Origin of the sequence: Bradyrhizobium sp. AUGA SZCCT0169 (assembly GCF_018130085.1) — a bacterium.
Classification (GTDB): Bacteria; Pseudomonadota; Alphaproteobacteria; order Rhizobiales; family Xanthobacteraceae; genus Bradyrhizobium.
Window position 1 is genome coordinate 1 of sequence record NZ_JAFCMC010000032.1, and the last position, 55437, is coordinate 55437.

Sequence of the window (55437 nt, forward strand, 5' to 3'; positions counted from 1 at the left end):
CCTTGTCTGAGATCTCAACAACCTCATTCTGGCACAACTGATGCCGTAGGGGGCCGTCCACACCATCACTCCGCGGCAGTTATTGTTGGAGAAGGTATCTGACGCCAGCGTTCTCACGGATGGGCCGCGGCGTATGGGTCCCAAGGCCGGGACGACGTCCGTAGTTGTTGTTGCACAGTGCACTGAACACACCCTCGCGATCTCGCGACGCATCGCGCCCGAGGTTTGCTCTTGAACTTCCACCCTCTCAAACAGAGGGCGCAGGGAATGCCGGATGCGCGCTGCACCCGCGGTCTCATGTGCGGTTAGCACAAAACAAAGTGCACATGAGCATACAGGGCAGCGGAGAACATCCGACATTCCCTGCGCAATGGCTTTACGGCTTATGCCGTGATCTCCCCGGAGACGAGTTCTTGGTTGACTCCGTCACCACCGGTTCAGCTTGCGCTTAGCCGACGGCTTGACACCTGCAACGGGTGCCAGGACCACACAGTTTTGCCGTACGCTTTTCCACGCCGTCGTCGAGGCGTAAACCGGCGTCCACCGCAACCCGCCCAACGTCCGTGACGACGGCCGACGCCCTCTGAGTGGGACGGGATGGGCAAACATATGCACCTGATTTTGCTTCTGGTAAACAGAAATATTTTTTATTTCGGGGCTTGACACGTTTTCCGTAAATCAGAACTGATTTGCCCGTCGGGTTGATTTGTCGCAGTCCAAGCGGGAAATTTTACTTGCCAGCGGGACGACGCACTTGGCTCAAGGGTGATGATACGCTCTTTCACAGCACGCGGATCGCAAGATTGCTCTTGCGCGCGAGGCGACGCACTCGGTAGGCCGGATTGGAGCCGAAGGCGTAAATCCGCCGCCTTGGTTGACTCCGAAGGCGGCGGATTACGCTTCGCTCCAATCCGCCCTACACTTTCCGTCTACTCCGGCCCGGGAACGTCAAGCCCGTCGGTGGTGTACTGGCGGATCTTGTTGCGCAGCGTGCGCACGGAAAGGCCGAGCACGCGCGCGGCGCGGGTGCGATTGCCGTCGCACCGAACCAGCGTCTGCACCACCAGCTCGCGCTCGACCGCTTCGACGGTGGAGCCGATCAGCATCGGAACAATTTCATGGGGCGCAAGGTCGTGGGGCGGAATTTCTTGGGGCACAAGGCTTTGCGAATTCGGCGACGAAAACTCCGGCGCGCCGGCAAAAGAATCCTGGGTCATCAACACCTCCCGATCAACGCTAGCCCCCAAACACGGAGCAGAAGCATCAGGAATCAACGGCCCCCAAGCCGCTGAGGGGAAGGTGGGCGGAAATGGTTAACGAAATACTAACGGGGAAGGTCCGCGTGCGGTCGTGCGAAATCAGGTCCGTGCCTCGCGGCCGTGCCATATCCGGGTGATGAGGATGTCCTTGGTCTCGGGGAGAGCGGCATAGCGCACGATGTAGCCGGACGCACCAAACCGGACCACGATCTGCCGGATGTCGGCGTCCCCGGTCGCCATGCCGAGGTCTGGAAATTCCTGCAGTCGGTTGATCGCGGTCCAGATCGATGCCAGCGCGCGTTGCGCGGCGCCGGGATTATTCTGGTCGAGAAAGCTTCGCAATCGCTCGACGTCTTCAACGGCGTCGGGCGCAAGCAGGATCATCCGATCTTGCGCGGCGCGGGGCGAGGCAGCTCGTCCGCCGAACCCCAGCTTGCCACCCAATCCTTCACGTCGTCGAGCGGCACGGCAGCGCGGGTCCGGTTGAACGCATCGAGCCGCCGGCGGTCCTCCGCGATGTCGGGACCTGCGATATCGACCACGGAATCGAGCAGCGCCACCGCTTCCGCGAGCACGGCCGCGACTTCCTGCCCGCGCTCGCTCGCCATCTCGCGCAAGCGAGCGTCAGTGTCAGCGTCGATATCCAGGGTGCGGCGGATGATGTTCATGCAGGAAGGATAATAGCGGAGGGGCGGATTGTCGAGATGTCGGCTCGTAGGATGGGTAGCGCGACCGCGTCCGCTGAAGGTCAACCCGGCAAAGGTGGAAGCGAAACCCATCGAGGCAATCGCGACATCGGATGGGTTTCGCAAGGGCTCAACCCATCCTACGAGCGACCAGTCTGGTTGCAGGTTGCGCGCGGCGCGATCCCGAATACGATAGCCGCAACCGGCCAGCAGCAGGGAGGTTCGCGATGGCCCTCGACACCGACAAACTCGACGACACAGCGCTGGCGCTGCTCTATCTGACGCTCCACGACGACAACAGGGCCTGGAAGGGGATGGATTGGGGCGTGCTTGGCCGTCTGCACGACAAGGGCATGATCCACGATCCCGTGGGGAAGGTGAAGTCGGTGGTCTTCACGCAGGAAGGATTGGAGCGGGCCAAGGCGCTGTTTGAGGAGATGTTCAAGAGGTAGGGGCGGTGATTGCAGCTCGTAGGATGGGTCGAGCGACCGCGTCCGCCGAAGCTCAACCCGGCAAAGGTGGAAGCGAAACCCATCGAAGCGATCGCGACATCCGATGGGTTTCGCAAGGGCTCAACCCATCCTACAAGCCGCGTCCGCTAGCGCACCGGCTCCTTGGTCCGTTCTTCGGTTGCAACCGTTTCCGCCGTCCTGGTCGAGCGGACCATCAAAAATGTCCCCGAGAGCGTGGCGCCCGGCAATCGCCAGCGGCCGCTGATCTCCGTGGCGTCGGCATTGACCGCGCCTTCATAGAAGACCTTGTCATAGCCGTAGCCCGGCGGTTCGTACGTCTTGACGAACGACACCATGGTGCCGGAGCGTTGACCAGCGATCGAGGCGTTGTGAGTGCTCACCGGGCAGCCTGATGTCATGCAAGGTTCGGTCACGCTTCCTCCGAGCGCGCCACCGGAATCGATGAGCGTCGTCAGAAACGTGACCATTCCAACGGACGGCTGAATATAAGTGCCGTCCCAGACGCCGGTCAGATCGTTCGTCATTGCGGTCCAGGTGAGTGCGCGTACCTCACAACACCCGATTGCTCTCCTTCACCTTCTCCGCGTCCAGATAAACCTGTCCGCCCATATCCTTGAACTTCTGGCTCATCGTCGCCATCCCGTCTTCGATCACGCCTGACATCGACATGCCAACGCTGCCGGCGACCGCGCGCTTGTCGGGGTCGTTCAGCGTGGCGGCGTAGTCGCGGACGTCCTGCGTAATTTTCATCGAGCAGAACTTTGGGCCGCACATCGAGCAGAAATGGGCGACCTTGTGGGCTTCCTTGGGCAGCGTTTCGTCGTGATAGGCGCGGGCGGTTTCGGGGTCGAGGCCGAGGTTGAACTGGTCCTCCCAGCGGAAGTCGAAGCGGGCGCGGGAGAGCGCGTCGTCGCGCAGCTGGGCTGCCGGGTGGCCCTTGCCGAGATCGCTGGCGTGCGCGGCGATCTTGTAGGTGATGACGCCGACCTTGACGTCGTCGCGGTTGGGCAGGCCGAGATGCTCCTTCGGCGTCACGTAGCAGAGCATCGCGCAGCCGAACCAGCCGATCATGGCGGCGCCGATGCCTGAGGTGATGTGGTCATAACCCGGCGCGATGTCGGTCGTCAGCGGCCCAAGCGTGTAGAACGGCGCCTCGCCGCATTCCTTGAGCTGCTTGTCCATGTTGATCTTGATCTTGTGCAGCGGCACGTGGCCGGGGCCTTCGATCATGACCTGGCAGCCCTTCTTCCAGGCGATCTGCGTCAGCTCGCCGAGCGTCTCCAGTTCGGCAAACTGCGCGCGGTCGTTGGCGTCGGCGATCGAGCCGGGACGCAGGCCATCGCCGAGCGAGAACGAGACGTCATACTTGCGCATGAGATCGCAGATCTCTTCGAAATGGGTGTAGAGGAAACTTTCCTTGTGATGCGCGAGACACCACTTCGCCATGATCGAACCGCCTCTGCTGACGATGCCGGTGACGCGGTTGGCGGTGAGATGGATGTAGGGCAGGCGCACGCCGGCGTGGATCGTGAAATAGTCGACGCCCTGTTCGCACTGCTCGATCAGCGTGTCCTTGTAGAGCTCCCAGGTCAGCTTGACGGGATCGCCGTCGCACTTCTCCAGCGCCTGATAAATGGGAACGGTGCCGATCGGGATCGGCGCATTGCGCAGAATCCATTCCCGCGTGGTGTGGATGTTGCGGCCCGTCGAGAGGTCCATCACGGTGTCGGCGCCCCAGCGGATCGCCCACACCATCTTGTCGACTTCCTCCTCGACCGACGAGGTCACCGCGGAGTTGCCGATATTGGCGTTGATCTTGGTCAGAAAGTTGCGGCCGATGATCATCGGCTCGAGTTCGGCATGGTTGATGTTGCAGGGGATGATGGCGCGGCCGCGCGCGATCTCGCTGCGGACGAATTCCGGCGTCACGAACGCCGGCACCGCGGCGCCAAAGCTTTCGCCGTCGGCGATGGCGGCTTCCGCGCGCTCGAGCTGCACCTTGCGGCCGAGGTTTTCGCGGGTCGCGACGTAGATCATCTCCTTGGTGATGATGCCGGCGCGGGCGAATTCGAGCTGCGTGATCATGTGGCCGTCAAGCCCGCGCAGCGGCTTGTGGTGCGCGGTGAAGGCCTTTGCGGCATGCGAGGCGCCGACATTGCCATTGTCTTCCGGCTTGATGTCGCGGCCTTCATACTCCTCAACGCCGCCGCGCTCCTTCACCCACTCGATGCGCGCGCGCTTGAGGCCGGCATTGACGTCGATGGTGACATCGGGATCGGTGTAGGGACCGGAGGTGTCGTAGACCGGCAGGTTCGGCTCGCCTGCGCCTTCGCTCAAAATGATCTCGCGCAGGGGAACGCGGACATCGGCGGCTTCATCGGGGGTGACCCAGATTTTTCGCGAGGCGGGAAGGGGACCGGTGGTGACGGCGGGCAGGGTGGTGTCGGGGTTGGAGCGGATGTTCATGTTATCCTCCGTTGAATTTCTGATTGGTGTTTTTCGTCATTGCGAGCGCAGCGAAGCAATCCATGGTGCGGCAAGCGGAGAGATGGATTGCTTCGTCGCTGCGCTCCTCGCAATGACGTCGATGGTTTAGTGAATTCATCACGCGGCCTTCGCATCCTGGCCGAGCCATTGCCGCACCCGCGCGTCGGGGTCGGTGTTCTGGGTGACGTCTGAGACCACCGCGATCGAGTCGGCGCCGGCCGCAAAGATCTCGGCTGATTGCTCGAACTTGATGCCGCCGATTGCGACCAGCGGGATGTCGCCGATGCGCTTTTTCCATTCGGTGATTTTCGGAATGCCCTGCGGCGCGAAGCGCATCGATTTCAGCGTGGTCGGGAAGATCGGCCCGAGCGCGATGTAATCCGGCGCTGCGCGGAGCGCGGTCGCCAGTTCTTCGTCGTCGTGGGTGGAGATGCCGAGCGTCAGCTTTGCCTTGCGGATTTCGTCGAGATCGGCGTCGGCAAGATCTTCCTGGCCGAGATGCAGATGCTCTGCGCCCGCGACGATCGCCGCGCGCCAGTAATCATTGACCACGAGTTTTGTGGACGTGCCCTTGGTCACCGCGAGCGCGTCGCTGACGATCTGCAGCGCCTCGGAGTCGTTCAGGTCCTTGGCGCGCAGCTGGATGGTGCCGACGCCAAGCGCGGTCAGCCGGGCCACCCATTTGACGCTGTCGACGACAGGATAGAATTTATCAGGATACGGCATGCCAGAACGGTGTCCCGATGACAGGGGTTGAAGGGGAGGCGAAATCGCGGGCTTCCATCAGCCCGGCCTCGTAAGCGGTACGTCCAGCCTCGACGCCGAGGCGAAACGCATTCGCCATCGCGACGGGATCGGCGGCTTTTGCGATTGCGGTGTTGAGCAGCACCGCGTCGTAGCCGAGCTCGAGGGCGTGGGCGGCGTGCGACGGCGCGCCGAGGCCGGCATCCACCACCAGCGTGATGTCAGGCAGCCGGTCGCGCAGCAGTTTTAGGGCGTCGCGGTTGGTGATGCCTTTTGCACTTCCAATCGGCGCGGCCCATGGCATCACGACCTTGCAGCCGGCGTCGACCAATCGCATCGCAACCCCGAGGTCTTCGGTGCAGTAGGGAAATACTTCAAAGCCGTCCTTGATCAGGATGCCGGCGGCCTCGACGAGGCCAACCACGTCGGGCTGCAGCGTGTCGTTGTCGGCGATCACTTCCAGCTTGATCCAGGGCGTGCCGAACAATTCGCGCGCCAGCTTGGCCGTGGTCACCGCTTCCTTGACGCTGCGGCAGCCGGCGGTGTTCGGCAGCACCGACACGTCGAGCTCGCGGATCAGCGACCAGAACGCATCCCCGGTCTTGCCGCCGGCGGATTCGCGCCGCAGCGACACGGTGACGATACTGGCGCCGGAGGCGCGGATCGCGCCTTGCATGATCGCCGGCGAGGGATACAGCGCGCTGCCGATCAGCAGGCGTGAGGTGAAGGTTTTGCCGTAGAAGTTCAGCATGGTCGGTATCCCAGCATACAGGCTGTCATCCCCGCGAAGGCGGGGATCCAGTATTCCAGAGGCCGTGGTGTTGAATCGAGAAGCCGCGGCGTACTGGGTCGCCCGGTCAAGCCGGGCGATGACAGCGGAGTTTGACGAACCACCATCCTCACCCTCCCTGCCGTGGCGTGATGATCTCGATGTCGTCGCCGGCTTTCAGCATCGTCTCGGCCCAGCGGCTTTTCGGCAGCACGTCGTAATTCAGCGCGATCGCGAAATGCGTGCCTTCGTATTCGAGCTCGCTGAGCAGCGCGTCGATGCGCGAGGCGGTGATCTCGCGCGCCTCGCCGTTGATGGTCACACGCATTGCATCACCTCATTGTCGATCACGCCGCGCTGCAGATAAGCGAGCGTCAGCTCGGCCAGCGCGGGGGCCAGCAGAAAGCCGTGGCGATAGAGCCCGTTGACGGCGATCTTGTCGTTGTTGATTGCGATCCGCGGCAGATTGTCGGGATAGGCCGGGCGCAGCCCTGAGCCGAATTCGACGATGCGGGCTTCGGCGAAAGCCGGATGCACCGCATAGGCAGCGCCGAGCAATTCCAGTGCCGAGCGCACGCTGACGCCGGTGTCCTCGGCCTCGATCGAGGTCGCGCCCAGCATGAACCTGCCGTCGCCGCGCGGGATCACATAGAGCGGCCAGCGCGGATGGATCAGCCGGACCGGGCGCGCCAGTTCCACTTCCGACGTCTCGACGATGATCATCTCGCCCTTGACGCCGCGCAGCTCCGGCTGCGTGTCGCGCGCGGCCAGGCCACGGCAATCGATCACGATGCCGTCGAGATCGTCCGCGCTGGCGTCATGGTCAAACTTGATCTGGCCGCCGGCCGCGGCGATGCGCGCGTGCAGTTCCGGCAGCACGCGCCGCGGCTCGACATGACCCTCATCGGCGTAAAACAGCCCGTCGCGAAAACGGCCCTCCAGCGACGGTTCGAGTTCGCGCAAGGCTAGCGCGTCCAGCCTGACATGGCCTGACGTGAGCTTGGCAAAACGTTCGAAATCGGCACGGTCGCGCGGATGCGCCACGACCAGCGATCCGTTGAACGGAGTTTTGGGAAAATGCTTGCGCCAGAGGTCGAGCGAGCGGATGCCGAGCCGGCCGATCACCGGTTCCGACGCCTCGGCTTCGCACCAGGGCGCGAGCATGCCGCCGGCCCAATGGCTGGTGGACAGCGTCATCGCGGCGTCACTGCGCTCGTACAGAGTGACGGCGTGGCCGGCCTCTGCGAACAGCAACGCCTGCCATGCGCCGGCAATGCCGGCGCCGATAATAGATACAGGGGAATCCCCCCGCGGCTTGAAACCCTGAAACATCCCTGTCCCTTCGCCGGCATGACCCGGATCAGGTTCAAAGGGTCACCGCGGTCCCAAACCGTGCCATTTGGCAGGTCCAAGCTTGCGGTATCTCAGCTCCTCGTCGGAGCCCCCCTCGGAACAGGTCTAATGTAAGCCGATGTGGGGGCGTGTCAACGCGGCTTGGCGGCGTTTGCACCTGATAAGGCGTCTGGCGGTTGCGGAACCTGCGGCTTCGCCTCGGCGAGTTTCTTCGGACGCTTCTTCGGGATCGGGACGAGCGTCGCTGCTGCTTTCGGCTTTTCGACCACCTCGGCCGGTTTCAAAGCTTCTTTCGGCTCAATAGCTGCTTCCTTCGCCTCCACCGGGGCGTCCCTGGCCGGCGTGATGTCCCTTGGCGGGGCGCTCGCCAGCACCGGTCCCGGCTGGTTCAGCCGTTCCAGCCGCTGGCGCTTTGCAACGTAATAATAGCCGCTGGCGTATAAACGCATGGCGCGGGCATGATCGCTGTTGGCGGCGCGCCAGGCGCCGGCGAGATATTTCACGCCATAGGTGAGATTGGTGTCGGGATCGCGCAGGCCCGCCGCGTCGCCGGCGTAGCCAAGGCCGCGCGCGGTCGGAAGCTTGATCTGCATCAGCCCGATCGTGCCGCCGCGTCCGACCAGATCCGGATGATATCTGCTTTCGCGAACGATCACGCGGTGCACCAGCGCTTCCGGCACATTGTTGGCGCGGGCATGGGCGGCGACCAGGCTTTCATATTGCGCGCGCTGTTGCGCTGCAGCTGGTGGCGCAACCAAAAAAGTTGCCACGACGGAGAACGCGGCCAAGTTCAGCAAAGCTTTCATAAAAAAATCTCGGGAGCGCAACTTGCGCGTTAACGATTTGCGTAACACGATTATTGTGGTGGATCGACGGGCAATAGAGGAAAAATTCGACGCCATTGCGGCGATTGGTTCGAACAGGATTGCGGCGATTCGTCCGAGCATGAATGTCGTGCAAATGATTCGAGGAAGGTTTAAAACCTCGCGACAGCTTGTTCAGTTTCGACAGCAGACCTGTCTATTTCAAATACAAAACAAAAATATCAGCGAGGGGAGATGCGCCATGGCTCGACTGGATTCCAGCTATTTGCCCCGTGAGAATCCCTGTGCCCAATGCGGAACGCCGATCTCGAGACCCGACTGGATCGAAAGCAACGCGGGCCGTACGTCCTTCCTGTGGTATTGCCGCGTCTGCGACTATCAGTTCGAGGCGGTCGCGATCTACGAGGAATCGCATCCGGATTCACTGGCGGCCTGAGTAACAACAAAACCCGATCTACGCAGCAACGCTCTGCTGGTGAACCGGCAATTGTATCCGCACCACCAGCCCACGTGGTTGCCGGTCGTGCAGTGAGAGCGTGCCGCCATGGGCGAGCACGATGGCGTTGGCGATGGAAAGGCCGAGGCCGAAGCCCGCGGCTTCATCCATGTTGCGGGCGTCGTCGCCGCGCACGAACGGCTCCAGCACGTTCTGCTTGTGCGCGTCCGAAATGCCGGGGCCGTCGTCTTCGACGTCGATGGTGATCCGGTCATCAGACACGCGAAGACGGATGACGGCCTCGGCGCCGAACCGCACGGCATTTTCCACGAGGTTGGTGACGCTGCGGTGCAGATCGTCCGGCCGCACCGTCGCCATCGCATGCGCGGGGCCGTCGTAAGCGACCTTGCGACCCATGTCGCCGAATTGATCGGTGATCAGCTGCAGCGTGCTGGCGACGTCGGCCAGCGTCATCGATTCAAGCCTGCGGTCGTTGCGCAGGAACGACAGCACCGATTCCAGCATCACGCGCATCTGGTCGAGATCGTCGAGCATGCGGCTGCGATGGGTTTCGTCCTCGATGAATTCGGAGCGCAGCCGCATTCGTGTGATCGGCGTACGCAGATCGTGGCTGATGGCGGCGAGCATTTTGGTGCGGTCGTCGATCAGGCCGGTGATGCGCGCGCATCCGGTTCAGCGCCCGTGCGACCGAGCGGATTTCCTCCGGCCCACGCTCGGGCAGCGGCGCCGCCGCGCCGTTGAGGCTGAAGCTTTCGGCGGCCTTTGCGGGTCCTGGCGTACCGGGTGGCCCCGGCGGCGCCGGTGGTCCGCCCCCGGCGGTCCGCCGCCCGCGGACGGTGCGTCATCGAGTGACGACACTTCTTCGAGCACCACTTCGCTCGACGAAATCCTCAAGCAGTTTTTGCAGACACTGCAGGAATCACTGTCGGCGTCGTCATCCACGAGCTACAGCGCGACCGGCAGTTCGGGCACATCGAGCACCGGTGCGTCGTTCTCGGCGTTGCTGATCGACTACCGGAGCTGACGTCTTTTCTGCGCAGCGAGCGATGTAGCCATCTTTTTCCGAAAGGGAAGGGAGGCTGTCTCATTTTGCGGTGCGGGAACTGGCCACCGGCTGGAGCGTTAGACTCTTGATTCATGTGTGGAGGGTCCGATGGCAATCGACGTCATGACCAAGCCGCATCAGTTGATCGCGAGCGATCGTGTCGAAGGCACCGCGGTGCGACGACCGAACGGCGACATGATCGGCCATATCGAACGGCTGATGATCGACAAGATCTCCGGCAAAGTATCTTACGCCGTGTTGAGCTTCGGCGGGTTCCTCGGCATGGGCACCAACCTGCTTCCGTTGCCCTGGGGCCGGCTGAGCTACAATACCAAATTCGAAGCCTACGAACTCGACATCGACGATGAAGAGTTGAAGCGTGCGCCGTCGTTCCGCGCCGACAAGGATTTCGATTGGGGCGATCGCGCACAGGAAGCGGAACTGCATCGCTACTACGGCATGCCGCCTTACTGGGGCGGATTCTAGAGCGTTTTCAAGCGAAGCGGGGAGCGGTTCGCGTTAAGGAAACGGGCAAAATATCAAGTCGCGCCTGTGTTCCATTCTCGAAACATTGGAACACTTGCTCAGGTGGCGGGTTTTCTCGGCATCGATTTCGAAACTGAGGAGAACCGATATGTTAGCTAAATATACCATCGCCGGCCTGGCCGGTTCTGCGTTGCTTGCATCGGTCGCGTTCGCACAGGCACCGACGACTCCCGCTGAACCGAGCAAGGCCCCAGCGCCTGCCGCTGAAACAAGCAAGGCGCCAGCGCCTGCGACGGCGTCTGACATGTCTTCGTCGTTCCAGGGCACCTGGCGCGCCTCGAAGATGGTCGGCTTGAACGTGTACAACGACAAGAATGAAAGCCTCGGCTCGATCAACGACCTGCTCACCGACAAGAGCGGTGACATCAAGGCCGTGGTGATCGGCGTTGGCGGCTTCCTCGGCGTCGGCGAGCATCTGGTTGCGGTGCCGCTCGACAAGGTCAAGTTCGTCATGGAGCCCGTCGCCTATACCGGCGCCGCAAACGCGCCCGCCAGCGGCGGCGCACGGCCGGGATCGACCACGACCACGGGTGCGGCCACGGCGCCTGCGGCTAAGTCGAATCCCTGGTATCCGGATCACGCCGTGCTCAGCGCGACCAAGGATGAGCTGAAGGCGATGAGCGAGTTCAAGTACTCGACCAACTAAGCTCGCGACTTTAAGTCTCGACTAAACTAACGGAAACGCGCCCGGTCAGCGGGCGCGTTTTTGTTTTTCGTCATTGCGCGCTCCACGAAGCAATCCATTCCTTCTTTGCGCCGCGGCATGGATTGCTTCGCGGAGCCTGTCATCGGGCGCGCATTCGCGCGACCCGTTGGCTCGCAATGACGACAGAATGCTGCACCGCATCCTATCAGGCCTCAAATCCCGATGTTAGGCTGAGGCGCGGCAGGAGCACCTTTAAGTCCTGCCTGTAACATCAACGGGAGGACGACATGGCTGAGAGCGTCTACAAGGTGATTGAGCTGATCGGTACCAGCAAGGACTCCTGGGAAAAGGCCGCGTCCGCGGCTGTGGCGAGGGCCGGAAAATCCTTGCGCGATCTTCGCGTCGCCGAAATCGTGCAGCTCGATCTGCAACTGGACGCCAAAGGCAAGGTCGAAGCCTACCGCGCCAAGGTGAAAGTCTCGTTCAAATTTGAAGGGTGATATACGCGTACCCACCACCGTCATGGCCGGGCATAGCCGTCCGAAGGACGGCGTCGCTTCCGCTAGCCTATGCCCGGCCATCCACGTCTTTCTTGCTTGACGGAAGTCTAGACGTGGATGCCCGGGACAAGCCCGGGCATGACGACTTCTAATATCGACGGCGCTCACAATCCCGGCAGCGCGGTCACAAACACATTGATGGCGCCTTCGGCTTCCGCGATCACGCGCAGCGTTTTCGAATCGAAGGCGATGTCGGCCAGCCGCAGCTTGGTGATCTCGGCAGAGACGCGAATGCCGTCCTCGTTCTTCTGGAAGTCCGCGATCACGGCGGCGATCTTTTTCTGCGCATTGCTGGCGAAGGGCTTGAGGTCGACGGTGGCCTTGTCCGCCAGCGCCTTCTGCAGATGTGGCATCGCCGCGCGCGCGGCGGCACCGAGCAGGCCGAACGCCGCTTCCGACTCGACCGCGAGCTCGACATCGGTCAGCCGCAGGGTCTGCTGTGCCTGATCGAGCACCGGCTTGCCCCAGATATGCACATTGGCCTCGCCGCCGAAGCCGAAGAAGCTCTTCTTCTCCTTGGCGTTCACCAACAGCGAAATCAGCAGGCGATTGCCGGATGCCGCCACCGTGGCGCGCTTCACGGTGACGTCGACTGAACCCGAGCCGTCCTCGGGAAAGGTCTTTCCGGCGAACTGCGCCTCGATGATCTTGTTGATGTCGGTGAAGGGCATGTCGACGGGGACGCCGATTGCGACCCGGCCCGGCGTCGGCGGCACGATCGAGATGGTGGCAGGAAACGGGCAACTGGGCTTGGTCTCGACCGGGGTGATGCGGGTCTCCGCCTCGATGCCGAGCGTCAGTATCAGCGCCTGTGCGTCGACGCGCGGTTGGGCTGCGATGGCCCGTGTCGGCCGCAGCTCAAGCCACAGCGCCGGCAGCGATGAGCTGGCGCCGGTGCCCTGCAGCGGGATCGAGCGGCAGGCCTTGGCCCATTGCACCTTCGCGTTGTTTTCAAACGCGGGATCGTTACGCATCCGCGCCTGCACCAGATTGATCTGATCGGCGACCGTCTTGTCGATCAGCGGCTTGACCTGGGCCGGCACGTTGATGCGGGCACCGGCCATCGTCACGCTGGTGTCGCCCAGATTCACCTGGGCGGCGAGATTGGGCTCGATGCGCCAGGCGGCGGCGATCTTCGGCCGCGCGGTGATGACGACATTGCCCTTGATCTCGGCTGACGCGTTGAGGTTCTTGATGTTCACGCTGCCGATCTGTTTGGCGACGTTGCCGCCGAGCAGGCCGCCGAGCGCGTCGCCGACCGCCCCCGTTGCCTTTGCCGACAGCGAACCGGTGACGTTGAGCATCCCGGTCAGCGGCGTCGTCAGCGTCAGCGCGTCCTGCGCGCCGGTCGCGGCGATCGGTCCGCGCGAGGCGGTCCAGCCGATATCGGCGTTCTGCAGGATCTGCGAGATGGGATTTTCGGCCTTGCCGTTGAAGGCGCGCGGCGAAGCCCGATCGGCGGCGTCGCGGATCGCCGTCAACGCGACTGCGATCGGCGCCATCACGGTGGAGCTGCGCGGGGCGGGAGCGAGTGGCGGCAATTCGACAAGCGCCGGCGGCTTGACCGTGCCGCGCGGCGCCAGCCAATCCATAGCTTTCAGGCTGATCAGAAACGAAACCGCGATCACCGCGGCCCCGATCAGGATCGTTTTGGAATGCATCGGCAGACGCATCGTCCCCCCGGACCGATTGAGCCCTGGCATTTTCGGACCGCTTCGCGCGAAGAAAACGCGTCAAAAACAAGGCTGGAGCCCGACCGGCTCCGGCGGGAATTTTACAGGGACGGGGCGGGCGGCGCCAGAGCGGGATCAGGCCGGTCGTCGGATGCGTTAACGCCGGCGCCTGGCGAGCCCGTTGCTGTTCGGCCAGCCCGCGGCACCGTCGGTTCTCAAGGGCAGGTTCCAGCTGGCGGCGTGTGCTTGAGCGCGCGGCCGGCAGCTACGGCGGTCAGTTTGCCGTCCAGAACGGAGGCCGCCCCATTGACCAATAGTGTCTGCACGCCGACGCTCAGTTCGCGAGGGCGCACATAGTCCGCCCTGGGGGCGTAGCGAGCAGGGTCGAACACCACGACGTCGGCAAAATAGCCGGGCCTCAAATAACCGCGCCGGTCGAGCTTGAAAATGTCGGCCGACAGGCCGGTGGACTGGCGGATAAACGTCTTCAGGTCGATGACGTGCCTCTCCTGGACATAAACCGCATATTTTTGTGGAAAGGTCGCATATTGGCGGGGATGGCCATCGGTGCCGTCAGAACCGGTGACCACCCACGGCTGCTTCATGACGAGGTCGACGTCGCTGTCGATCATGTTGAACGAGGCGATCGAGTCCTTGACATTGGCGCGGAGAATCCGCACCGCGGCGTCGACCGGTTCGACCTTCCATGTTTCCGCCATCTCCGAAAGCCGCTTGCCAGTCCATGGCCGCTCAACGCTGGTCAGCAGGATAGATTCGGCGCCGCCGCGGCGTCGCAGGTTCTCGATCATCTCAACGCGTATCCTGACCATCGCCGCCGGATCATCGAAGCGCTGGATCATGGCCGGATAGCCACCGTCGACCGCCCAGCGCGGCACGAGCGCAGCGTCGAGGCTGGTGCTCGACGCCAGCCATGGATACTGGTCGGCCGTCACCCGCTGGCCGGTCGCTCTCGCCGCCTCGATCAACCGGATCACATCCGGCACCTGTCCCTGCAGATCGACGCCGAGCGCTTTCAGATGCGCGAAGTGGACTGGGATCTCGGCTTCGCGGCCGATCTGCAGAACCTCCCTGGCCGAGTTCATCAGGCCGATGGAGTAGGAGCTCTCGTCGCGCTGATGGGTGTCATAGATGCCGCCGCGCCGGGCGGCCTCCCTGGCCAGGGCCACCACCTCGTCAGTCTTGGCGAAACTCTGCGGGGCGTAGAACAGCCCGGCGGAAAGCCCGATCGCCCCCTCGCACATGCCCTTGGCGACGAGTTCCTTCATGCGCTCCAGTTCCGGTGGGGTGGGCGCGCGGGCATTATGGCCGAGCACCGCCTCGCGCACCGCGCCGAATCCGACATAGCTGGCGATGTTGGTGCCGATCTTCTCCGCTTCCAGCCGGGCGTGATCGGCGGCCACCGCCGGATCGCCCCTGCCGTCGACGCCGATGAAGATGGTCGAGACACCCTGCATCTGCCACGGCGCGTTCAGGCGCTTGGCCGCATCGGGCGAGCGGATGAAGCTCTCCGGGTGGGTATGAACGTCAATGAATCCGGGCGCCACGATCATGCCCTGCCCGGCGATGTTCGCTGTTGCGGCAGGTGCGCCGGCGGAAGGGCCGACATAGACGATCTTGTCCGCGGTGACCGCGATGTCGCCGACAAGCGGGGCTTCGTCGCCACCGGTGTAGATGGTGCCACCCCGGATGGCGAGATCGGCAGTCTGTGCGACGGCTGCGCCGGCGTTCGCGATGAATCCGGCGCACACGGCGGCAAGCAGGGCAGGCGTGCATTTCATTGGCAATCTCCGCAGGCGGACGGCGTCCTGGAACAGCGCGGCGAGGAGCGTCATCGTCGTTGCCGCCAAGTCTTGGGAATTGTTCGTGATGTCCGGCGGGATACTAGTTGGCGCGATCTGACCGATCCAATGCAAAATTCACATTGGACAGGCCGGACCTAGCACGAGGATTTGCGCTGGTGGCGACGGGTGTGTAGATTCACTCGAAGTCAGCGAGCCGTCGTTGACGAAGGCCTCAGCAATGCTGAGGTTGATCCTGTCCGTGAGGCTGGATTGGGTGGCGGCTCGCTGGCGTCCGGCTTTCGCCAAGGGTCAGCCAAGGCTCCGCGAAGACTCCGCGCGATCATCTGCACCAAAATCCCCGCACATCGATCGCGGACGACGATAGTTCGTCGGGCGCAGGATAGAGTTACGAGCGGCGCCCAACGGGCCGCGCTTTGCGCACGCCCGTTGGGCTCACTCCACCTTTCGGACTAGCCGCCGGGCGGTGTGTATGAGCCACGAAGCTGGACCGCCTTCTGGCGAACCAGCATGATTTCATCCTGCGTCCACAACCGAGTCAGGGTTACATTGTGGATGGCTCCGGATGCCACCACCGTGCCCGAAATGGCCGGTGCTGCATTGGGGTCAGGTACATCGAAGATTACCAGAACGCCGGGTCCATCGGCCGCGGTGCTGTATATCGAAAGCAATTTGCCACCAGCTGCTTCGATCAGCTTTTTCGCCGCTTCCTGGCGATTGGTCTTGGGATTTTCCAAGATCTTGTTGAGAGCTTGAGGCGTATATTGTGCCGTCATACAAAAATGCATGATGTCCTCCTGTTGGGTGTGTTTGATCAACGAGGCGCACGCCTCCCTGCCGGCTCCATTGAAAACGGATCGGCCCCCCAAAACGTGAGATGAACATTGCAAGCCCGCCGTGGGCAAAAATACCGCTAGCACTCCAACGGGCCTTCGGCACTGCCCGCTTGCGGCTGCCGGTTAACCTACATCAATCGCGCGTCATGCGGAAGAGCGCTTGGGCCGAGACCGTTCGGCTTAATCCTAAAGCGAAGCCGACGATCCCTCTAGCGTCAAAGGATCGGTCCGGCGCAGGAAGAAGCACGCGGTGAAAATCGCCAACGCGCTGAAGCCATATGGGGCTTATGGAATCGCCGGCGAAGTGCCGACTGAGTCATTCCGCCTTGATGTTTGCCGTGCGGATCACCTTGCCCCACTTCTCGGTTTCATCGGCGATGAACGTGCCGAAGTCGGCAGACGAGCCTGAAAGCATCGTGCCGCCGAGATCGGTAAGCCGCGCCCTTGCCACAGGGCTTGCGAGGATCGCGTTGATTTCCTTGTTGAGCAGGCCAACAATTTCGGCTGGCGTGTCCTTCGGGGCGCCAACGCCGAAAAACGCACTCGCCTCGAAGCCCAGCACGCTGTCGCCTACCGTCGGGATGTCAGGCAAGCCATGTCAGCGTGTTGCGGTTGTGACCGCCAATGCCCGCAGTCGGCCAGCCCTGATGTGTTCGATCGAATTGGAGACGTTATCGAAGGCGACCTGTATTCGGCCACTCAGCAGGTCGGTCAGCACGCCCGGCATGCCGCGATACGGCACATGCACCATGTCGACGCCGGTCATTTGCTTGAACAACTCGGCGCAGACATGGACGGAGGTTCCGATGCCGGCCGAGCCGTAGCTGATGCTGCCGGGATTGGCCTTGGCATAGGCAATAAGCTCAGGAACGGTCTCGACCGGGAGTGATGGAGTTACCTCCATGACATTCGGAACACGCATGATGGCCGCGACCGGCGAGATGTCGCGGATGAAATTGAAACTGAGATTGCCGTAAAGCGCCGGGCTGATTGCATTCCCGACGCTGATCAGGAGCAGCGTGTGGCCATCGGGTGACGCGCGAACCACCGCTTCGGTGGCGATGTTGCTGCCGGCGCCCAGACGGTTCTCAACGATGAATTGTTGCCCGAGGCGCTCCGACAAGGCCTGGCCAATGATGCGCGCCAGGATGTCAACGATGCCGCCGGCAGCGAACCCGGCGATGATCCGAACCGGCCGCGACGGCTAGGTCTGCGCCCGCGCTATCCGCGAAGCGGCCGGGAACGCGGCAGCACCCGCTGCCAGATTCAAAAATCGACGGCGCTGAAGCTTCATGAATCCTCCCTGCAATCGACGGCGGCGTTGTTCCGCCTTTTTGACCGCCGAGCACATTGTGCCGGCCGACGGCGTCGTTGCTCTTGATTGCCGAGTTCTAAGCAACATAACGCACTTCGGCCGTGCGCGAAGATGTTTTGGGGAATGGTGCCGGCAGCAGCGAACTGCGCAACGCAAAAACGGCCCCGGCGAATGCCGGAGCCGTTTTGGATTTCGAAGTTTGAGTTTTAGCGGATGGCGCGACCGAGGTCGGCGCGGCGATCCGTCATCGGCAGCACGATCACCTTGGTGCCGACGCTGACGCGCGAATAGAGGTCGCTGACGTCTTCATTGGTGAGGCGCAGGCAACCTGAGGAAACGCGGGTGCCGATCGTCTCGGGAGCATTGGTGCCGTGGATGCGATAGATGGTGCCGCCGAGATACATCGCGCGGGCGCCGAGCGGGTTACCCGGGCCACCGGTCATGTGGCGCGGCAGGTAGGGCTGGCGGGCGATCATTTCCGGGGGCGGGGTCCAGGCCGGCCATTCCGCCTTCTTGGTGATCGTCTGCGTGCCGGACCAGGTGAAGCCGTCGCGGCCGATGCCGATGCCGTAGCGCATCGCCTGGCCGTTGCCCATCACCAGATAGAGATAGGTGTTGGGGGTGTCGATGATGATGGTGCCCGGAGCTTCGCGGGTGTTGTAGTTCACGACCTGGCGGCGCAGGCGGGCGGGCAGCTCGAAGCGCTCTTCGTCCTGCGAGGGAGCAACCGCGACCGGCGGCGGAGCGGCTTCGACCGGGGGCGCCATGAAGAAGGGAAACAGCGGCAGCGGGGCTGCGGCGGCGGGTGCGGAAAATGCGGTCGCGCCGATCGCGATGGCGCCGAAAGTGGCGGCGGCGAGGCGGGTATTCAGTTTGAATGAATTGAACATCGGTCGTCCCCTTCAGTTTGCGCCCTGTCGCGCCAGTTCCAGCGCGTCGTTGAGGCAAACCAGTACAGGCCAACCGTTTCAGGACATTTGCACAATGCCGCCAAAATGGTTTCGTCGCGTTAGGGAATTGTTTCAGGACGGCTTCGTCGCAGGGCTTGGGGACGGCAGCGGGGGCGCGGTTCGTGCGCAAAGCATTAAAAAAATAGAGAAAAGGCTGCCGTTCTTGCTTAGCTCTGCAGCGCCCGCAGCCGCTGCATGTCGGGCTCGGCCGTGCCGATCGTGGCGCGGCGGTCGGTCACCGCATGGTGGAATTGTTCGAGCGCCAGCCCGATGGCGGCTAATTCCCCGTCCTCGATCGCACCGTCCTCATGACAGTCGAGCGCCTCGCGCAACAGCGCATCCGCCGTGCCCTGCATCTCGAACAATTCTTCCGGCGTTTCGGCGGTGCGCGCCTTCGAAATCAGGTCGAGCAGATTGTCGCGATGCTCGGAATATTGCTCGCGTTCGTCCCGCTTCCAGTAGTGCTGCAGCCAGGCCCATGCCGAGCCGATGCCTGAGAGCACCATGACCGCGAACCAGAGGTAGTCGCTGTTTCGTTCGAGGAACGTCCGCTCGTTGCCGTCGATATAGGCGGCGGCGCCGGTGTGCGCGGGCAAGGCGGCGTCCTTGTCGGTGTCCGGCTTCTCGATCTGGCTTGCGATCGGCAATTCGCGCGCGAGCTGCTGGCGGTGGGTGAAGATCTGGCGGGCGAGCGCGCCGACCGCGGTGTCGGACAGCAACTTCGGCGCGATGATCAAATGGTTGACGCTGACGGTATCGATCTTGTCTTCGGGGCGCGCCGGCGATGAAGCGAAGATGCTGCCGGGAATTTCTTCGGCTTCATAGACCGGGTGCTTCTTCGAAATCGCTTCCGACACCTCGATCGGGAGAAATTTCGGTTCGCCGCGGACCGCTACGGTGGCGTTGATCGCGTCGACGGTGATCTTGCTGTTGAGCGGGCCGACCGTCATGTACGCGTCGACGCTCTGGTCGCGTGCCATCTCCGCGAGCTGATTGACGCCGAACTGGGTGATCGTCACCTTGTCGGCCTTGATGCCGGCCTCGGTCAGGATCGTGCGCAGCAGCTTGACGTTGGCCTCGGTTCGTCCGACCACGCCGACGCGATGTCCGGCGAGCTCCTCGAGGCTCTTGATCTTGGCCACCGGCGTTTTCTTCGAGCCCTTCGGCGCGATGCCTGACGGCGCCCACAGCACGACGACGTTCTTGCGCAGGATGGCAACCGACTCGGCGTTGGCCGGCAGGTTCAGATCGCCGCGCGCTACCGCAAGGTCGGCCTTGCCGGTGTTGAACAGCGCGATGCTCTCGACCGCGCCCGGGGTCGAAACGAGCGACAACCGAACGGCGCCGTGGTCGCGCGCGAAGGTCTGCGCCATCAGCTGGATCAGTTTCTGATCGTCGCTGCCGGGAGGGCCAACCGCGATCCGCAAGGTGACCGGCTGCAACAGATAATAAAGCGTGGCGGCGGCGGCGCCGAAAATGAAAATTCCGGCGGCGAGCACCAGCAGCGAGTTGTTCTTTCGCTTCCGGCGCGGGCGGGAGGGAGCGGAATTTGCATTCGGGTTTGACATCGTACTGTCACGTTACACGAAAAAGCGCCGGGACGACGGGAAAAACATCCTTACAGATCGATGACGTCATACGCTTGAAATATCCATGAACCAACGTCGGGAAGTGAGAATCATGGATAACCCCGGGGTCCCGACATGCGGGTATTGATAGCAACCGACGCCTGGCATCCGCAGGTGAATGGTGTGGTCCGGACGTTAACCTCGCTGGCGCGCAGTGCGTCCAAGCTTGACGCCGAGATCAGCTTCCTGACCCCGGACGGATTTCCGTCCGTCGGCGTCCCCACCTATCCCGGCTTGCGCATCGCGCTGCCGAACCGCCGCGAGATCGCGCGCCGGATCGAGGCGGCGGCGCCGGAGGCTATACATATCGCGACCGAAGGCCCGATCGGTTGGGCGGTGCGCGGCTATTGCCGCCGTCACAAGCTCGCGTTCACCACGTCCTACACCACGCGCTTCCCGGAATATGTCGCGGTCCGCACCATGATCCCGGCCAGCGTCGGCTACGCCTTGTTGCGGCATTTTCATGCGGCGGCGTCGACCACGATGGTCGCGACCGCCTCATTGCGGCAGGAGCTGAGCGAGCGCGGTTTTCGCAAGCTTGGTTTCTGGACCCGCGGCGTCGACACCGATCTGTTCTCGCCTGAAAGCCCGGCCACGATCGACCTGCCGCGGCCGATCTTCATGACGATGGGCCGCGTTGCGGTCGAAAAGAATCTCGAGGCGTTTCTCTCGCTCGACCTGCCGGGAACGAAAGTCGTGGTCGGCGACGGGCCGCAGCGGGCGCAGCTCGCGCAGAAATATCCGCACGTCGTCTTCCTCGGCGAGAAGAAGGGCGAGGATCTCAGGTCGCATCTCGCCGCCGCCGATGTCTTTGTGTTTCCGAGCCTCACCGACACGTTCGGCGTGGTGCAGCTGGAAGCGCTGGCCTGTGGCACGCCGGTTGCGGCGTTTCCGGTCACCGGGCCTTTGGACGTCATCGCCGATCATCCGATCGGAGCGCTGGACTGGAATCTGCGCAGCGCCTGTCTGCGCGCGCTGACGATGTCGCGCGAGGCGTGCCGGAACTTTGCGCTCGGGCGCTCCTGGGAAAACAGCGCCCGGCAATTCATCGGCAATCTGGCCGCGCTGCAGCCCAGCCGCGCCACGCTGCCGGCGCGCCGCATCCCCGGCACCAGCGCCGTACAGGGTTAGTTCAATCTACTTCTGAAGAGAGACGAGAAGGCAGACCATGGCAGACATCATCAAGCTTGACGGCACCAGGGCGTTGGACTTCGACCGCGAGACGGTCGAGCAGGCCTACGACCGCTGGGCGCCGGTATACGACCTCGTGTTCGGCGGCGTGTTCAGCAAGGGCCGCAAGGCGGCCATTCAGGCCACCAACAAGATCGGCGGCCGCGTGCTCGAGGTTGGTGTCGGCACCGGCATCTCGCTGCCGCAATACGCAGCCCACATACGCATCTTCGGCACCGACATTTCGGAAGCGATGCTGCAGAAGGCCAAGAAGCGCGTCGACGAGCTCAAGCTGAAGAACGTCGAGGGTCTGGCTGTCATGGACGCCGAGAAACTCGAATTCCCCGACAACTCCTTTGACGTCGTGATGGCGCAGTATGTCGTCACGGCGGTTCCGAACCCTGAAGCGGCGCTCGACGAATTCGCCCGCGTGCTGCGCCCGGGCGGTGAACTGATCATCCTGACCCGCGTCAGCGCCGATGCCGGCATGCGCCGCTTCATCGAGCAGCGCCTGCAGCCGGTGGTTCGCCCGCTCGGTTTCCGCACCGCCGAGTTCGCTTGGTCGCGCTACGCGCAGTGGCTGGCCAGCGCGCGCGGCATGGAGCTGGCGGAGCGCCGCCTGGTGCCGCCGCTCGGTCACTTCTCGCTCGTGCGTTTCCGGAAAGTCGACGTCGCGAAAGCTGCGTAGCGCCCGTAGCGGCGCTGCGTGAACGCATCGCCGCGAAACTTCATATGACATTTAGATGATGTCATACGCCGGACATCGAATCCCGTTAATCCTTAACCCGAAAGAATTTTGGGGGAGATCATCATGATCAAGAACTTCATGCAGGAACTGCGAACCCAGCGCTGGGACGACCATCGCTACTATCACCACAGCCGCATCAACCAGTCGCTGCACTTCGTCAGCGCGGCGAGCTTCCTGTTCGCCTATGTCATGCTCTTCATCGATCCCGTGGTGTCGGCGCTGGTCGGCTGGCTGGTGTCGATGACGTCACGCCAGGCCGGGCATTTCTTCTTCGAGCCCAAAGGCTATGACCACGTCAACCACGCCACCCATGAGCACAAGGAAGAGATCAAGGTCGGCTACAACCTGCAGCGCAAGGTCGTGCTGATGGTGATCTGGGCGCTGTCGCCGGCGGTGCTGTATCTCGATCCGACCCTGCTCGGCATGTTCGCGCCGTGGGAGACGTCGGCGGACTTCATGCGCCAGGTCGCCAAGATCTGGCTGGCGATCGGTATCGGCGGGCTCTTGTTCCGCACCATCCATCTGTTCTTCATCCGCGACGTCGAGACCGGCCTCGTCTGGATGACCAAGATCGTGACCGACCCGTTCAGCGACCTCAAGCTCTACTACAAGGCGCCGATCGCCCTGATGAAGGGCGAGCTGATCGACCCGGGCCTCGAGAAGCACGTCAAGCACGCCTGATCGATTTGACCTGTCACGAAATGCGTCATGCCCGGGCTTGTCCCGGGCATCCACGTCTTAAGCACCAATTATGAGATCGTCATTGCGAGCGAAGCGAAGCAATCCATCTCTCCGCGCGGGGATAGATGGATTGCTTCGTCGCTTCGCTCCTCGCAATGACGAAAGAGCTGGCCAGGTTATGAAGATTGTAGAAGAGGCGCGCTCAGCGACCGAACCTCTTGGCAAACATCTCTTTGAGGATCTGCCGCTTGATGTTCTTGTTGGTGATCGCGGCATCATGCCACCACCAGCCGTCACGCTTCATCTTCTCGGTGGCAGCGACGAAGCGGTCGGCGACGGCGGTAAAGTCGTCATCGGTATAGTTCAGGCTGAAGATCAGCCGGCCGGTTCCGACCCAGCTCAGCGCCAGCCCCTCGGCGCGCAGATAATACTGCAGCATCCAGTTGTAACGGGACGGCTCGGTATATTGCACGGTCCAGATCGACGACAGGTTGCTGACGCGCACCGGAAGGTCTTGCGCGGCGAGCCGGTCATTCAGCGTTTTGGCGCGCGCGTTCCAGGTCTCGTCAAGCCCGTGATAGACCGAGTTGAAGTTCGGGCTGGCGAGCCGGCCGAGGAATTCGTCCATCGCCGTCATGACGTAGGGATGCGAGTTGAAGGTGCCGCGGGCAAAGCAGATGTCGGCCGGGCGATCGTCGCGAAACCGCCGCATCAGGTCCTTGCGGCCGCAGACCACGCCGACGGGCAATCCGCCGGCAAGGCTTTTGCCATACGTCACCATGTCGGCGCGGACGCCGAAATATTCCTGCGCGCCGCCGGCGGCGAGGCGGAAGCCGACAAAGACCTCGTCGAAGATCAGCACGATGCCGCGTTCGGTGCAGACCTCGCGCAGCTTCTTCAGCCATTCGGTGTAGGCGGCGCGATCGAAATTGCCGGAGCGGGAGCTGTCGACCAGCGCGGAATCGCCGGGCGCGTTGGCGTTAGGATGCAGCGCCTGCAGCGGGTTGACCAGCACGCAGGCGATGTCGCGGCGCGTCTTCAAAACGTGCAGCGTGCGCTCGGACATGTCGGCGAGCGTATAGGTCTCGTGCGGGGACACCGGGTTTCCGACGCCGGGCTGCACGTCGCCCCACCAGCCGTGATAGGCGCCGGCAAAGCGAACCAGATGCGTGCGCCTGGTGTGGTAGCGCGCCAGCCGCACCGCCTGCATGACGGCTTCGGTGCCGGACATGTGGAACGAGACTTCGTCGAGGCCGGAAATCTCGCACAGACGCTTGACGTTGTCGGTGATGACGGGGTGATAGGGTCCGAGCACCGGTCCGAGCGCATGCGCGCGCTTTTCCGACTCGGTGATGCAGTCCTTGTAGAAGTCGTTGCCGAAGATGTTGACGCCGTACGAGCCGGTCAGGTCGTAGGAGACATTGCCGTCGACATCGGTGACGGTGACGCCGGACGAGGATGCCACGAAAGCGCTGGTGGAAAGGTGCTCGCGCACCAGCCGGCTGTACTGGAACGGCACCCGGTAGGCTTCGGTGAACTGCAGGTCGGAGATGTGCTCGGCCGCCTCGGCGGTCATCTGCCGGCCCTTGGGGTAGCGGTGCTGATAGGCGCCGGCGAGCCGGAAGAAACCGTCCTGGCGCTGCGTCGCGACATCGGCCGGCGCGCCGTCGGAGCGGAAGAAGTCGCCGATATCGAATTCGTAGTGCGGCATCAGCCGCGCGACCATCTTGGACATCTTGGAATGTCCGGTCAGCGAGCGGTGCTTTGCGCGCGACAGCGCCAGCCGCGCCTGCAATTTGGGAAAAGTCACCGCGGCGCCGGCAATCGCAACGGCGGACAGCGACAGAATCGAAAGGGGCGAATCCATGCCACCAGCGCTAGCCAATCCTGCTAACAGATTCATGACAGTCAAAGGCCTGATTTCGGCCTTTACCCAGCAGGAAGACCTCAATTTCCTGCTCACCAACCGGATTCCCCGGGCGGCCATCACCCGTTTCATGGGGTGGTTCAGCAAGATCGAGAACCCGCTGGTGCGGGACGCCTCGATCGCCTGCTGGCGGTTGTTCTCCGATCTCGATCTGTCGGAGGCGAAGAAGACCGAGTTCAAGAGCCTGCATGATTGCTTTACCCGCGAGTTGCGCCCGGGCCTGCGGCCCGCCGATCCGGATCCGAGCGTTGTCGCCAGCCCCTCCGACGGCATCATCGGCGCGTTCGGCCGGATCGAGGACACAAAACTGTTCCAGATCAAGGGCGCACCGTATTCGCTGCTGGATCTGCTCGGCGATCCCGCGCTGGTGGAGCGTCACCGCAACGGCCGCTACCTTACGCTGCGCCTGACCTCGAGCATGTATCATCGTTTTCACGCGCCCTATGACGCCACGATCGAGCGGGTGAGGTTCATCCACGGCGACGTCTGGAACGTCAATCCGATTGCGTTGAAAAGGGTGGAGCGGCTGTTCTGCAAGAACGAGCGCGCGGTGCTGGAGACGCGGCTTGCCTCCGGCGAGGCGCTGACCTTGGTGCCGGTCGCCGCGATTCTTGTCGCCAGCATCCGCCTGCACTTTCTGGATGTGACGCTGAACGCGCAGAGCCGGGGGCCGGTGGATTTCCCCTGCACCGCCAGCATGCGCAAGGGCGATGAACTCGGCTGGTTCGAGCACGGCTCGACCATCATCGTGCTGGCGCCGGAAAATTTTGAGTTTGCCGAAAGTTTCACCGAGGGAGCGCGCGTTCGTGCCGGCGGAGCGCTGCTGAGGAAACCTCTCGTCTAGTCTCGATTCCGCACGCGAGCTTTCCTATATAGTTGCGATCGAATCACGATTTTTTCGCAAACCAGGGAAGCAAGATGGCGCGAGCGCCTGTGCTGGCGGCGGGAGGCATTGTATTGCGGCAGGCGGCAACGCCGCTGGTCGCGATCGTGCGCCTGCGCAAGCGCAATGAATGGGTTCTGCCCAAGGGCAAGCTGGATCGCGGTGAGACGCCGCGCGAGGCGGCCCAGCGCGAAGTCAATGAAGAGACCGGGCACGATGTCGCCGTACACGAATTCCTCGGCACGCTGGTTTACGAATCCCGCGGCGGCTCCAAGGTCGTGCACTTCTGGCGGATGGAGGCGGGCGCCGAGCCGGTCCGTGAACTGATGCGCGACGTGAAGGCGGTCGAGTGGCTGCCGCTGGCGGACGCGATCGAGCGGCTGTCGCGCGGCTATGAGCGCGCGTTTCTGGAAAACGTCGGGCCGATAGCGCTGTCTGCGGGGGGCATTTCGCAGAGCGGCACGTCGGTTGCTCGTACGCCGGAGCGAATGCGAGTTGAAGCGATCGGCGAAGTTCGCGATCGACGCAGTCTTGTGCAGAAGATACGAGACTGGTTTTGGCGCGCGGCGTGATCCCCGCTCCTCGTCATGCCCCTTGTGCCAACAGAACGATCAAGCGCCACGTCCGGCATCGCCGGCCATGGCGCTTTCTCATGTCAGACGGAGTGCTGATCAGCCGCGTTTGTGCGGGGCCAGGTTCATCGGCTTCGACGGCTTGGCCGACGGCGCGTAGCTGACGGGCGTCGCAGCCGGGGGCTCGTAACGGAACACGGCCTTGCAGCCGTCGCTGAGTGACGCGCGCTGCCGGATCATGCAGGCGGTGACGCGATCGACATCCGGAATTTCCGCTCCGCACAGCCGCATCGCGTCGCCGGCACACATCTGCTCCTGCTCTGGCGTATGGGCCTGGGAAACGGTGGTCAGCATCCCGAACGCAAGCGTGGCCGCGATCAGCAATTGGCAGTTACGGATGGTGGAGCGTGCGAAAGCCATGGTGTGTCCCTCTTGCAGGTTTGGTGAGTAGTGCGCCCGAGTTGCGCGCCGGGTGGCGCCTCGTTGGGCAAGAGAACTACGCGAGCCTGGTTTCGGGATTTCTTCGTCGCGGGACCAAAACGGTTTCGTCGCGCGGAGAATTGTTTCGTCGCAGGTCGCGAGTAAGGAGTCGTTAACGGATGGAAAACGCGAAAAGGGCTCCGTGACGTGTCACGAGGCCCTTTCACGTCCAGCTCGAAGAAATATCAGCTCACGCGCTTCCAGGTCTGGCCGCCGCAGAACATGCCGCCGAAGGCGCAGCCCTGCACGCGGAGCGAGCCGTTGCTCTTCATCGACATCGTCGAGTCGTACTTGCGGCCGCTGTCGGGATCGTTGATCCGGCCGGCCCACTTCGAGCCCTGCGGTCTCATGTTGATCAGGATCTTTTCGCCGGTCTTGACGGCGTAGCCGCAGAGATTGTCGCCGCACTGCTCGATGCGGACATTGCCCTTGTTCTCTTCGGTGGCCCAGACGCCGATCGGCGAGTTCGGATCGAATGCGGGGCCAGCGTCAACCGGAGCCGGAGCAGGCGCAGCGTACCTGGGAGCGGCCGGCTCGGCAGCCGGAAGGGGGGCTGGCGGCGCGACGTCGGCTTGCGGAGGCGCGGCGGCGTAGGTCGTCGGGGCCGGAGCCGGGGCGGGGGCAGGTGCCTGATCAGGAGCCGGGGCCGGAGCGCGTTCCTGCCTTGGAGGCGCTGCCGCGTAGTCATCGTCGTTGTAACGCTTGGCCTGGTCGGCCTTGTAACGGGGCTTGCCGGCCGCCGGTGCGTAATCATCGCCATTATAGCGCCTGTCGTCATTATAGCGCTTGGAGTCGCTGTATTCAGGCCGTGCGGGCGGCGGCGCGACATCGTCATCATCGTCGTGGCGGTTGGACTTGAGGCCCTTGAAACCGGGCGCCGTGATGTTGATGCAGGACAGCGAGGCACAACCGCGCGGCGCTTCGATATAGACGCGCTGGCCTTCGATCTGGAACGAGATGCCACCGGCATGGGCCGAGGTGGTGGCCAACAGCAGGGCTGCGAGGATGTAGAGCTTCTTCATGAGAGCCTCCTGGGCGGCTTGAATTGGTTGGCGATGAACTTGCGCGGACCCTATGCCCCGCCGCGCGCGCCTTCTGTGACGTAGGTCACTGGGGGACCCAGGTGACTCAAGTCACATCCAGGGAACCGGCCGCGGCCTAGCTTTTGGGCTCAACCCGGGGAGGGTCCGATGGAGCGTTTCTGTTTTCTCGCCGCGCTGATGCTGCTCAGTCCGTCCGCGGATGCGGCCGACTCGATTTCATTCGTGGTCGGCGGCCATCGCATCCAGATCGACGCGTCCAGATATTGCCGTTCGACCTCCTGCGCCTCGGTTTCGATTTCGGGCACCTCGCGCAACCGCATTCGTTATAACGACCGGGATCGCTATGACGACCGAGGTCGTTATGATGACCGTGATCGTTACAACGATGATGATCGCCATCGCGATGATCGCAGGATCAGCGAGTCAACGAGGACATTACCAACCGCACCGGCGGCAGCTCCGCCGTCGGTTCAATCCGTTGCCGCTCCGCCGCCGGCCGTCTACAGGCCGGCCGCCGCCGCGACGCAAAACGTGCCCGCGCCGCAGCCGCCCGCTCCGCCGGCAACACTCGCTGTTCCGCCTGCACCACCACCGCCACCGCCGCCTGCGCCACCGGTTGCGAAGCCGGCCGAGCCGGCGCCGGTGGCCGTGCCACAGATTTCGCGTGTCTCGCATGATCTCGCCGACGATGCCGACACGCCTGTTGGAGATTGGCAGACCGAAGGCAAGGGATCGGTACGTATCGCCAAATGCGGCAACGCGCTGTGCGGCTACGTGCTCAATTCGTCCTCCAACGACAAGGGTGAGGCCGTCCTGATCAACATGAAGCCGAAGACCGGGAAGCAGTGGACCGGCAGCGTCTACAGCCGGGCCAGCGGCGACACCTATTACGGCACCATGGATCTGAAAGGCCAGAACACGCTGCGCGTCGAAGCCTGCGCGCTCGGCCGCTTCTACTGCTCCGGCAACAACTGGCGCCGGATTACGACAGGGAACGAAAGCCTGATGTCGTCGCGGCACACTCTTGCGGAGCCTCGGTCGTAATCGTCGCGCATAAAAATGCCCGGTGGAGCGACCACCGGGCGAACAGTTTTCGATTGGCTTCAAGCCTGGAAGGGGAAGCCTAGAACACGCCGATCACAATGGCGCCGACGAAGGCGAAAGCAAGATACGCGGTTACAACGCTCAGTCTGCTGACCATGGTCATATGGGGAATACTCCCTTGGTTCACGTCGTGCCCGCTCATAACGCTCGACGCTAACAAAGCGTTCCCGGCCAAAACAAGTCAGCGCTACTGTCTATCCCGGCCTGTCCACAGCCGGCGGTTGCAGGCAACATGGTAAATAATTCATGAAATCAACGTGTTGAAGACTTCTTAAATAAATTCGCCGAACGTGCGCGGATGACGCGTGGAGTTCGTTTGTATCTCGTCGGCTCCTTCGTCCTTGTCTCCTTGGCGGGTTGCGGCCGCGGACTGTTTCAGTCCGCCGAGCGTGAACCGTGGCGGGCCGAGGCCGAGGTCGCATGCCTGAAGTCCGGTGCGGTCAAGGAGACCCCCGAACTGGTCCGGATTGACCCGATTTCCGGTCCCGGCGCCTGTGGCGCGCAATTTCCGCTGAAAGTCGCGGCCCTCGGCGAGGGCAGCCCGAGTTTCGGTTTCGCCGACGAGTTGCGGCCGCCCGGCAATATCGGCAACCAGCCGCGCTGGCCGGTTCGGCCGCAACCTGCCGCCGCACCGCAGACCTATTCCGATCAGGCGCTGCGCCAGCCGAGCTATGGCGCGCCGTCCAACGGGCCGATCTCGCTAACCGCGCCGGGCGTGGCCCAGCAGGACGACGAAATCGATCTGCCGGCCGAAGGTGCGCCGCAATCGCGCGACCCGCGCGGCGGCTCTTATATGGCCGCGCCTTCCTATCCGCCGCGCGACCGCTACCCGTCATCCCCGAATTATTCGCCGGCACCCTATTCACAGGCGCCCGCCGCCGCGCCGCCGCCGCGGCTTGGGCCTGTTCTAGGCGATCCCGTCAACACGGTGGGGCCGGTCGCGATCAAACCGACCGCCACGCTGGCCTGTCCGATCGTCTCGGTGCTCGACCGCTGGCTCGCCGATTCGGTGCAGCCCGCAGCCCAGCGCTGGTTCGGCGTGCGCGTGGTCGAGATCAAGCAGATCTCCGCCTATTCCTGCCGCGGCATGAACGGCAATCCGAACTCGCATATTTCCGAACACGCTTTCGGCAACGCGCTCGATATCTCCGCCTTTGTGCTCGCCGATGGCAGGCGCGTGACGGTGAAGGGCGGCTGGCGCGGTATGCCGGAAGAGCAGGGCTTTCTGCGCGACGTGCAGGCAAGCGCCTGCCAGCAGTTCAACACCGTGCTGGCGCCGGGCTCCAACCGTCATCACGAGGACCACCTCCACGTCGACCTGATGCGCCGCTCCAGCGGGCGGGTGATCTGCCAGCCGGCAGCTGTGTCCGGCGATCAGGTCGCGGGTAGGGCCGGAGGGCGCAGTCCCTACGCGTCGTCGCGCGAGCCCTGGACGACGGGTTCGCTCGGCGGCAGGAAGGCGCACCGGCACTCAAGCAAGGTCAACGAAGAAGACGAGTTCGACGGGCATTAGGCCCAGCTGTCATCGCCCGCCTTGTGCGCAATTGCGCACTGGAGCGGGCGATCCAGTATTGCAGAGACATCAGCGATAGAACCGAGAGGCCGCGGCGTACTGGATACCCGCGTGCGCGGGTATGACACCTTTTGTTGAAGGGTCGGCCGGCTTACGCCGCCAGCTTCTCCAGCACATCGCGCACCACGCCTTCCAGGAGATCGAGCTTGTAGCCCGTCATCGGCAACGGCTTGGCGCCCGAGGTCGCAAACTTGGCAGCCACTTCAATGTTCAACGCATTGGCCGCCTTGCCTTGCAGTGCGCCTTCCGCCGCCTTCAGCCGCAGCGGCACCGGCGCGATGCCACCGGCGGCGAGGCGGATGAACTGGAACGCGCCGTCCTTGACGATCGCGCGGGCGCAGATCTCGACCAGCGGCCATTCCGCATAAGCGCGGCTGATCGCGCGCTTGTAGAACGCGCGCTCGTCCTGCATCGGCTTGGGCAGTTCGATGCCCCGGATCATTTCCCCCGGCTGCAGCAAATTGTCGGCGGTGCCGTTGGAGCCGTCGCCGAGCACGTCCGGGATCGATAGCCCACTTCTTGTGTAGGTGATGATGGTCGCGTCATAAGCCAGTAGCGCGGCCGCCATCGTGGAAGGGTGCGGCGCCACGCAGGGGCCGAGATCGAAGGCGACGTGATAGAGATGATTGCCGCTGCGGGCCGGGCAATCGGTGCCGCCCTTCTTCAGGCAGGCGATGTGCGGATTTCGAAAATACCAGCAGCGTGAGCGCTGCGCGATATTGCCGCCGAGCGTTGCGAGGTGACGGATCTGCGGCGTCGCGAGGCCCTGCGCCGACGCCGCAATGCCGGGATAGGCGGCGGCGATGCTTCGATCGGCGGCGATCATGGCGATCGTGGTGTAGGCGCCGATGCGCAGCGTGCCGTCGGCACCCCAATGCATGCCCGAGATATCGGACGCGGGCACGATATCCATCAGCGGGCCCTTCGAGACGCCGCTGCGGCGGCGTTCGGAAAGATCGGTGCCGGCGGCGCGGAATTCGGTCGTCATGGCCGGTGTCATGCGGCGGCCCTCCCTTTCAGCGCTGAGATCAAACGGTCGGGGCGGATCGGCAAATCCATCGGCCGGATGCCGGTGGCGTTGTAGATCGCGTTGGCGACCGCCGGCGACGTCGGCACGGTGGCGACCTCGCCGATGCCGACGCTGCCGCCGAGCACGTGATCGAAACCGGCTTCGTCGAAATGCACGTCGATCACAGGCGTGTCGGCTATCCCGGGAATCCGGTAATCCTCCAGTCCGCCGCTCAGCGTATCGCCGGTGCGCCCGTCGATCTCGCGTGCTTCGTAGAGCGCGTAGCCGATGCCTTGAATGACCGATCCCGCCGCCTGGCTTCGCGCCAGTGCCGGCGCTGCGATCTTGCCGACCGCAATGCCGGTGTGGACGTTGAGGACGCGGACATGGCCGAGCCAGGTATCGACTTCGACCTCGATCACCTGCACCGAACTCGGCACGCCGGCGCCGATCACCATGTTGGACATCCAGCGCATCATCTTGCCGAAGATCCAGCCCAGAATACCCACCTGCTTCAGCGGCGACTCAATCCCCGGCGCCATTTGCCTGCTGTCTTCCGGCCGCACGCCTGATGCGGTGAGGTCGGGGGAGGCCGCCAGCAATTCGCGCCACGGCGCATTCGATCCCGGCGCCGGCTTTTGTTTTGCATTTTTCTCGATCGCGGCCTTCAGCTTTTGGATCGCGAGTAATGTCGGCGGCACCACCGAGGCGGTGGTGCGGCTGCCGCCCGAGCCCGGGCCTACCGGCAGTTTGGAATCGCCGATGTGAACCTCGACCTCATGCGGCTCGAGACCGAATTCGCGCGCCACCGTATTGGCGATCACGGTGCGGCTGCCGGTGCCGATATCCTGGATCGCCGTGCTTGCGATCAGGCGGCCGCCCTTGACCGACACTTCCACTTTCGAGCCGGGCTGCCAGAGATAAAGCCAGTATCCGGTGGCGACGCCGACACCGCGGCGATAGCGGCCGGTCTGCTCGGCCGGTGACTTCCGGTTGCGCCAGACGTCGAGCCCTTGCGCCCATTCATAAAGCCGCCGCCGGTTGGGATCGGTATCCCAGCGTTTGCGCAGCTCGATCGGATCGACCTTCATCCGCAGCGCGGCTTCGTCGATCGCCTGCTCCACCGCGAACGCCATCGGCGGTCCGCCGGGGCCGCGAAACGCCGCCCCCGGCGGCAGATTGCTGATGACGTCGAAATCGGCGAGCTCCTTGCCTTCGGCCGGATAGATCAGCCGTGCCAGGGTGGCGATGGTGGAATTGATCGCGGCGCCGGTGTCGGCATAGGCGGTCACCGACAGCGCTTTCAATCCGCCTTGCTCGGACGGCAGCAGCGCAAGCTTGACCTCCGACGCCGGCCGATAGCCGGTCACCGAAAGTTCTTCATGGCGATCGAAGGCGACGCGGACCGGCGCATTGGCGGCGCGCGCCAGATCGATCGCGATCGTCGTCTCCGCGCCGAGGCTGGCCTTGGAGCCGAAACCGCCGCCGACGTGATCGGCGATGACGCGGACCTTGTCGTGGTCGAGCTTGTAGCGCTTGGCGATCAGCTCCATCAGATGGAACACGCTCTGCGTCGAGGCGTGCACTGTAAGCCGGTCACCTTCGAAATGCGCGACCGTGGCGTGCGGCTCCAGACAGGTATGCGATTGCGTGCCGGTCCGGAATACGCCTTCGACCAGCAACGGATTTTTCTCCTGCCGTGCGCTTTCGACCCAGCTCCGCACCTGCTTCGGCTTGAGCGAGAACGCCGCCGACGGTCCGCGGATGTTCGCCTTCCACGGCGCCGGTGCGCCGGCGCCTTCGGAGACGTTGCCGGCTTTCTTGCGGTCCGCCTTTTCGAACACCACCGGCGCATTCGGCTTACGGGCTTCATCGAGCCCGATCACGGAGGGTAGCTTTTCGCTGGATACTTTGATCGCGGCGATCGCCGCCAGCGCCGTCTTGCGATCCCTGGCCGCGACGGCGGCGATGGGCTGGCCGACAAAGCGGACGATTCGGTCTTCGGCGAGCAGCGAGATCGCGGCGCCGACACCCGGCAGCGCCAGCGCCGGCGCGAAATCGAGTTCGCCGATTTTGCCATGCGCGATCTCCGAGCGCAGGATAACGCCTTCGAGCTGGCCTTCATGGTTGATATCCACGGTGTATTTCGCCGCACCCGTCACCTTGTCGCGTGCCTCGACGCGCGGCGAGACGATGTCGCCTCCATCGAACTGGCCGCTGCAGGCCGCGGCCACCGCGCTGAAGATGCCGTCATAGGCGCCGCAGCGGCACAGATGCCCCGACAGGACAGCGCCGATTTCCTCGCGCGAAGGTGTTGCCGTTCCCTTTGTTGCGCGCCAGCGGTCGTGGAACGCCGCAGCCTCGATGATGAAGCCCGGCGTGCAGAATCCGCACTGCAGCGCGTCGTGCACCATGAACGCCTTCTGCACCGGATGCAGCTTTTCGGTGCCAATGCCCTCGACCGTGGTGACTGTCTTGCCGGCCGCGGCGCGGGCCGGCATCAGGCAGCTCGCCACCGGCGCGCCATCCACCAGCACGGTGCAGGCGCCGCAAACGCCGGCGCCGCAGACCAGCTTGGTGCCGGTGAGGTCGAGATCGGTCCTGACCACATCGATCAGCATGGCGTCGATGTCGTCGGGCAGGGGGGCGACACGGCCGTTGATCGTCATCGTACTCATCTGCGATCTCCTGATTTGCGGGCGGTTTTGCTTGCGACAGGTTTTCTTGCAGTTTTTCTTGCAGCTTTCCTTGCAGCTTTTCTTGCAGGTTTTCCTGCAGTGCCTCTTGAACGCGGCTTCGGCGCTGGACTCACGGCGCCGGCGACCAGCGTGCGCACCATGATGCCGAAATCCCGCAGGAAGGCGTCAGCCGGCTGCATCGCCGGATAGGCGGATTTGGTGCCGTTGAACGCCATCTCGACGCAGCGCGCGAAGTCGGGCGCGGTCATGTCCTTGATCGCGAGACGTTGCTTGCGGCAGACGCGTTCGATCGTCGACGTCAGCTGCGCGGCATAATGCGCGGCATATTTCTGGTAGATGTCGCGCGCCTGCAGCAGGTGTTCGGAGAACAGCTCTTCGATATGGGGCGAGCCCTCGAGCGGTGCGATCAACTGCCCGATCCGCGCGGTGATCTCGGCGATCAGAATGTCGGCGAGACCGCCGCCGGCCTTTTCGGTGGCCTCGCCCGCCGCGATCTCGGCGGTCAGCGCGTTCTCATGCAGCCGCTCGATCACGGCGCGGAACAGTTCTTCCCTGGACTTGAAATGATGGTAGAGCGCCTGCCGCGTCAGGCCGGCGGCCTCCGCCGCCTGCTCGATCGACGAACGCCGAAACCCCTGCCGGCGGAACACCAGCATGGCGGCATCGAGGATGCGGTCGCGGGGCTTCATTTGACGAATTTGACAAAATGAGACGAAGTGTCAAATGACGGATTTGTGTTGGGGCGCGGCTAACTGCCCCACGTCTCGCTGCCGGTCGCGGCGGCCGAGTTCAAGCCCAGGACCATTTGCGGATTACCGGCGTCCGAAAATTCCGCCGACCACGCCGCCAACGACGCCGCCGATCACGCCAACCGGATTGCTTCCGCCGCGTCGACGGGCCCGACGTTCGTTACCCGACTTGCTATTTTCGCGGACGCTGGCGTTCGCTGTCGAGGCGGACTCGTTCAGGAGTGCCTGGTGCTGCAACGGGTTGAGGAAGCCGGTCTTGGGATAGTCGCGCGCGGCCTGCCAACGCGTGATGACGGCGCGGGTCCGCGCGTCGAACTTTCCGTTGGCTCTGGTGTCGAAGCCGAGTCGGGTCAGCCGGCGCTGCAGGTCGCGGCGCTTTCGCTTGTCGAGGCCGATCCGGTCTTCGGTTGCCTGGGTTGCTTCGTCGGTGAAGACCGCCTCATCGACCGAGGTCGTCGAATCGCGCGTGGTCGTGCTTGGGCCGGCCCTGGCGGCATCCGAGCAGGCGAGAATTCCCAGGATCGACAATGCCAGGATAACGACACGCATGGCTATTCTTCCCCCGAGTCTCTCGCTTCGAGAGCCTGCGTCGGTGCAAATACGAACCCGGCTTTTGAATCAATGGTCGATTTTGGTTTCGTCGCTGGCAACTATTGGCGGGAACACTTGTTCCATGGCGTGCGCGGATTGTTGCACCGCATCGCGCGCAGCCGCGCAGCGGTCGGCGCAAGCAGGCGGTGGCGTCCCGCCCTAAACGAATTTGATCCCGATCAGGTCGCCTTTCTTCCAGGCGACCTTGCAGGCCCTGCCCGGGGAGGCCCGGTCGAATTTCAGATGAAAATGCGGCTTGACGAATTGCGGGTCTTCCACCCGCAATCGCGCACCGCCTTCCGAAATGTCGATGACGGTGCATTGACGCGCGGCAAAACTGCCGTCGATGGTCATCCATGCAGGCTGGTTGGTTCGCCGGCGAGAGGGCCGGGGCTTTCGACCGAAAATTGCCATGGCACATATCTCCCACGGGTCAAACGCGGAGAGGTGGCGCGTGGTTGCGATTGCGGACAATTTGAAGGAACGGGAGGGCGGGGTGGAGATGCACCCGCATGAGCACACGCACTCAACTGTCATCGCCCGCGAAGGCGGGCGACCCAGTATCCCAGAGACGGTAATGATTGAACCGAGAAGCCGCGGCGTACTGGATCCCCGCCTGCGCGGGGATGACAGTCTTTGTAGGAAGCTACAGTCGCCCTCAGTCCCGTTTCGCCCGATACGCCGTCAGAAACACCCGCGTCGCGCTGTCGACGACGGTTGCGATCTGCTCTGGCGACGGTGAGGGCTTGGCCTGGAAGATGAAAGCCTGAAACAGCGTCGCCTGGCACATCTGCATGAATTGCCAGGCCGCCAGTTCGTAATCGTCGATCACGAGTTCGCCGAGCCGTCCCCGCGCCTCCAGATAGGCGGCGAAGCGATTGACGGTGCGGGCCAGCACATTGTCGTAAAATCTGCGGCCGACGTCCGGCATGCGCTCCGCAATCGACATCACGGTGCGGATCGCCGAGCCGCCGCCGGGCCGACAAAGCACCTGGATGTAGGCCCGGCCGAATTCCGGCAGCGTGATGTCGACGCCGCGGTCGGGATCGAAATTGAATGCGGTCTTGCCCTGTTCGATCGATTCTTCCTCGACGATGGCTTCGAACAGGCGGTGCTTGTCGGCGAAGTAGACGTAGAGCGTTCCCTTGGAGACGCCGGCGGAGCGCGCGATCTCGCCCATGCTGGCGCCGTCGAACCCGAGATCCAGGAAAACTTTTCGGGCGCCGTCGAGGATCTGGCGACGCTTCGAGGAATCCTCGTCGATCACGACATCAAGCGGGTTCGAAGTGTCTGCAACCATTGGTTTATATTCTCGGGAAAGATTTCAACCTGAGTTAGATACCGGAAGGGTTTCTCGCTCTATGGTCCCCTCACGTAAATGTATATTGACCGAACGGTTCGGTCAATGCTAAATGTTGCAAGTGACGGTGCCTTCACGGCTGGGTTTCGGCTGCGTCTGCGCCGTGCATGAGTAATGGGGAGGCCGGGGTATGGCCGCAGCGAGAGATCAGGCCGCACGCGTCGTTCGGGAGCAGCCCGAAGGAGAAGCGGCCGAAGGCGAGGCCGCGCGCGACCCCGCCCAATTGGCGGACCAGCTTCGAACTCACGTTGCAGAAGAAACCAGGCGCCAGCCGGCAACTGCTCCGGGCGCGCCGGCAACCGCCGCGCCCGCCGATGCCGCCCAGCCGGCCGCGCCGAAATCCGGCAAACGCAAATTCGTGATGATGGGCGTGTTCGCGTTGCTGGCACTCGCGGCCGTCAGCTACGGCGTCTACTACACATTCATCGGACGCTTTTATATCTCGACCGACGACGCCTATGTGCGTGCCAACAACACCACGCTGGGTGCGCGGGTCGCGGGCCATATCGCGGCGATCATTCCGACAGACAATTCAATCGTTCGCGCCGGCGACGTGATCTACAGGATCGATGACGGCGATTACCGGATCGCCGTGGATGCCGCGCGCACCAAAATCGCGACCCAGCAGGCCACCATCGACCGTATCGGCCGTCAGGTGGCGGCGATGGAAAGCGCGGTCGAGCAGGCCAAGGCGCAGCTCGTCTCCGCGGAAGCGGCGCTGAAGCGCGCAGGTCTCGACTTCGACCGTCAGCAGGCGCTGAGCACCAAAGGCTTTGCCTCGCGCGCCACGTTTGAAGTCTCTGAAGCCGGCCGCGATCAGGGTGTGGCGCAGGTGAAATCGGCGCAGGCGGCCTATGATGCCGCGCGCGACAATGTCGAGGTGACCCGGGCGCAGCAGAACGAGGCCCGCGCCCAGCTGGCGGAGTTGCAGACTACGCTGGCCAAGGCCGAGCGCGATCTCGCCTTCACCGCGGTGCGTGCGCCGGTCGACGGCACCTTCTCCAACCGCATCGTCAACACCGGTGACTACATCCAGGCCGGCCAGCGCCTCGGCAATGTGGTGCCGCTCAATGACGTCTTCATCGACGCCAACTACAAGGAAACCCAGCTCAAGCGCATCCGTCCCGGGCAGCCCGTGACGATTTCCGTGGACGCCTACGGCCATCGCAAGTTCGCCGCCGTGGTCGACAGCATCTCGCCGGCGGCGGGTTCGGTGTTCACGTTGCTGCCGCCTGATAACGCCACCGGCAACTTCACCAAGATCGTGCAGCGGCTGCCGGTGCGCATTCGCGTGCCGAAAGATGTCGCGACGCAAAACCTGCTGCGCGCGGGCATGTCGGTCTACACCACGGTCAACACCCGTGACGGCGCCGCCGATGCCGACAACGAGGCCGACCTCGACGCATCGCCGATGCTGCATCCGAAGTAACTTTTTCAGCGCAGGGGGAGCCCGGCGCGCGTCCTGAGCAGATCATGGCAGACGCCACCACCGCATCGCCGTCGATGATACCAGCCGCCAGCGTGCCGGACGAGCGCATCCCGCCGCGGCGGCTGTTTGCGTTCCTCATCATGGTGTTCGGGATGTTCATGTCGATCCTGGACATCCAGATCGTCTCGGCATCGCTGAACGAGATCCAGGCCGGGCTTTCGGCAAGCTCGAGCGAAGTGTCGTGGGTGCAGACTTCGTATCTGATCGCCGAGGTGATCGCGATTCCGCTTTCCGGGTTCCTGTCGCGTGCGTTCGGCACCCGCCTGCTGTTTGCGATTTCCGCCTCCGGCTTCACTATCGCGAGCTTCTTCTGTGGTTTTGCCTCCACGATCGAGCAGATGATCGTGTGGCGCGCGCTGCAGGGATTTCTCGGCGCCGGCATGATCCCGACCGTGTTCGCCTCCGCCTATACGGTGTTTCCGCGTTCGAAATTCTACATCGTCGGCCCGATCATCGGCCTGGTGGCGACGCTGGCGCCGACGATCGGTCCGACGGTCGGCGGCTACATCACCGACCTGATGTCGTGGCACTGGCTGTTCTTCGTCAACATCATTCCGGGCATCGGCATCACCATCGGCGTCTTGATCCTGGTCGATTTCGACGAGCCGAACTTCAAGCTGCTCGAACATTTCGACTGGTGGGGCCTGCTGTTCATGGCGGGCTTCCTCGGCTCGCTCGAATACGTGCTCGAGGAAGGCCCGCAATATCAGTGGCTGCAGGATACCTCGGTCGCAGTCTGCGCCGCCGTCTGCCTGGTGTCCGCGATCGCGTTTTTCTGGCGCGTGCTGACAGCGCATGAGCCGATCGTCGACATCAGGACGTTCGGCGACCGCAATTTCGCCATCGGCTGCCTGATCTCGTTCTGCGTCGGCATCGGGCTGTACGGCCTGACCTATGTTTATCCGCGTTATCTTGCCGAAGTGCGCGGCTACAGCGCGCTGATGATCGGCGAGACCATGTTCGTCTCAGGCGCCGCCATGTTCCTCACCGCGCCGCTCGTCGGACGGCTGATGACCAAGGTCGACATGCGTTACCTCATCGCCTTCGGGCTTTGCAGCTTCGCGCTCGGCTCCTATTTGATGACATGGATCACCCGCGAATATGATTTCTACGAGCTGCTGGTCCCGCAAATCCTGCGCGGCGTTGGCATGATGTTCGCGATGGTGCCGACCAACACCATCGCGCTCGGCACGCTGGCGCCTGAGCGGGTCAAGAACGCCTCCGGCCTGTTCAACCTGACACGTAACCTCGGCGGCGCGGTGGGGCTCGCGCTGATCAACCAGGTGCTGAACGAGCGCACCGATCTGCACATCTCGCGGCTGCACGATCGCATGAACTGGGGCAACGCCATGGCCGTGGAGACGCTCAACATGTTCACCCAGCGCATGCAGGGCATGGGCGACGCCGCGCGGATGGCGATGAAGCAATTGTCGCAGATCGTCCACCGCCAGGCGGTCGTGATGGGGTTCGGCGACGCCTTCTTCATGCTGGCCGTGTTCTATGTCGGCCTCAGCCTTCTGGTCGTGCTGCTGAACAAGCCGCCGGCGCTGGCGGCGGGCGGTGGCTCAGGGCATTGAATTGGGCGCTGAACCTTGCGTTGATTGATTTCGCGCGCTCACGCGGTTGTCATATTGCAAATCACCCGTGATGCATTTATAAGCGTGCGCATTGTCGCTCGAACCGGGGAGGATTTGCATGATTTCGTCTAATTCGCAGACCGCCCGCTTGCGTTCGATGCCTATGCTGGACGCCGTATCGGGCCTCTGAGGCCACTTTTCGCCAGCTCTGATCGGGCCTGACGTCCCGATCATCCCAAGCTTCCCCGATCTTCAAAACTTCTCAACGAGTTACCTTTTTTCAACGACGCTTGCGTTCGGCCCTGTGCCGTCCGTGCGTCCTTTCAAATGGAGCCGGCATGCGCGCAAGCGGTGCCGGATGAGGCCATGACCGTTCAAACCGACAAGCGTCCCGCCGCGATACGCGTGGTGATCCCGTTCGTGTTCCGGCACTGGCTCGAACAGCCCGGCCGCGCCAGCGTCGTTGCCGGCGGTCTGCTGGGTGCGACCGCCGCCGACCTGTTCATGCCGTTGTTCTCCGGCCATCTGGTCGATGCGCTGACGCAAGGCGCCTCCGATCCCGCCGCGCGCCGTGCGGCGATGATCGCCTTTGGCGGCATCGTGGCGCTGGGCGCGCTGTCGATGGTGCTGCGGCTGATCGGCCTGCAGGCGATCGTGCCGTTCACGCTGAAGATCATGTCCGACGTGTCGCGCGACGCCTTCATGCGGGTGCAGCGCTTCTCGACGGATTGGCACGCCAACAGCTTCGCCGGGTCCACCGTGCGCAAGATCACCCGCGGCATGTGGGCGCTCGATCTGCTCAACGACACCATCCTGATGGCGCTGGCGCCGTCGCTGACGGTGCTGCTGGGCTCGATGATCCTGCTCGGGCTGCACTGGCCCTCGCTCGGGGCGGTCATCGCGGTCGGCACGGTGGTCTATGTCGCGATGACGATCGCGTTCTCGATGAATTACATCGCACCGGCCGCGCGCGTCTCCAACGCCTGGGACACCAAGGTCGGGGGTACGCTGGCGGATGCGCTGACGTGTAACGCGGTGGTGAAATCCTTTGGCGCGGAAGCGCGCGAGGACGGGCGGCTGTCCGGCGTCATCGGCCGCTGGGGCAGGCGCGTGCGGCGGACCTGGATACGCTACAACTACACCTCGACGGCGCAGCTCGCGGTGCTGCTGTGTTTTCGCACGTCCGTGATCGGCGGCGCGATCCTGCTGTGGATCGCGGGCCGCGCCACGCCGGGCGACGTCACCTATGTCTTGACCAGCTATTACATCATCCATGCGTACCTGCGCGACGTCGGCATGCACATCAACAATCTTCAGCGTTCGGTGAACGACATGGAGGAGCTGGTCGCGATCCACGCCGAGCCGATCGGCATTGCGGATGCGCCTGACGCGAAGCCGATCGACATCCAGGGCGGCCGCATCGTGTTCGACGCCGTGACGTTCCATTACGGCGGCCATCGCGATCCGCTCTATGACGGCCTGTCGGTGGACATCCGTGCCGGCGAGCGCGTCGGCCTGGTCGGTCGTTCGGGGTCGGGCAAGACGACGTTCGTCAAGCTGGTGCAGCGGCTCTACGACATCGGCGGCGGCAAGATCCTGATCGACGGTCAGGACATTGCGAAAGCGACGCAGCACTCGCTACGCAGCCAGATCGCGATCGTGCAGCAGGAGCCGATCCTGTTTCATCGATCATTGGCCGAGAACATCGCCTATGGCAGGCCGGGCGCCAGTATGGCCGCGGTCGAGCAGGCAGCAAGGTTGGCGAACGCGCACGAGTTCATCCTGCGGCTGCCGAAGGGATACGGCACGCTGGTCGGTGAACGCGGCGTCAAGCTGTCGGGCGGCGAGCGGCAGCGCGTCGCATTGGCGCGTGCCTTCCTGGCCGATGCGCCGGTGCTGATCCTGGACGAGGCGACTTCCAGCCTCGACTCGGAGTCCGAAGGCCTGATCCAGCAGGCGATGGAACGGCTGATGAAAGGCCGCACCTCGATCGTGATCGCACACCGGCTGTCGACGGTGCGCAGCCTCGACCGCATCCTGGTGTTCGATCGCGGCAAGATCGTCGAGCAGGGCACCCACGCGATGCTGACGGCGCGCGCCGGCGGCATCTATCGCGGATTGTTCGAGCGGCAGGCGACGGAGTTCGGCCGCATTACGGCGGCGGAGTAAATGACATTGCGGCGCGCGGCCTTGGGATGTTCCAAGGTCGCGCGCCGGGGGCGGATTTGAAATGAAAGACCTTACGCAGGGCTCCATCGTGAGCCACATCCTGAGCATGGCGCCACCGATCGTCGCCGGCATGATCACGATCATGATCTGCCAGCTCGTCGATCTGTATTTCGTGGCCGGGCTTGGTGATGCCGCCGTCGCGGGTGTGGCGGCGGCGGGCAATCTGGCATTTCTCATCAACGGCCTGATGCAGGTCCTGGGGGTGGGCACCGTCGCGCTCATTTCGCATGCTGTGGGCCGCAAGGATCAGGCCGACGCCAATCTGGTGTTCAACCAGTCGCTCGGCCTGGCGGCCGCGTGCGGGCTGCTGACATGGGTGGCAGGATCCGCATTCGCTGGCGGTTACATGCGCATGGTCGCCGCCGACGAGGCCACCGTCGAGGCCGGCACGACGTATCTGCTTTGGTTCATGCCCGCTTTGGCGTTGCAATTCGCCACGCAGGTGATGGCGGCCGCGCTGCGAGGTACCGGTATCGTGCGGCCCAGCATGATCGTGCAGGTGCTCGCGGTGATCATCAATATTGCGCTGGCGCCGGTCCTGATCTCCGGCTGGGGCACCGGCATCGCGCTCGGCGTCGCGGGCGCAGGCCTTGCAAGTTCAATTGCGGTGCTGATCGGTGCGCTGATGCTGTGGATGTATTTTCGAAGACTGGAGCGCTACGTCGGCCTCAATCTCGCGCAACTGCGCCCGCGGCTCCGGCAGTGGACGCGCATCCTCAATGTCGGTCTGCCAGCCGGCGGTGAGTTCGCGATCATATTCCTCTGGATGGGCGTGATCTATTACGCGTTACGCGACTTTGGCGCGGCGGCGCAGGCTGGATTTGGCATCGGGACGCGTGTGCTCGGCCTCATCCAGATGCCGGCACTGGCGATTGCGCTCGCCGCCGGACCGATCGCCGGGCAGAATTTTGGCGCCGGCAACGCCGCACGCGTGAGGGAAACCTTCACCAAGGCAGTACTGATCGCCACGTTGGTGATGATCGCTTTCACGATCCTGGCGCAATGCTGGCCCGGGCTGCTGCTCGGCGGCTTCGCGAGCGATCGTGAGACGATCGCCGTTGCCATCCTATTCCTGCAACTGGTGTCGCTGAACCTCGTCGCGCAGGGATTGAACTTCGTGTGCTCCAGCATGTTCCAGGGACTGGGCAACACCAAACCGGTGCTGCTGAGTTCCAGCGTACGCCTGATCACCTACGCCTTGCCCGTGCTCTGGCTGTCGGCAAGGCCAGGTTTTCGCATTGAGTATGCGTGGTACCTGTCGAACCTGTCGACGACGCTGCAGGCCGCATTGAGTTTGTGGTTGCTGCATCTGGAATTCAGGAAACGGCTGGCGCCGCTCAAGTCGGCGTTGCCGGCGGAGTGACGCCTGGAACGGACGTTAGCTCCGAACGATCCGGCGCTTTGTGCCCGCGCGTGCGGGTCGAGATCGCGACGGTCGCGACCACGCCGGCAGCGAACAGCACGATCTGCGGCGTGATGGTCTCGTCGTTGAATACGGCTGCGAGTGCAAACACCACGAAGGGCTGCAGCAATTGCACCTGCGACACTCGCGCGATGCCGCCCATCGCCATGCCGGCATTCCAGGCAAAAAAGCCGATCCATTGCGAGAACAGCGCGACGTAGAGCAGCCCGAGCCACGGTTTTAGGGGGATGCTGGTGAGATCAGCCGGCATCGTCAGCGCGGCCGCCGGAATCGAGAGCGGCAATGCGATCACCAGCACCCAGCTGATGACTGCCCAGCCCGGCATCTGCGCGGTGAGCCGGCCGGAGAAGGCGTAGCCGATGCCGGACACGACCACCGCCGCAAGCAAGTAAAGGTCGCCGACCGACAGTTCGCCGCCGCCTTGCCGCAGCGCAAACGCAATCACCAATGCCGCGCCCGCGAACGAGGCGATCCAGAACAGCGGCCGTGGCCGTTCATGGGTGATCATGACCGCGACCAGCGCGGTTGCGATCGGCATGATTCCGAACACCACGCCGCCATGCGAGGCGTCGACGGTCTGCACCCCCACCGACATCAGGAACGGAAACAGGATGGCGACGCAGATCATCGTGATCACCAGTTGCGGCCACAGCGCGCGCGGCGGCAGCGGGCGGCGTAACGCGACCAGCAATATCAGCGAGCATATTCCGGCGATCAGTGTGCGCTGCGAGGTCAGTGCAATCGGATCAATTGCCGACACCGCGAGCCGCGTCGCCGGCAGCGTACCGCCAAAAATCAGCACGCCGACAAAACCCAGCAACAGACCGAGACGTGCGCGTGAAAAAGTCGGAGAGGTCATGAAGCGATTGGATAACTGTTTTCCAGATCAGCGTACAGCAATCTACTCGGAGCACATGGCGGCCATGCGCCGCTAGCTCGGAGCAATACTGCTCCACACCAGTGCGAGCCCGGACAGAAACAGCAAGCCGAGCACGATGTCGTAGAAATTGCGGTCGCTCAGGGCCCGATAGGTCCGCGCGCCGATCCATGCGCCGATCAGCGTGCCCGGCAGCGCCAGCAGCGCGAGCCAGAACACTTCGGTCTTGACGAAACCGCTGACGATCTGCAGCAGCAAGGCGGCGCCGAGCACGCTGCCGTTGAAGATCTGGAATACGCCGCGGCGCTGGTCCTTGGTCCAGCCGCGCACGCTGGCCCACAGGGTCGGCAGCGGGCCGGACAGCCCGGCGAGGCCGCCCAGGATGCCGCCGGCAAATCCGACGGCAGCGTCCGCCGGCCGGCCGCCGAAGGCGAATGCCATCGGCTTGCGGACGAAAAACAGCGCGGCGGGAAACACCAGCAGCATCACCCCGACGCTCAGTTTGAATATTTGCGGCTCGGCCTGCGCGACCAGCAGCGCGCCGATCGGCATGCCGGCGAGCCCGCCGATGACGAACGGCGCGGCCAGTTTGAAGTCGAGAACCTTCCACATCGTCGGCAGCGTCGAGATCTGCGAACTGACCGAGCAGATCAACACCAGGGGGACGGCCAGCGACGGCGGCAGCACATAGAGCCAGATCCCCAGCGCCATCAGCGCCGTTCCGAAACCGGCAAGGCCGGACACGAAGCCCCCGGCGAGCGCGCCAAAAAGCAACAGCGCGTAAGTGGACGTTTCCAATTTTTCTTCTCTCCTTCGTCATTCCCCGATGCGCAATTGCGCATCTGAGGGCGGCGCGAAGCGACGAGCCCGGAATCCATACTCCGATCGTGGTTATGGATTCCGGGCCTGCGCCAAGAGGCGCATCCCGGAATGACGGTTGATTGGGTGCGAATATTTACACGCCCACGCCAACAGGTACTATCGCAATTCAAGCCTTCAACAACAATCATGGAAACGCCCCCGATGAGCTCAACCTCCGCAAAGACCTTCCTTGTCTGTCACGGCGCGTGGTCGGCGGGCTGGGCGTGGAAGAAGATGCACCCGCTGATGCGCGCCGCCGGGCATCGGCTGGTGACGCCGAGCTACACCGGGCTTGGCGAACGCGCGCATCTGGCAAACCCCTCGATCGACCTCGAAACCCATATCGAGGACATGCTCAATGTCATCAAATATGAGGATATGCGCGACATCGTGCTGGTCGGCCACAGCTATGGCGGAATGGTCGCGACCGGCGTCGCCGATCGTGCCAGGGATCGCGTTACGCAGCTGATCTACGTCGACGCCTTCGTGCCGGAAGACGGACAGTCGCTGTTCGACATCAACGAGCCGGGCCGGCAGCCGATGCTGGATGGCGCGAAGAAGGGGGATGGCTGGCGCATCCCGCCGATGACGTCGCCGCCGGACACCGCGGCTGAAGACGTCGAATGGCTGGCCGCGCGCCGCGTTCCAATGCCGGTCAAATGTTTCGAGACCAGGCTCAAGCTGCAAGGCGGCAGGCTGACATTGCCGCGAAGCTATATCTACGCCACCCGCTTCCCGCCGGCCGATACGTTCGGTCCGTTTGCGAGGAAGACAAAGAGCGATCCGGCGTGGCGCTATTTCCAGATCGATGCCAGCCACGCGCCGAACGTCACCGCGCCGGAAGCGCTGATGGCGCTGTTGGAGAAGATCGCCACGCAAAAATAACGGGAGGTCAGAGCCATGGCGGCCAGGGCGACGGCAGTCATCGAGAAGTGGTCGACCAGCGTGGTCGAACCGGAGCGGCGGCTGGACTACTGGATAGGCGCCATCTGCGAATGCTTTCTCGAGATGGATATCACGACGCAGGTCCGGTCGGGCTTCGACTGCTCGGTTCAGCGCGGGCAACTCGACACCATCGGCATCAACCGTGTCGAGGGCTCCGCGCAGCACGTCTACCGCAGGAAAGCCAGCCTCGGGCGTAGTGCGTCGAACTACTACTACCTTCTCTGCAAGACCGACAACGACTGGACGGTGATGCAGAACGGCCATCGGTCGATGATGCAGCCGCACGATCTCGTGTTGCTGGACTCCCGGCGCTGCTATGAATTCAATTTTCCGGTGACTGCGAACACGCTGTCGCTGGAGTTGCCGATCGCGTGGGTCGAATCGTGGGTCACCGATCCGGAACGGCGGGCCGGGCAGCGGATCGACGGGTGCAGCGGCTGGGGCGCGGCGCTCAGCGCATTTGCGTGCCAATTATCACCCCATCTGGCAGTCGACCTGCCGCTGCCCGCGCAGGTTCTCACCGACCAGCTCGGCGGCCTGCTGGCGCTGGCGGCAGGCAGCGAGATTCCAGCCACGCCGTCGGAGCGGCGCGAGGCGGACCACCTGCTGGATCAGATCGGCCGCGCCATCCGGTTGCTCTACGCCGAACCGGGGCTGACCGCCGCTTCCGTCGCGGAGCATCTGCGGGTTTCGGAGCGGACGGTGCATCGCTGCCTCAACAAGTCAGGCCTGACGTTTAGCGGCGTGCTGAACGACTGCAGGATGGCGGTCGCGCGCAGGATGCTGAGTGAAGCGCGGTTCGATCACATCGGCGTCGGCGGGATAGGATTGCGCGTCGGCCTGTCCGATCCGTCCCATTTCATTCGCCAATGCCGCAGATATCTCGGCATGACACCAGCCGCATTCAGGCGACAGCGCTGATCCGTTCGGGCAAAGACCATGGCGCAAATCGGCGATGATGGTGGCTTAATCCGGCCATCCGGCATAACCTGCCGGACCTATCAAATCCACTTCCATAACGGGGGAGACGGAAATGGCAGGCCTTTACGTCCTTGTACACGGCGCGTGGCACACCGGTGCCGAAATGGATGCGGTCGCCGGGCACTTGCGCAAATACGGCCATGCCGTGCATTGCCCGACGGTTGCCGGCAACAATGCGGGCGACGATCGCGACAAGATCGGGCTGGAACAGGCAATCGCGTCGGTTACCAGCTACATCGAAACCAACAACCTGCGGGACATCTGGCTGGTTGGCCACAGCTATGGGGGAATGCTGATTTCGGGCGTCGCCGACCGGCTGACGGATCGCATCAAGCGTCTCGTCTATGTCAATGCCTTCGTCCCGCTGGACGGACAATGTCTCAACGACATGGTGCCGCCGCATTATGTCGGGCTGTTCGATGCGGTGGCGGCCGCCAACAAGAACGCGGTCATGCTGCCGTTCGAAATCTGGCGCGATGCTTTCATCAACGACGCGGACCTCGAACTGGCAAAGTCCGCATTTGCCAAACTCAACCCGCATCCTTACCGGACATTCACCGACAAGATTGCTTTGAAGCGTCCGCTGGCGGAGCTGCCGGTCGGCAAGTCCTACGTCAATTGCCGGCAGGACATCGCCTTGCCGCACAGCCTGCCCTGGCATCCGCGGCTGTCCGAGCGCCTCGGCCTGTTTCGCCTCGTCGAGTGCGATGGCAGCCATGAAATGTTCTTCAGCAGTCCGGCGCGGCTGGCGCAGGCGATTGAGGAAGCGGCGCGCGACTAGGATCGTTGCGCGGTCCTGAAGATGGCGAGGGGTCCGGCGCGTTACGCCGAACCCCTCATTTTAGAAACATCAGCCGGCCTGTAAGCCGGGTTTTGTAGGGCACCACTCACTTTCGCGAGTGATACGTGACGGCCATTCCTCTGGGACCATGTTTGCACATGGCCTCGAGCAACCTACCCGGACGGCGAGCCTGACATTGCCCTGCGGCGTTTTCGCTTTCGCGAACTGCCCGCGGTGCCGTCCCTATTCGGTTTTGCTCCCGGTGTGGTTTGCCATGCCGGTTCCGTTGCCGGACCCGCGGTGCGCTCTTACCGCACCTTTTCACCCTTGCCTCCTCCGGAGGAGAAGGCGGTTCGTTCTCTGTGGCACTTTCCCTGGGGTCGCCCCCGCCGGACGTTATCCGGCACCGTATGTCGATGGAGCCCGGACTTTCCTCTCCCGCAGCCTTTCGGCCGTAGCGGGAGCGGCCGTCCGGCCGACTGACCCCTTACGCATGGGCGCTGGGCGGCGTGGCGTCAAGCCACGAAACGGAGCAAAATAAACTATCCTGAAGATGTCGTTTCGCGTCCGGCCCGTTCGACTGGGTGTCGGCGATCCAGCCGATCAAGAGGAGTAGAGCGATGCAGTATCTGTTGATGATCTATCGGAGCGAAGCCGAGTTCGGCAAAATGGATGCGGCGGCGCGCAAGGAAATGTCGGCGGAATATGGCGCGTTCACGCAATCTATCATCCAGAGCGGCCACTTCAAGGCCGGCGACGGCTTGCAGCCGACGACGACGGCGACCACCGTGCGCGTCCGCGACGGCAAGACGCTCACGACCGACGGTCCGTTCGCGGAAACGCGCGAACAGCTCGCCGGCTATTATCTGGTCGAGGCCAAGGATCTCGACACCGCGCTCGCCATCGCCGCGCGCATTCCCGAGGCCAGGAAAGGTTCGATCGAGGTGCGGCCGATCATGGTTTATGATTGACGGCAAGTACGCCGATGACGCCGCTTGAGATCGAAAAAATCTTCCGCGACGAGGCGGGCAGGGCGCTGGCGACCCTGATCCGCCTCGTCGGCGATTTCGATCTCGCCGAGGATGCGCTGCAGGACGCGTTCGCGGTGGCGCTGGAGCGCTGGTCCGTTGCCGAAATGCCGTCCAATCCGCGCGCCTGGCTGGTCAATGTCGGGCGCAACAAGGCCATCGATCGCGTCCGCCGCAACGCCGCGTTTCGCGACAAGCAGCAGGAGCTGACGCGCGAAATCCTGCTCAATGCGTCGGCGCCTGACGAGGCCGCCGACAATGTGCTCGACGACGACATGTTGCGGCTGATCTTCATTTGCTGCCATCCGTCCTTTGCGGCGGAAGTGCAGGTGGCGCTGACGCTGCGTACGGTGTGCGGGCTCTCGACGGCGCAGGTCGCGCGCGCGTTTCTCGCGAGCGAGGACGCCATGGCGCAGCGGCTGGTGCGCGCCAAGCAGAAGATCCGCCTCGCCGGCATCGCCTACGAAGTGCCGGAACGCGAAGCGCTGGAGCCGCGCCTGCGCGGCGTGCTCGCGGTGGTCTACCTGGTCTTTACCGAAGGCTATGTCGCGACCTCGGGCGAAGATCTGATGCGGCCTGATCTGGCCCGCGAAGCGATCCGGCTGGTGCGGCTGCTCGACGCGCTGATGCCCGGCCGCGGCGAGATCAAGGGATTACTGGCGCTGATGTTGCTCCACGATTCCCGCCGCGCCGGCCGCGAGACCGCGAGCGGCGACATCGTGCTGCTCGAAGAGCAGGACCGTTCGCTGTGGGATCAGGCCCAGATCGCGGAGGGCTTGAAGCTGGTCGAAAAGGCGTTGCGGATGCCGGGGCGGCCGCAATCCTATGCGGTGCAGGCCGCGATCGCAGCGCTGCACGCGCGTGCGCCGAATTATAACGACACCGACTGGCCGCAGATCGCCGGCCTCTATGAGGTGTTGCTGCGGATCAGCCCGTCGCCGGTGATCGAGCTCAATCACGCCGCCGCGGTGTCGATGGTCGATGGGCCGGCGCGGGCGCTCGACCTGATCGATGCGCTGGAGGCGCGCGGCGGGTTGAAAGGGTATGAGTTGCTGCCGGCCGTCCGCGCCGATCTGCTCCGCCGCCTCGGCCGGCGTGATGCGGCGCGCGAAGCCTATCAGGCGGCGACGGCTGCCACGCAACTGGAGCCGTTGCGGCGGCTTTACGCACGGCGGATGGAAGAGCTGGACCGCGATGCCGGAGCGAAGGCCTAGGCGAGATTTATCGCGATCGGGATAGATCAGACTCCCTTGTCCGTCGGGTTGGCGACCGCGTCCTTTAACGGTGGCGTCATCGGGAAATTCAGGTTCACGTTCTTGGGCGGAATCGGCTTCATGAACCATTTTGCATAGAGATCCGCAAACTGATTGCTCTTCATCATCGCGACCAGCGTCTTGTCGATCAACGCTTTGAACTCCGGATCGTCCTTGCGGATAATCAGCCCGTACGGTTCGGTGCGGAGGCTATCGTCGATAATGCGCCAGTTGTCCGGATCGGGGCTGTTGGCGATCAGGCTGGCGAGCAAAATGTCGTCCATGATGAAGGCCTCGCTGCGGCCCGTCGTCAGCGCAAGGAACGATCCGGCATGATCACCCGACAGGATGTTCCTGGTCTGGAAATTCTTCTCCTGGCCTCGCGCCGTCAGCAGGGCGATCGACGTTGAACCTGACGTCAGGGACACCGGCTTGCCGCTCAGGTCTTCGAAGGTTTTGATCGCAGCGTCCTTTTTCACCACGGCGCGAATGCTGGAGACGAAGATGGTGTTGCTGAAGGCCACGACTTTCTGCCGTTCAAGCGTGTTGGTTGCGGGACCGCAAACGATATCGATCGTCCCGTTTTGAATGAGCGGAATTTGAGTGGCAAGCTGGATCGGCTGGAGCTTCGTCTGAATGGCAGGAAGCTTGAGTTCGCTTTTCACCGCATCGACAATCCTTCCGCAGAGGTCCATCGCAAACCCGACCGGCTTCTGATTGTCGTCGAGGTACGAAAACGGGATCGAAACGTCCCGGTGCCCGAGCCGGATTTCGCCGCTGTCCTTGATTTTGGCCAGCGTTCCGCCGGGCGACTGTGCGTGGGCGGGGACAGCGACCGCGGTCGCCAGGATCAATGAATAAAACAGTCCTTTCATGGGCTTACTCCTACTCGGCTGACCGGCCGTTGCTGACGCGATTGTGCTGGATTTTATACACATGAACTGTATAATATACAAATCGATTTTATACAGAGTAGGCCGGATGGGACCTGGAGTATCCGCAAAGAGCCGAGGGGCCGGGGGACATGGATCCACGCCGGACGCCGTCCGTGAGGCGCTGAGACTCGCGATCAGCCTGGGCGAGTTTGCGCCCGGGTTTCAGCTCAGGCAGGACGAATTGGCGGAACGGTTCGGGACGAGCCGTATTCCCGTGAGGGAAGCGCTCAAGCAGTTGGAGGCCGAGGGGTTCGTTACGTTCCTGCCCAATCGCGGCGCCGTCGTATCCGATATGTCGATCGACGAGGTTGTGGAGCTGCTCGAGATTCGCATCGCACTTGAATGTCATGCGCTGCGCCTGGCTATCCCGGCCATGGGAGAGGTTGATCTCGACGATGCCAACAAGATCCTCCGGTCGTACGACAAGGAGCCCGATCCGGAAAAGTGGGGCGCGTTCAACTGGAGATTCCACGAAACGCTCTACGCGCCGTGCAATCGGCCGCGCCTGCTTGCGATGATTGAAGCAAATTATGGTCATGTAAGCCGTTTTACGCGGGCGCTGGTGTCCCGGGCGACCGGCAAGGAGCGCCCGCAGCGCGAGCATTACCAGCTGCTCGAATTGTGTCGCGCCGGCGAGATTGAAAAAGCCGTTCGGCTTTTGCGCGAGCACATCGTGCAGACGCAGAAAACGCTGAGGTCTGCACAACGTCACGCTTCACGGGATGCAAGTCCGGAACGCTGATTTGATCCATCACCTCAACGTCCACGCGCACTGATCGCTTTGCCTGCGTAAGCCAGCCTGGAGAAAGAATGAAATGAACGCCCGCAAAGCCGATATCGTCGTGATCGGCGCAGGTATCGTCGGCATCGCCTGCGCTTACTATCTGGCGAGGAGCCGTCCCGGCTCGCGGATCGTGATCGTCGACCAGAATGCTCCCATGAGTCTGACCTCGGCCGCTTCGGGTGAAAACTACCGTAACTGGTGGCCGCATCCGATCATGACTGAGTTCACCGACTACAGCATCGATCTGCTCGAGGAAATCGCCCGTCGGCACGACAACCGCGTCCGTATGACCCGCCGGGGCTACGCACTGGCCACGCGTCAGGCAAAGCCGGACCAATTGCTGGAGGAGCTCCATACAGGTTACGGGCCGGAAGGTGCGCGCCGGATACGCGTGCATGGCGCAGCGTCGTCTTCGTCCTACATACCGGCGGTCTCGGAGGATTGGCAGGATGCGCCCGAAGGTGTCGACGTACTTCAAAACCCGGAACTGATCCGTCGCCATTTTCCAACGTTTGATCCTGAGGTCTCCACCGTTCTGCACGTCCGCCGCGCCGGAGATATCAGCGGGCAGCAGCTTGGAAGCCTGATGCTGGAGGAAGTCCGGGCAGCCGGAGGCGCAGTGAGCCGTGCGCGCGTCACCGAGATCGTCCGGCAAGAGGGTGGCTTCGCCCTGAAGATGCGAGGCGAGGAAGGCGAGCAGGCACTGCATGCCGGGATACTCGTCAACGCTGCCGGCCCGTACGTCGCCGACATCGCGCGAATGCTGGGGGAAGAACTCCCGGTCGAGAACGTATTTCACCAGAAGATTGCGTTCGCCGACAACCTCGGCGCCATCGATCGACGAATGCCGTTCTCGATCGATCTGGATGGCCAGACGATCGACTGGACCGACCAGGAGCGTCAGCTCCTCAAGGAGGATAGTGCAACGGCCTGGCTCGCCCGACCGATGCCGGGCGGAATTCACTGCCGTCCGGAAGGTGGCGATCACGGAAAATGGATCAAGCTCGGCTGGGCTTATAGTCGCCAGCCGTCAGAGCCGCAGGACGATCTCCCGACGGATCCCAACTTTCCGGATATCGTTCTGAGAGGCGCGAGCAGGCTGAACCCGCTCTTGAAGCAGTATTACGGTCGGCTGCCGCGGCAGATTACGCATTACGGCGGCTATTACACCATGACCAAAGAGAATTGGCCGCTGATCGGGCCGATGAAGACCGAAGGCGCCTTCATCGCCGGTGCGCTTTCCGGTTTCGGAACGATGGCTGCCTGCGCCACGGGCGCGCTTTGCGCGAGTTGGGTTCAAGGCGCACAGCAGCCCGGGTTTGCGCAGCGTCTCAGCCTGTCACGCTACGACGACGAGAATTTTATGCGGCAGCTGCGCGACAGCGCGGGAACCGGTGTGCTCTAGCTACTGCGCCGCGACCTGCGTCGGCGTCGCATCGGCCGGCAAAGTGGCCAGCAGCGCGTGCAGCGTGATCATGGTCGAATGATCGGCGATGCCGTCGACGCGGGCCGGGCGGAAGTGGCGCTGGAACGCGGTGACCACTTCCATGGTCGGGCCGTCGTACTTGCCGTGGTTCGGCACTTGGTAGCCGTAGCGCGCCAGGGCAGTCTGCAGGCCGGCGACATCGTCGCTGATGCTGCCGAGCTTGAGCGATTCGCCGCGCACGATCGGCGCCGGCTGCACCCAATGGCCGACGCCGGAATTGGCCAGCGAATGCCACGGGAATTTCTCGCCGGGATCCTTTTTGCGCGCAGGCGCGACGTCGGAATGCCCAAGCACGCGATGCGGCGGCACGTTGCGGCGGAGCATGATGCCGCGGCACAGCGCGATCACGGCGGCGATCTGGCGCAGCGGAAAATCCGGATAGCCCCAGTCGTGGCCACGATTGATGATCTCGACCCCGATCGAACAGGAGTTGATGTCTTCTTCGCCGGCCCAGAACGATACGCCGGCATGCCAGGCGCGCTTGCTCTCGGGCACGCATTGCACGATCCGGCCGTCTTCCAGCACGATGTAATGCGCCGATACGTCGGTTCCCGCGGTGCAGAGCTGGGCGATTGCGCCTTCCACATCCGGCATGCCGGTGTAGTGCAGCAGGATCATGTCGGGCAGGCGCCCCTTGTTCCGGTCGCCATAGTTCGCCGACGGGATCACGTCGGAGGCAATCGAGGAATCCGGGGTAAAAGTCTTCATGTCCGCGATGGCCCTGGGAACGGGAAGGGCACGTTGACGCTTCGAATCAATACCAGCAGACGTGAACGAACCAGCAGCCATTATATGAGCTCAAACCGGGCAGGAGAACGACAACCCGCAAATTTTACAAAACAATGATCTTTACTATTCCTTTACCAAGCCATCCGCGCAATCCAGCAGCCGCGCCCGCTCTCGCATTTTGACCGAGTGTGTGCGGCGGGCATCACTGGCTTCGCCAGATGAGCCGGGCATCACTGGCTTTGGCCAGTGAGCCGGGCATCACTGGCTTCGACAGACGGCCGGCTTCGCCAGATGAGCCGGGGCGTCACTTGGCTGGGCCAGTGAGCCGGGGCATCACCGGCTTGAGAGTAGCTACAAAGCGCGTAAAAGCCGTGGCCGATCGTCAACGCTTTCTTAACGCTAAGTGCCGTTACTAAGTGATGAAGAGCCGAACCGGTTTGGGGACGGCCGAGGCCCTCTTTCACGCTCGAAAAGCCATGGCAGCCCAGCAAATTCCGTCCGGAAAACAGGGTTTGCGGGATGGGGCGGGAAACAGCCAGCGCGCCTCGCAGCGGTTTTTTGGCCGGAACGACCCGGCGAAGCGCAGGGATTTGAGGCGCAATGGACCGGTTGGCGTCCAGTTTCTGTATCGTACCTTGGAATACGCTGAAGGCCGGCGGATGACCCCGGCTGCCTCCCGACATATCTCCGTTCTCGGCCGCGAGGCGGTCGAGATGCTCATCCCCCGCGACGGCGGCATCTATGTCGATGCCACCTTCGGCGCCGGCGGCTACAGCCGGATGATCCTGGAAACCGCTGGAACCCGGGTGATCGGTATCGACCGCGACCGGTCGGCGATTACTGGCGGGTTCGATCTGGTCGACCAGGCGGATGGCCGGCTGACGCTGGTCGAGGACCGGTTTTCCAATCTCGCCGAGGTCTGTGCCGCGCAGGGCGTTGATGCCGTCGACGGCGTCGTGATGGACGTCGGGGTCTCGTCGATGCAGCTCGATCAGGCCGAGCGCGGCTTTTCGTTCCGGCTCGGTGGTCCGCTCGACATGCGGATGGGGCATGACGGCCCGACCGCGGCGGACGTGGTCGCGAAAGCCTCCGAAGCCGATCTCGCCAATATCATCTACATCTTCGGCGAGGAGCGTCACTCCCGCGGCGTCGCCCGCGCCATCGTCGCCGCCCGCAAGGAAGCGCCGATCACGACCACGAAGGCGCTTGCCGACATCGTCGGCAAGGTGGTCCGCTCCAAGCCGAACGAAATTCATCCGGCGACGCGGACGTTCCAGGGCTTGCGGATATTCGTCAACGCGGAACTCGACGAGCTGCATCTGGCGCTGTCGGCAGCGGAACGCGTGCTGAAGCCGGGCGGCCGGCTGGTCGTGGTGTCCTTTCATTCGCTGGAAGACCG

At 63.4% G+C, this 55437-nt stretch carries 51 protein-coding genes, 1 other RNA gene, 3 pseudogenes and 1 riboswitch (1 of these 56 only partly in view); of the genes and pseudogenes, 24 read left to right on the top strand and 31 right to left on the bottom strand.

Translation table 11 applies throughout. The annotated features are described in order from the left end of the window. Positions 1–929: 929 nt before the first annotated feature. The 3 genes from JQ609_RS27000 to JQ609_RS27010 all read right to left on the bottom strand — a co-directional run bounded on the left by JQ609_RS27000 (position 930) and on the right by JQ609_RS27010 (position 2071). Complete coding sequence (locus JQ609_RS27000) at positions 930–1217, bottom strand: helix-turn-helix domain-containing protein (protein ID WP_212275951.1); 288 nt, start codon at positions 1215–1217, stop codon at positions 930–932. A 141-nt stretch (positions 1218–1358) separates the two neighbouring features. Next, a complete protein-coding gene (locus JQ609_RS27005; RefSeq protein ID WP_212211701.1) occupies positions 1359–1643 on the bottom strand; it encodes a type II toxin-antitoxin system RelE/ParE family toxin in 285 nt (94 codons plus the stop codon). Beyond that, positions 1640–2071, bottom strand: coding sequence for a hypothetical protein (locus tag JQ609_RS27010; RefSeq protein ID WP_249128468.1), 432 nt, complete (start codon positions 2069–2071; stop codon positions 1640–1642). Before JQ609_RS27010 ends, JQ609_RS27005 begins: the two co-directional genes overlap by 4 nt. Before the next feature lie 101 nt (positions 2072–2172). Here JQ609_RS27010 and JQ609_RS27015 point away from each other — a divergent pair, with 101 nt between their 5' ends. After that, a complete protein-coding gene (locus JQ609_RS27015) occupies positions 2173–2397 on the top strand; it encodes a DUF6429 family protein (RefSeq protein WP_212211699.1) in 225 nt (74 codons plus the stop codon). 146 nt (positions 2398–2543) lie between these two features. On the opposite strand, the gene JQ609_RS27020 is transcribed toward JQ609_RS27015, so the two are convergent. The 7 genes and pseudogenes from JQ609_RS27020 to JQ609_RS35300 form a co-directional block, all read right to left on the bottom strand. Next, positions 2544–2942, bottom strand: coding sequence for a hypothetical protein (locus JQ609_RS27020; protein WP_212275952.1), 399 nt, complete (start codon positions 2940–2942; stop codon positions 2544–2546). Positions 2943–2967: 25 nt separating this feature from the next. Beyond that, positions 2968–4884 (bottom strand): phosphomethylpyrimidine synthase ThiC, encoded by a 1917-nt coding sequence (thiC, locus tag JQ609_RS27025; protein ID WP_212275954.1) that lies wholly within the window; start codon positions 4882–4884, stop codon positions 2968–2970. Between the two features lie 138 nt (positions 4885–5022). Further along, entirely contained in the window at positions 5023–5631 is a 609-nt protein-coding gene (locus JQ609_RS27030; RefSeq protein ID WP_212211693.1) for a thiamine phosphate synthase, read from the bottom strand. Beyond that, complete coding sequence (locus JQ609_RS27035) at positions 5618–6400, bottom strand: thiazole synthase (protein ID WP_212275956.1); 783 nt, start codon at positions 6398–6400, stop codon at positions 5618–5620. The genes JQ609_RS27030 and JQ609_RS27035 overlap by 14 nt, the downstream gene beginning before the upstream one ends. A 148-nt stretch (positions 6401–6548) precedes the next feature. After that, the gene (gene thiS, locus JQ609_RS27040) at positions 6549–6746 is read right to left on the bottom strand and encodes a sulfur carrier protein ThiS (protein WP_212275958.1); all 198 of its coding nucleotides are present in this window, start codon (positions 6744–6746) and stop codon (positions 6549–6551) included. Further along, the gene (locus JQ609_RS27045) at positions 6737–7750 is read right to left on the bottom strand and encodes an FAD-dependent oxidoreductase (protein ID WP_212275960.1); all 1014 of its coding nucleotides are present in this window, start codon (positions 7748–7750) and stop codon (positions 6737–6739) included. The genes thiS and JQ609_RS27045 overlap by 10 nt, the downstream gene beginning before the upstream one ends. Continuing rightward, positions 7738–7876: riboswitch (TPP riboswitch) on the bottom strand. It overlaps the preceding gene by 13 nt. Positions 7877–8154: 278 nt before the next feature. Next, positions 8155–8577 (bottom strand): annotated as a pseudogene (locus tag JQ609_RS35300) (transglycosylase SLT domain-containing protein); the annotation flags it as partial. Positions 8578–8599: 22 nt separating this feature from the next. Here JQ609_RS35300 and JQ609_RS35835 point away from each other — a divergent pair. Continuing rightward, a complete protein-coding gene (locus tag JQ609_RS35835; protein ID WP_312014899.1) occupies positions 8600–9031 on the top strand; it encodes a hypothetical protein in 432 nt (143 codons plus the stop codon). An 18-nt stretch (positions 9032–9049) separates the two neighbouring features. Here the strand turns inward: JQ609_RS35835 and JQ609_RS27060 are convergent. Further along, positions 9050–9818: pseudogene (locus JQ609_RS27060) on the bottom strand (ATP-binding protein); the annotation flags it as partial. 387 nt (positions 9819–10205) lie between these two features. Between JQ609_RS27060 and JQ609_RS27065 the strand changes: the two are divergent. From JQ609_RS27065 to JQ609_RS27075, 3 genes are all read left to right on the top strand, one after another. After that, positions 10206–10583, top strand: a complete 378-nt coding sequence (locus tag JQ609_RS27065) for a PRC-barrel domain-containing protein (protein WP_212033827.1) — start codon at positions 10206–10208, stop codon at positions 10581–10583. A gap of 148 nt (positions 10584–10731) precedes the next feature. Continuing rightward, the gene (locus JQ609_RS27070) at positions 10732–11289 is read left to right on the top strand and encodes a PRC-barrel domain-containing protein (protein WP_212211681.1); all 558 of its coding nucleotides are present in this window, start codon (positions 10732–10734) and stop codon (positions 11287–11289) included. 287 nt (positions 11290–11576) lie between these two features. Continuing rightward, positions 11577–11789, top strand: a complete 213-nt coding sequence (locus JQ609_RS27075) for a dodecin family protein (RefSeq protein ID WP_212211674.1) — start codon at positions 11577–11579, stop codon at positions 11787–11789. A 164-nt stretch (positions 11790–11953) separates the two neighbouring features. Here JQ609_RS27075 and JQ609_RS27080 read toward each other — a convergent pair whose 3' ends face one another. The 6 genes and pseudogenes from JQ609_RS27080 to JQ609_RS27105 all read right to left on the bottom strand — a co-directional run bounded on the left by JQ609_RS27080 (position 11954) and on the right by JQ609_RS27105 (position 20011). Then, positions 11954–13522 carry a DUF4403 family protein gene (locus JQ609_RS27080; RefSeq protein ID WP_212275962.1) on the bottom strand — a complete coding sequence of 523 codons (1569 nt, stop codon included), beginning with the start codon at positions 13520–13522 and terminating at the stop codon, positions 11954–11956. Positions 13523–13737: 215 nt separating this feature from the next. Next, the gene (locus JQ609_RS27085; protein WP_212275963.1) at positions 13738–15375 is read right to left on the bottom strand and encodes an amidohydrolase family protein; all 1638 of its coding nucleotides are present in this window, start codon (positions 15373–15375) and stop codon (positions 13738–13740) included. Positions 15376–15794: 419 nt separating this feature from the next. Further along, positions 15795–16160 carry a GYD domain-containing protein gene (locus JQ609_RS27090; RefSeq protein WP_249128469.1) on the bottom strand — a complete coding sequence of 122 codons (366 nt, stop codon included), beginning with the start codon at positions 16158–16160 and terminating at the stop codon, positions 15795–15797. 334 nt (positions 16161–16494) lie between these two features. Continuing rightward, positions 16495–17364: pseudogene (locus JQ609_RS27095) on the bottom strand (Bug family tripartite tricarboxylate transporter substrate binding protein). Positions 17365–17699: 335 nt separating this feature from the next. Beyond that, a complete protein-coding gene (locus JQ609_RS27100; RefSeq protein ID WP_212275965.1) occupies positions 17700–18383 on the bottom strand; it encodes a L,D-transpeptidase in 684 nt (227 codons plus the stop codon). Between the two features lie 227 nt (positions 18384–18610). Continuing rightward, positions 18611–20011: a TAXI family TRAP transporter solute-binding subunit gene (locus tag JQ609_RS27105; RefSeq protein WP_212275967.1), complete on the bottom strand. Its 1401-nt coding sequence runs from the start codon at positions 20009–20011 to the stop codon at positions 18611–18613. 135 nt (positions 20012–20146) lie between these two features. Between JQ609_RS27105 and JQ609_RS27110 the strand changes: the two genes are divergently transcribed. From JQ609_RS27110 to JQ609_RS27120, 3 genes are all read left to right on the top strand, one after another. Next, on the top strand, positions 20147–21202 hold the full coding sequence (locus tag JQ609_RS27110; protein WP_212275969.1) for a glycosyltransferase family 1 protein: 1056 nt from the start codon (positions 20147–20149) through the stop codon (positions 21200–21202). 37 nt (positions 21203–21239) lie between these two features. Further along, positions 21240–21929: a class I SAM-dependent methyltransferase gene (locus JQ609_RS27115; RefSeq protein ID WP_212275971.1), complete on the top strand. Its 690-nt coding sequence runs from the start codon at positions 21240–21242 to the stop codon at positions 21927–21929. Positions 21930–22052: 123 nt separating this feature from the next. Then, positions 22053–22670, top strand: a complete 618-nt coding sequence (locus JQ609_RS27120; RefSeq protein ID WP_212211659.1) for a hypothetical protein — start codon at positions 22053–22055, stop codon at positions 22668–22670. 202 nt (positions 22671–22872) lie between these two features. Here JQ609_RS27120 and JQ609_RS27125 read toward each other — a convergent pair whose 3' ends face one another. Continuing rightward, complete coding sequence (locus JQ609_RS27125) at positions 22873–24537, bottom strand: aminotransferase class III-fold pyridoxal phosphate-dependent enzyme (RefSeq protein ID WP_212275972.1); 1665 nt, start codon at positions 24535–24537, stop codon at positions 22873–22875. A gap of 34 nt (positions 24538–24571) precedes the next feature. On the opposite strand from JQ609_RS27125, the gene asd reads away from it, so the two are divergent. Then, complete coding sequence (asd, locus tag JQ609_RS27130; RefSeq protein WP_212275973.1) at positions 24572–25441, top strand: archaetidylserine decarboxylase; 870 nt, start codon at positions 24572–24574, stop codon at positions 25439–25441. A gap of 74 nt (positions 25442–25515) precedes the next feature. Continuing rightward, complete coding sequence (locus JQ609_RS27135) at positions 25516–26052, top strand: NUDIX hydrolase (protein WP_212275974.1); 537 nt, start codon at positions 25516–25518, stop codon at positions 26050–26052. 99 nt (positions 26053–26151) lie between these two features. On the opposite strand, the gene JQ609_RS27140 is transcribed toward JQ609_RS27135, so the two are convergent. Both JQ609_RS27140 and JQ609_RS27145 read right to left on the bottom strand, forming a co-directional pair. Further along, entirely contained in the window at positions 26152–26472 is a 321-nt protein-coding gene (locus tag JQ609_RS27140) for a hypothetical protein (protein WP_212211650.1), read from the bottom strand. 245 nt (positions 26473–26717) lie between these two features. Further along, positions 26718–27554, bottom strand: a complete 837-nt coding sequence (locus JQ609_RS27145) for a DUF2147 domain-containing protein (RefSeq protein WP_212275975.1) — start codon at positions 27552–27554, stop codon at positions 26718–26720. Between the two features lie 168 nt (positions 27555–27722). Between JQ609_RS27145 and JQ609_RS27150 the strand changes: the two genes are divergently transcribed. Both JQ609_RS27150 and JQ609_RS27155 read left to right on the top strand, forming a co-directional pair. Next, positions 27723–28619, top strand: coding sequence for a DUF2147 domain-containing protein (locus tag JQ609_RS27150; RefSeq protein WP_212275976.1), 897 nt, complete (start codon positions 27723–27725; stop codon positions 28617–28619). Between the two features lie 358 nt (positions 28620–28977). Then, on the top strand, positions 28978–30192 hold the full coding sequence (locus tag JQ609_RS27155; protein ID WP_212275977.1) for an extensin family protein: 1215 nt from the start codon (positions 28978–28980) through the stop codon (positions 30190–30192). A gap of 151 nt (positions 30193–30343) precedes the next feature. Here the strand turns inward: JQ609_RS27155 and JQ609_RS27160 are convergent, their stop codons facing one another. The 6 genes from JQ609_RS27160 to JQ609_RS27185 form a co-directional block, all read right to left on the bottom strand. Next, positions 30344–31252 (bottom strand): xanthine dehydrogenase family protein subunit M, encoded by a 909-nt coding sequence (locus JQ609_RS27160; protein WP_212275978.1) that lies wholly within the window; start codon positions 31250–31252, stop codon positions 30344–30346. Further along, positions 31249–33939: a molybdopterin-dependent oxidoreductase gene (locus tag JQ609_RS27165; RefSeq protein ID WP_212211645.1), complete on the bottom strand. Its 2691-nt coding sequence runs from the start codon at positions 33937–33939 to the stop codon at positions 31249–31251. Before JQ609_RS27165 ends, JQ609_RS27160 begins: the two co-directional genes overlap by 4 nt. Beyond that, the gene (locus JQ609_RS27170) at positions 33936–34649 is read right to left on the bottom strand and encodes a TetR/AcrR family transcriptional regulator (protein ID WP_212275979.1); all 714 of its coding nucleotides are present in this window, start codon (positions 34647–34649) and stop codon (positions 33936–33938) included. The genes JQ609_RS27165 and JQ609_RS27170 overlap by 4 nt, the downstream gene beginning before the upstream one ends. 123 nt (positions 34650–34772) lie before the next feature. Further along, positions 34773–35258 (bottom strand): peptidoglycan-binding domain-containing protein, encoded by a 486-nt coding sequence (locus JQ609_RS27175; RefSeq protein WP_212275980.1) that lies wholly within the window; start codon positions 35256–35258, stop codon positions 34773–34775. 201 nt (positions 35259–35459) lie between these two features. After that, entirely contained in the window at positions 35460–35714 is a 255-nt protein-coding gene (locus JQ609_RS27180) for a PilZ domain-containing protein (protein WP_212211640.1), read from the bottom strand. Positions 35715–35958: 244 nt separating this feature from the next. Further along, positions 35959–36600 (bottom strand): TetR/AcrR family transcriptional regulator, encoded by a 642-nt coding sequence (locus JQ609_RS27185; RefSeq protein WP_212211638.1) that lies wholly within the window; start codon positions 36598–36600, stop codon positions 35959–35961. Positions 36601–36790: 190 nt separating this feature from the next. Here JQ609_RS27185 and JQ609_RS27190 point away from each other — a divergent pair, with 190 nt between their 5' ends. From JQ609_RS27190 to JQ609_RS27205, 4 genes are all read left to right on the top strand, one after another. Then, positions 36791–38089 carry an HlyD family secretion protein gene (locus JQ609_RS27190; protein WP_212275981.1) on the top strand — a complete coding sequence of 433 codons (1299 nt, stop codon included), beginning with the start codon at positions 36791–36793 and terminating at the stop codon, positions 38087–38089. Positions 38090–38133: 44 nt separating this feature from the next. Further along, positions 38134–39726 (top strand): DHA2 family efflux MFS transporter permease subunit, encoded by a 1593-nt coding sequence (locus tag JQ609_RS27195; protein WP_212275982.1) that lies wholly within the window; start codon positions 38134–38136, stop codon positions 39724–39726. A gap of 366 nt (positions 39727–40092) precedes the next feature. Further along, on the top strand, positions 40093–41895 hold the full coding sequence (locus tag JQ609_RS27200; protein ID WP_212275983.1) for an ABC transporter ATP-binding protein: 1803 nt from the start codon (positions 40093–40095) through the stop codon (positions 41893–41895). A 61-nt stretch (positions 41896–41956) separates the two neighbouring features. Further along, entirely contained in the window at positions 41957–43318 is a 1362-nt protein-coding gene (locus tag JQ609_RS27205; RefSeq protein ID WP_212275984.1) for an MATE family efflux transporter, read from the top strand. Here JQ609_RS27205 and JQ609_RS27210 read toward each other — a convergent pair. Together JQ609_RS27210 and JQ609_RS27215 are read right to left on the bottom strand one after the other, a co-directional pair. Next, positions 43293–44237: a DMT family transporter gene (locus JQ609_RS27210; RefSeq protein WP_212275985.1), complete on the bottom strand. Its 945-nt coding sequence runs from the start codon at positions 44235–44237 to the stop codon at positions 43293–43295. The two genes, JQ609_RS27205 and JQ609_RS27210, sit on opposite strands and share 26 nt — an antisense overlap. A 72-nt stretch (positions 44238–44309) precedes the next feature. Further along, entirely contained in the window at positions 44310–45053 is a 744-nt protein-coding gene (locus JQ609_RS27215; RefSeq protein WP_212211628.1) for a sulfite exporter TauE/SafE family protein, read from the bottom strand. A 210-nt stretch (positions 45054–45263) separates the two neighbouring features. On the opposite strand from JQ609_RS27215, the gene JQ609_RS27220 reads away from it, so the two are divergent. The 3 genes from JQ609_RS27220 to JQ609_RS27230 all read left to right on the top strand — a co-directional run bounded on the left by JQ609_RS27220 (position 45264) and on the right by JQ609_RS27230 (position 47823). Beyond that, positions 45264–46001, top strand: a complete 738-nt coding sequence (locus tag JQ609_RS27220) for an alpha/beta fold hydrolase (protein WP_212275986.1) — start codon at positions 45264–45266, stop codon at positions 45999–46001. Positions 46002–46016: 15 nt separating this feature from the next. Then, the gene (locus JQ609_RS27225) at positions 46017–46982 is read left to right on the top strand and encodes an AraC family transcriptional regulator (RefSeq protein WP_212275987.1); all 966 of its coding nucleotides are present in this window, start codon (positions 46017–46019) and stop codon (positions 46980–46982) included. Between the two features lie 112 nt (positions 46983–47094). Continuing rightward, a complete protein-coding gene (locus tag JQ609_RS27230; protein WP_212275988.1) occupies positions 47095–47823 on the top strand; it encodes an alpha/beta hydrolase in 729 nt (242 codons plus the stop codon). 65 nt (positions 47824–47888) lie between these two features. On the opposite strand, the gene rnpB is transcribed toward JQ609_RS27230, so the two are convergent. Continuing rightward, an RNA gene (rnpB, locus tag JQ609_RS27235) (RNase P RNA component class A) lies at positions 47889–48306 on the bottom strand. Between the two features lie 137 nt (positions 48307–48443). On the opposite strand from rnpB, the gene JQ609_RS27240 reads away from it, so the two are divergent. Together JQ609_RS27240 and JQ609_RS27245 are read left to right on the top strand one after the other, a co-directional pair. After that, positions 48444–48794, top strand: coding sequence for a YciI family protein (locus JQ609_RS27240; RefSeq protein WP_212211624.1), 351 nt, complete (start codon positions 48444–48446; stop codon positions 48792–48794). 14 nt (positions 48795–48808) lie between these two features. Then, positions 48809–50065 carry an RNA polymerase sigma factor gene (locus tag JQ609_RS27245; RefSeq protein ID WP_212275989.1) on the top strand — a complete coding sequence of 419 codons (1257 nt, stop codon included), beginning with the start codon at positions 48809–48811 and terminating at the stop codon, positions 50063–50065. A gap of 26 nt (positions 50066–50091) precedes the next feature. Here the strand turns inward: JQ609_RS27245 and JQ609_RS27250 are convergent, their stop codons facing one another. Next, positions 50092–50979 carry a transporter substrate-binding domain-containing protein gene (locus tag JQ609_RS27250; RefSeq protein ID WP_212211622.1) on the bottom strand — a complete coding sequence of 296 codons (888 nt, stop codon included), beginning with the start codon at positions 50977–50979 and terminating at the stop codon, positions 50092–50094. Positions 50980–51085: 106 nt separating this feature from the next. Between JQ609_RS27250 and JQ609_RS27255 the strand changes: the two genes are divergently transcribed. Both JQ609_RS27255 and JQ609_RS27260 read left to right on the top strand, forming a co-directional pair. Continuing rightward, positions 51086–51781: a GntR family transcriptional regulator gene (locus JQ609_RS27255; protein WP_212275990.1), complete on the top strand. Its 696-nt coding sequence runs from the start codon at positions 51086–51088 to the stop codon at positions 51779–51781. Positions 51782–51854: 73 nt separating this feature from the next. Next, positions 51855–53228, top strand: a complete 1374-nt coding sequence (locus JQ609_RS27260) for an FAD-binding oxidoreductase (RefSeq protein WP_212275991.1) — start codon at positions 51855–51857, stop codon at positions 53226–53228. Here the strand turns inward: JQ609_RS27260 and JQ609_RS27265 are convergent, their stop codons facing one another. Next, positions 53229–54098: an N-acetylmuramoyl-L-alanine amidase gene (locus JQ609_RS27265; RefSeq protein WP_212275992.1), complete on the bottom strand. Its 870-nt coding sequence runs from the start codon at positions 54096–54098 to the stop codon at positions 53229–53231. A 416-nt stretch (positions 54099–54514) separates the two neighbouring features. On the opposite strand from JQ609_RS27265, the gene rsmH reads away from it, so the two are divergent. After that, positions 54515–55437, top strand: the 5' portion of a protein-coding gene (gene rsmH / locus JQ609_RS27270) for a 16S rRNA (cytosine(1402)-N(4))-methyltransferase RsmH (protein ID WP_409411200.1). Its footprint extends 256 nt past the window's final position; 923 of the gene's 1179 nt are visible here — the first part of the coding sequence; its start codon is at positions 54515–54517; its stop codon lies off the right edge, out of view.

What these genes read in the sequence shown, in the direction of transcription:
- JQ609_RS27080 (WP_212275962.1), bottom strand. Translation starts at nt 13,522, where the DNA reads ATGCGTCTGCCGATGCATTCCAAAACGATCCTGATCGGGGCCGCGGTG.
- JQ609_RS27100 (WP_212275965.1), bottom strand. Translation starts at nt 18,383, where the DNA reads ATGTTCAATTCATTCAAACTGAATACCCGCCTCGCCGCCGCCACTTTC.
- thiC (WP_212275954.1), bottom strand. Translation starts at nt 4,884, where the DNA reads ATGAACATCCGCTCCAACCCCGACACCACCCTGCCCGCCGTCACCACC.
- JQ609_RS27030 (WP_212211693.1), bottom strand. Translation starts at nt 5,631, where the DNA reads ATGCCGTATCCTGATAAATTCTATCCTGTCGTCGACAGCGTCAAATGG.
- JQ609_RS27265 (WP_212275992.1), bottom strand. Translation starts at nt 54,098, where the DNA reads ATGGCTGCTGGTTCGTTCACGTCTGCTGGTATTGATTCGAAGCGTCAA.
- JQ609_RS27045 (WP_212275960.1), bottom strand. Translation starts at nt 7,750, where the DNA reads ATGTTTCAGGGTTTCAAGCCGCGGGGGGATTCCCCTGTATCTATTATC.
- JQ609_RS27125 (WP_212275972.1), bottom strand. Translation starts at nt 24,537, where the DNA reads ATGGATTCGCCCCTTTCGATTCTGTCGCTGTCCGCCGTTGCGATTGCC.
- JQ609_RS27205 (WP_212275984.1), top strand. Translation starts at nt 41,957, where the DNA reads ATGAAAGACCTTACGCAGGGCTCCATCGTGAGCCACATCCTGAGCATG.
- JQ609_RS27145 (WP_212275975.1), bottom strand. Translation starts at nt 27,554, where the DNA reads ATGAAGAAGCTCTACATCCTCGCAGCCCTGCTGTTGGCCACCACCTCG.
- JQ609_RS27150 (WP_212275976.1), top strand. Translation starts at nt 27,723, where the DNA reads ATGGAGCGTTTCTGTTTTCTCGCCGCGCTGATGCTGCTCAGTCCGTCC.
- JQ609_RS27175 (WP_212275980.1), bottom strand. Translation starts at nt 35,258, where the DNA reads ATGCGTGTCGTTATCCTGGCATTGTCGATCCTGGGAATTCTCGCCTGC.
- JQ609_RS27220 (WP_212275986.1), top strand. Translation starts at nt 45,264, where the DNA reads ATGGAAACGCCCCCGATGAGCTCAACCTCCGCAAAGACCTTCCTTGTC.
- JQ609_RS27015 (WP_212211699.1), top strand. Translation starts at nt 2,173, where the DNA reads ATGGCCCTCGACACCGACAAACTCGACGACACAGCGCTGGCGCTGCTC.
- JQ609_RS27180 (WP_212211640.1), bottom strand. Translation starts at nt 35,714, where the DNA reads ATGGCAATTTTCGGTCGAAAGCCCCGGCCCTCTCGCCGGCGAACCAAC.
- JQ609_RS27110 (WP_212275969.1), top strand. Translation starts at nt 20,147, where the DNA reads ATGCGGGTATTGATAGCAACCGACGCCTGGCATCCGCAGGTGAATGGT.
- JQ609_RS27115 (WP_212275971.1), top strand. Translation starts at nt 21,240, where the DNA reads ATGGCAGACATCATCAAGCTTGACGGCACCAGGGCGTTGGACTTCGAC.
- JQ609_RS27255 (WP_212275990.1), top strand. Translation starts at nt 51,086, where the DNA reads ATGGGACCTGGAGTATCCGCAAAGAGCCGAGGGGCCGGGGGACATGGA.
- JQ609_RS27035 (WP_212275956.1), bottom strand. Translation starts at nt 6,400, where the DNA reads ATGCTGAACTTCTACGGCAAAACCTTCACCTCACGCCTGCTGATCGGC.
- JQ609_RS27165 (WP_212211645.1), bottom strand. Translation starts at nt 33,939, where the DNA reads ATGAGTACGATGACGATCAACGGCCGTGTCGCCCCCCTGCCCGACGAC.
- JQ609_RS27155 (WP_212275977.1), top strand. Translation starts at nt 28,978, where the DNA reads ATGACGCGTGGAGTTCGTTTGTATCTCGTCGGCTCCTTCGTCCTTGTC.
- JQ609_RS27005 (WP_212211701.1), bottom strand. Translation starts at nt 1,643, where the DNA reads ATGATCCTGCTTGCGCCCGACGCCGTTGAAGACGTCGAGCGATTGCGA.
- JQ609_RS27160 (WP_212275978.1), bottom strand. Translation starts at nt 31,252, where the DNA reads ATGACACCGGCCATGACGACCGAATTCCGCGCCGCCGGCACCGATCTT.
- JQ609_RS27120 (WP_212211659.1), top strand. Translation starts at nt 22,053, where the DNA reads ATGATCAAGAACTTCATGCAGGAACTGCGAACCCAGCGCTGGGACGAC.
- JQ609_RS27245 (WP_212275989.1), top strand. Translation starts at nt 48,809, where the DNA reads ATGACGCCGCTTGAGATCGAAAAAATCTTCCGCGACGAGGCGGGCAGG.
- asd (WP_212275973.1), top strand. Translation starts at nt 24,572, where the DNA reads ATGACAGTCAAAGGCCTGATTTCGGCCTTTACCCAGCAGGAAGACCTC.
- JQ609_RS27250 (WP_212211622.1), bottom strand. Translation starts at nt 50,979, where the DNA reads ATGAAAGGACTGTTTTATTCATTGATCCTGGCGACCGCGGTCGCTGTC.
- JQ609_RS27185 (WP_212211638.1), bottom strand. Translation starts at nt 36,600, where the DNA reads ATGGTTGCAGACACTTCGAACCCGCTTGATGTCGTGATCGACGAGGAT.
- JQ609_RS27070 (WP_212211681.1), top strand. Translation starts at nt 10,732, where the DNA reads ATGTTAGCTAAATATACCATCGCCGGCCTGGCCGGTTCTGCGTTGCTT.
- JQ609_RS27170 (WP_212275979.1), bottom strand. Translation starts at nt 34,649, where the DNA reads ATGAAGCCCCGCGACCGCATCCTCGATGCCGCCATGCTGGTGTTCCGC.
- JQ609_RS27195 (WP_212275982.1), top strand. Translation starts at nt 38,134, where the DNA reads ATGGCAGACGCCACCACCGCATCGCCGTCGATGATACCAGCCGCCAGC.
- JQ609_RS27140 (WP_212211650.1), bottom strand. Translation starts at nt 26,472, where the DNA reads ATGGCTTTCGCACGCTCCACCATCCGTAACTGCCAATTGCTGATCGCG.
- JQ609_RS27105 (WP_212275967.1), bottom strand. Translation starts at nt 20,011, where the DNA reads ATGTCAAACCCGAATGCAAATTCCGCTCCCTCCCGCCCGCGCCGGAAG.
- JQ609_RS27135 (WP_212275974.1), top strand. Translation starts at nt 25,516, where the DNA reads ATGGCGCGAGCGCCTGTGCTGGCGGCGGGAGGCATTGTATTGCGGCAG.
- JQ609_RS27200 (WP_212275983.1), top strand. Translation starts at nt 40,093, where the DNA reads ATGACCGTTCAAACCGACAAGCGTCCCGCCGCGATACGCGTGGTGATC.
- JQ609_RS27020 (WP_212275952.1), bottom strand. Translation starts at nt 2,942, where the DNA reads ATGACGAACGATCTGACCGGCGTCTGGGACGGCACTTATATTCAGCCG.
- JQ609_RS27260 (WP_212275991.1), top strand. Translation starts at nt 51,855, where the DNA reads ATGAACGCCCGCAAAGCCGATATCGTCGTGATCGGCGCAGGTATCGTC.
- JQ609_RS27225 (WP_212275987.1), top strand. Translation starts at nt 46,017, where the DNA reads ATGGCGGCCAGGGCGACGGCAGTCATCGAGAAGTGGTCGACCAGCGTG.
- JQ609_RS27075 (WP_212211674.1), top strand. Translation starts at nt 11,577, where the DNA reads ATGGCTGAGAGCGTCTACAAGGTGATTGAGCTGATCGGTACCAGCAAG.
- JQ609_RS27230 (WP_212275988.1), top strand. Translation starts at nt 47,095, where the DNA reads ATGGCAGGCCTTTACGTCCTTGTACACGGCGCGTGGCACACCGGTGCC.
- JQ609_RS27085 (WP_212275963.1), bottom strand. Translation starts at nt 15,375, where the DNA reads ATGACGCTCCTCGCCGCGCTGTTCCAGGACGCCGTCCGCCTGCGGAGA.
- JQ609_RS27065 (WP_212033827.1), top strand. Translation starts at nt 10,206, where the DNA reads ATGGCAATCGACGTCATGACCAAGCCGCATCAGTTGATCGCGAGCGAT.
- JQ609_RS27000 (WP_212275951.1), bottom strand. Translation starts at nt 1,217, where the DNA reads ATGACCCAGGATTCTTTTGCCGGCGCGCCGGAGTTTTCGTCGCCGAAT.
- JQ609_RS27210 (WP_212275985.1), bottom strand. Translation starts at nt 44,237, where the DNA reads ATGACCTCTCCGACTTTTTCACGCGCACGTCTCGGTCTGTTGCTGGGT.
- thiS (WP_212275958.1), bottom strand. Translation starts at nt 6,746, where the DNA reads ATGCGTGTGACCATCAACGGCGAGGCGCGCGAGATCACCGCCTCGCGC.
- JQ609_RS27190 (WP_212275981.1), top strand. Translation starts at nt 36,791, where the DNA reads ATGGCCGCAGCGAGAGATCAGGCCGCACGCGTCGTTCGGGAGCAGCCC.
- JQ609_RS27240 (WP_212211624.1), top strand. Translation starts at nt 48,444, where the DNA reads ATGCAGTATCTGTTGATGATCTATCGGAGCGAAGCCGAGTTCGGCAAA.